Source organism: Microcoleus sp. ARI1-B5, assembly GCF_036705795.1.
Classification (GTDB): domain Bacteria; phylum Cyanobacteriota; class Cyanobacteriia; order Cyanobacteriales; family Microcoleaceae; genus Microcoleus.
The window spans coordinates 40,943-98,613 of record NZ_JAUBVK010000005.1; the positions used below are offsets into that span (position 1 = coordinate 40,943).

Genomic DNA, 57,671 nt, shown 5'->3' on the forward strand with positions numbered 1-57,671 from the left:
GAGGAATATGTCTTGAGACGGAACTTTCGCCCACATCAAAAATTATGCCTCTGGGAACTGTTTCGCGATCCCATCCAAAGTAAAGGTTGGTGCTTTGCGGTTTCCCGTACCTCCCTGTCTGTAGGATCAGCAATAGCTGTTGTGTTAGACAGGAATAGTTGTCTAGCGGGCGTGTTAGCCACCCGCGAAAAAAGCTGCTGTTTGATGAGGAATATGTCTTGAGACGGAACTTTCGCCCACATCAAAAATTATGCCTCTGGGAACTGTTTCGCGATCCCATCCATCGTTACTATTAATTGAATGACAGCGAAGTTGTGGGCGCTCGATACTGGGGTGTTGCGAACAGTCGCTAGGTTTGATTCTCTGTACACACCGGGAAAGCGGTAATTAATATTCACCCGCCCCTCTTTCCTGTCGGACTCTCACAAAGCGCGCTTGTCGCAGCGCCTTCATGGAGTCGGAGTCTTCAGCGGGAATTAAAAATGAAAATCACCTTTGTTCTTCCTACTCTCTCTGTGACTGGTGGAATACGAGTAGTATCTATTTTCGCAGAACTTTTGAGAAAACGAGGGCACTCCGTGTTCGTGATCTCTGTACCCCACGCCCAAGCGAGTCTGCGCCAGCAAGTTAAGTCGCTGCTGCGGGGACGGGGTTGGATTTCCACGCCTGAAAAAGAGCCCTCATTTTTCGATAATTTAGGTGTAGAACACAAAATTACCGATCGCTGGCGCCCGATAGAGGACAAAGATGTGCCAGACGCTGACGTAGTAGTGGCCACCTGGTGGGAAACCGCCGAGTGGGTAGCAAAACTCTCTCCGAGCAAAGGAGCAAAAGCTTATTTTATTCAGCACCACGAAGTTTTTGACTATCTACCTCAAGGTAGAGTAGAAGCAACCTGGATGCTGCCCGCGCACAAAATTACGATCTCTCAGTGGTTAGTTGACCTAGCTCGGACTAAATACGGCGATCGCCAAGTTTCCTTAGCTCCTCCGAGCGTGGACACCAAGCAATTTTATGCCTGTCCTCGCCACAAACAATCGGTTCCGACAATTGGCATGATGTACTCTCCAATTTACTGGAAAGGAACCGACATCGCCCTGAAAGCTTTTTCCATAGCAGCAGAAAAAATTCCCAACCTGCGTCTGGTTGCCTTCGCTACAGAGGCCCCATCCTCGGAATTGCCGCTACCAGCCAATGCCGAGTATGTAATTCAACCCGACCAAGACAAAATCAAAGACTATTACAGCAAATGCGATGCGTGGCTGCTGGCGAGCCGCTCTGAAGGCTTCGGCTTGCCAATTATCGAAGCGATGGCGTGCCGCACTCCCGTCATCAGCACCCCAGCAGGCGCTGCTCCTGAAATTTTGAGCGGCGGTACTGGCATACTTGTAAGACCAGAAGATCCCGAAGAAATGGCAAAAGCCATAGAGCGTATCTGTCAGTTGCCCAATGCCGAGTGGCAAGCCATGTCCGAAGCCGCCTATGCTAAGGTAACCAATTATACTTGGGAAGATGCCACGGCTCATTTTGAAGCGGGATTGAAAGTTGCTGTAGAAAAATCTAAACAGCGCGACGTTAAGATAGTTTCCTTTTCTCCCTACTATGCGGCCCCAGCAGGGGCAAACAAAGAAGTTGAGGTGAGATGCTAACAGCAGCAATTTGAAATTCTGCCCGCAGCCGCGCTCTTGACGCCGGATTCTGAGCAGGAACTCAATATCGTTGGGTGGGGTGCTTCTGCCAAAACTAAAATCGCTCGTGTCCTGTTTTATACCGAGCAGTCCCGACACGAATTCTGACCGCATCTACTAGCGAATACTCGTTCAATGTTACCGCCGACCAAAATCTGAACCAGAGTGCAACGGAGATTTTAAGGCTCGCGCCGTTACAGGTTAAACTTGTTTTGTCCTCAAACATCTCCCGATTTGTAATTGGGAAAAGTCCTTGACGACAAAGTAAGATAGGCTCGACTATAGAGTTACGATCGCCTCCAGCAGAGACCCGCACCCAGCAGAAAAGCCAAAAATAGGCGGGTTGGTGCGAACTTGCTGTTATGGAGGAGTTTTAACCAGTATCAATCTTCAGCATCTACTCATGAAAATTACTTTTGTCCTTCCTACCCTTGCTCTTACAGGTGGCATGAGGGTTTTATCTATCTACACAGAAATTCTCCAAAAGCGAGGACACAAAATATTTATCGTCTCTACACCCCCGGACCAACCGACTTTGATCCAACAATTGCGATCGCTGCTCAGAGGTAGGGGTTGGGAACCCGCTCCGGTGAAAAAATGGTGTTATTTTGACAATGTAAAGGATGTCGAAAGTCGAGTGATCGAAACCTGCCGTCCAGTTACCGACAGTGACGTACCTGATGCCGATATTATCATGGCTACTTGGTGGGAAACTGCCGAGTGGGTGTCTAAACTCTCCCCCAGCAAAGGAGCGAAAGTATATTTTCTTCAACACTACGAGGCTTTTGACTACACACCAAAAGCTCGAGTAGACGCAACTTGGCGGCTGCCGATGCACAAAATTGCCGTCGCTAAGTGGCTGGAAGACAAGGCTAGGGATGAATTTGGTAATTTGTCTGTATCTCTGGTGCCTCCGAGTGTGGACACCACACAGTTTTACGACCCCCTCTCGCGATCGGGGCAGCGGCGGGGCAAGCAGTCGGTTCCGACAGTCGGGATGTACTATTCTATAGCTCCTTGGAAAGGCTGTGCTCTTGCCATTGAAGCTTTCAAGCTAGCGGCTGCAAGAATCCCTAACCTTCGTTTAGTTGCCTTTGGTTCCGGTGAATTTCCTGCCCCCCATTTGCCGCTGCCCGAGGGTACTGAGTATGATATATTACCTAGCCAAGACCAACTCAAAGAACTTTACAGCAAATGCGATGCTTGGCTGTTTGCCAGCAGCACCGAAGGCTTCGGCTTGCCAATTTTAGAAGCCATGGCTTGTGGCACTCCAGTCATCGGCACTCCTGCAGGCGCGGCTCCGGAACTCCTCGCTGGCGGGGGTGGAATACTTGTCAAACCAGAAGACCCAGAGGATATGGCACTCGCGATCGAGCAGATTTGTCAGTTATCTGATGCCGAATGGCGGGCAATGTCTGAGACTGCTGTGGAGACGGTGATACATTATACCTGGGAGGATGCAACGGATCTCTTCGAGGCTGCACTGCGCACCGCACTCGAACGTCAGCCACAATTAACGGACAAGCTGTACAAATAGAGATCTATTTATCAAGATCGGGGGAAGAGGCGATCGTAAGAGCGAGAATTCAGAGCCGGGACATAAAGTAGTCTTTCTACCATTTTACTGCCACAAAAAACCTATGGCTGCATTAATCCCAATTACGATGTTCGGTTTGATCCCGATCGTTCTTTACTTGTTTGTGAGGTTTCCGACTCAACGGGCGGTAATTATCACTTTTGTGGCAGCGTGGCTGTTTTTACCACAAGTTTCTTATCCCATCCCCCTATTGCCGGCGTATACCAAAGTTTCGGCATCTTGCTACGCCATTTTGCTGGCTACTATTGTCTACGATACTGCGCGCATCACCACTTTTAAACCGGGTTGGCTGGACGTGCCAATGGTAATTTGCTGTTTGTGTCCAATTGTTTCACAAGTTACTAATGGCGGCAGTCCGATTTCTCCAACTTTCAACCAAATCATTACTTGGGGTCTGCCTTATTTTTTAGGACGCTTGTATCTGGGTAGTTTAGAGGGGCTGCGACAATTGGCGATCGGGATTTTTGCAGGTGGGTTGGCCTACATTCCTTTTACTTTAATTGAAGGAGTTAAGGGCCCAATTCTGCACCAAATGGTTTACGGCGTCAATGCCTTTGAGGACTGGAGTCAAGCAAGGCGTATGGGGGGGTGGAGACCGGTAGTATTTATGCAGCACGGTTTGATGGTGGGCGTGTGGATGATGACAGCCGCCTTAATCGGAGTTTGGCTCTGGCAAACTGGGACGCTCAAAAAGTTTCAGGGCCGCAACATCAAGACTCTAGCAATTGTATTAACTATTGCTTTTTTCCTGTGCCGTTCTACTGGCGCCTACAGTTTATTTGCGATCGGGTTGGTCATATTATTTTCGGCCAAGTGGTTTCGCAGTTCTTTGCCCCTGCTATTCGTAATTGGATATATATGGTTTTATCTGTACGTAGCTGCATCGGGTCAATTTGCGAGCAAAGACGTGATTGGCTTCATGACTCAAATATTTGGCGAAGAACGAGCCTTCTCTCTGAAGTTTAGATTTGACATGGAAGAGATATTGGGAGATAAAGCGCGGCAAAGATTTCTTTTTGGCTGGGGGGATTCGGGCGGAAACCGCGTGTACAACGGGTACGGCAAAGATATCTCGGTCACCGACAGCTTGTGGATTATTGCATTTGGCATCAACGGTGTAGTCGGTTTAGTTAGTTTATTTTCTTCATTGTTACTTCCTGTTGCGGTCTTTGCGTTCAAGTATCCCGCCAGAACCTGGTCTAATCCCAAAGTAGCGCCCGCTGCGGCCCTCGGAGTAGCCTTAACTATGTACGTGTTTGACTGTGTTTTGAACGCTATGACTAACCCGATTTTTGCGGTCATTGCTGGAGGAATATCGGGTCTGGTTTTAAAAGCTCCAGAAAGTCTCAAGGCCAAGAAAACCAGTTCGCCACCAAGAAGACAGTCGCTGGTTCACCAAAAATCTGGATGATGTTCGCGCGAGCGCGCTCAAAGCTTAAATATATCTTGCATTCGCTGGATACAAAAACTCAAAAATTTACCGGGGCATTGCATAATGGAGAGATGAACTGAGGGTACTTCTGATGTCATGTCCTAAGTGCAAGTTTACGCATATTCGTAAAAATGCTCACCGCCAAGGCAAACTTTCATTACATCTGTGTCGATGGGGGTCGTCAGTTCTGGGAGTGCTATGAAGCCCAGCGCTGCTGCTGCGATGACGTGAAAGCATGGCTGATTCATTGTCCGAGGAAATGCTGAGGCACTCGGTTCGCTTGCTACTGCACTATCTCCGGTTTTGGGATGTTCCGGTTCCGGCCTGATTCATCTCTCTATTCAGCAACGCCTCTACAACCTTTGCATCAAATCAAGTTCGGGAGTTGCGAGCTCTTTCTCAGTTGCTCAAAATTAATGTAAAAAAATATTTTATACATTAATTGACTAGGCTTCAACTATTAGCACGGGATTGTCTTTCTCTTAAAACTGTGTGGCGAGCTGTAAACCAAATTGGCTTTATACACTTTTTGCTAAAACGAGCCAATTCTTTACATAATCTTTAAAATTTCTTACTGGACAGGTAGGGTATAGGGGGATATACTTAAGAAAGTATATTCGCCCCCCGCGCCCAATTAGTGAAAAAACTCTTGCTGTAGTGTGGGTTAGGGTTTGAGTTGTAGTTTAATATAAAGGCTGGATGGGAATAACAAATGAAAACAGTTAATTTATTGAATGTCTCCATAGATAACTTTTCAATGACCGAGTTGTTTGAAAAACTAGACGGCGAAGGCGGTGTCGTATTTACGCCCAATGTAGACCACTTGATTAAGTTGCAATATGACCGCGACTTCTATGAAGCTTACAATAAATCTAGTTATAGAGTCTGCGACAGTCAAATATTGATGTATTCCTCAAAATTTTTGGGGACTCCTCTCAAAGAAAAAATTTCGGGTTCTGACTTGTTTCCTGCATTTTATATGTATCACAAAGATAACGAGAACATAAAAATATTTTTGCTAGGAGCTGCTGAAGGTATTGCTAGGCAAGCTCAGGAAAAAATCAATCAAAAAATTGGTAGAGAAATAGTTGTTGAAGCACTTTCTCCTTCTTTTGGGTTTGAAAAAAATGAGGAGGAGTGTGAAGCAATAATTGACACGATCAATAAATCAGGAGCTACAGTTCTGGCTATAGGAGTGGGAGCGCCCAAGCAAGAGAAGTGGCTGGTTAAATATAGGAGCAAATTCACACACGTGAAAGTTTTCTTGGCCGTAGGTGCAACCATTGATTTTGAAGCTGGTTGCAAAGCAAGATCTCCCAAATGGATGAGCGAAGTCGGCATAGAATGGGCGTACCGACTGTTAAGCGAGCCGAGAAGGTTGTGGAAAAGATATTTGATAGAAGGTCTGCCGTTTTTCCGATTAATAGTAGAACAAAAATTAGGGTTTTATAAAATGCCTTTCGTTGACAGTTAAACCACGAAGCTAGAAGGGGAAGGCGGTGCCGAAACGAAACACTGTATCTATCAATCAATAACGTCAATGAATCCGAGTATGATATCGGGTGTTTGAATTCAGCCCAGACAGATGGAAGCTGTGGAAAGCCCGATCGCACTTTCTGGCAAAAATATTCATTTTTGCTTTCAGGTGCAGGTAAAATCGGAAAGAAACCTTTCTTGCAAATCCCTAACTAGGGATTTAAATCATGAATCTGCCTTCTTTCTTGTGGTTGTGGAAAATAGCGGCGTGGTCAATGGGTGCGTCGCTTTTGGCTTACCTGTTGCTGGCCGTTACTGGAACCTGGATGTTTGCCGCCCGCAGTACCAAACAGCAGCGCCCAAAATGGTTGCGTCCCTTTCATTTGGTGACTGGTACGGGGATGGCAACTTTGGTAATTTTACTGCTCTTAATTGGCGTAGTCGGTACGCTGGGATACTACGGCAATTTGGGTCACTCGGCTCATTTACCGGCGGGGTTAGCTGTTGTGGCTTTGGTTTTGGTTTCTGTGGGAAGCGGGCTGCAAATTGGCCCTAAACATCCTTGGGCGCGTCCCCTTCACATTGGCACTAATTTGGCTTTGTGTGGGGGATTTGTCATTGTGTTGCTCACAGGATGGACGATTGTACAAAAGTATTTGCCGAAAGTTTAACGTTTGATCGTTTGGACTTCAGTCCTCCGATCAGAGATGCGGACTGAAGTCCTCACTACGAACCTGCTACTTTAGCTGTGAAATCTAAGATATGTTGAGCGGTAATTTGCGGTTTTTCTAAGTGGGGAACGTGCCCGCAGTCGGGTATCCAAATTAGTTGCGAATTTGCGATCGCACTTTTAAACTTTTCTGCATCCGCAGTCCCCAAAATTCTATCTTGTGTTCCCCACAAAATCAGCGTCTGCTGCTTAATTTGCGATAGTTTTTCCCCAAAACCTCCGTAACCGCCGCTTTTGGTAAAAGCAATTAAAGCTTGATTCCAGTTGGGCATTTCCAAGTGCAAAGCAGCGCAAGTTTGAGCGTCAACAGAAGCCAAAGTTTTGTCGAAATAAGCATTGACGCTAATTTTTTGGCGAATTTTAGGGTTTCGCAAAAATGAAGTTGCCAGATATCCTAAAGGAGGAATTAAAAATTTGCCCTTATTAGATGTTACCGCAAAACCTGCACTATCTATTAAGACTAATTTTTTGACAGCTTCGGGATGAGCGAGGGTGAAATCAATTGCTGCTGCACCTCCCATCGACGCACCAACTAAGATTACAGGCTGCGAAATTAGCGTTTTCCAGAAATAGTAAAGGTGACTTCCAATTGCCATCGCGCTGAATGGCAAATCCGCCGCTCTTTCTGTAAAGCCAAAACCCAACAAATCAACAGCCCAAGTTTCATTGTTTTCGGCAAGCAGCGGCAACAGGCGGCGGAATTCAAACACGGAACTGTCGAAGCCGTGAATTAGCAAAATCGGGGTGTTTCCGCGGCCTTGGCGCGCGTAGGTTGTGGCAATTGGCTGCTGGTTTAGACTCGTTGTAATTGCCTCTACTTGAATGCTTTGGGCTAAGGCAATTGAGGTGGATTCTGTGAGTTGTGCGATCGACTTTGGGAGAAAACTTGCTGGCATAATGCTTGATAAATGGTGAAGTTGTAGCGGCGGTGCCACCGCGATCGCCCTAACACTTAATTATATATTGCTCGATCGCTCCTATTTAAGTATTTAGGTCGATCGACCCCTTAAAATGCGATCGCTACTTAGAATCGCTTTGCCCCGGCTAAGGCTGAGTTTGTTAACCCGAGCTTACAATCTTTGAGAATAGTTGATAATAATTCCTGTTTAATCTACTATTATCTTCCTCTGCGTCAAGAGGGCCTCTGCGGTTCATCCAAAAAAAACTAATTTACTCAAACTCCTTCCCTCAAAACCCTACCAACTAAAATTGGCCCAAGAAACTGCCGCACAGCCGCCAAAACCGTAGAAACAGGCAAGCAAAAGTTGCCCGGAATTACCGACATAAATGGAATTTTTGCAACAGAAAGTTGGCGGTTAAATTACGACCAGAGACAAGTAAGCGAAAAGGCCATTTTCCTTGGAACAAAAAAATGAATAGCAATCACCACCTAAAATTTAAAATCTAAAACCCGCTGGTGGCTGTGTAGAGATAGCCAAAAATTTAGTATTTCTTCCCCGACTTGTTCTGGATAGAAGTGATGGAAAAAATGCCTACCATCTGGACATTCCCAAAAGCGAGATCCTTTTTTAAGAAATTTCGACCAGCGGCGCATCACAATAGGAGATACCACAAAATCCGTTTTGCTGCTGCATATTAACAAAGGTACTTCTACACCTTCATCGCTGGAATTACTCATCCTAAATAAGGAGTGAGGACAAGGAGAACAGGCTAAGTCATCCTCAAAATATGGTATAAATTTTTGATTGATACTTGGATTTTGGAATCCCAGCATATCGCCCACCATTTTAGTTAAAACTTGTTTGCTACTCCAGGGAAAAGCTGAAAGATGGGTATAGTAATGTGCTTGCCAATTAACCGCAGATGGTATACCCACAGCTAAAAGTCCCAAAGAACTTACTTTGTGAGGATAGCGGCGCGCATACATTAAACCAACTAATCCGCTGGTACTGTGGCCTAGGAGGTGAATTGGCCGATCGCGCATTGTTAAAAAATCGTGCAAAAGTTCAACAGCCATATCTAAAGAGCAAGCTTCGTCTTCAGTTTGTTGGTATTCCCATATTTGCACCGGTACAGAATCATTTAAGTAGGAAAGCAGGGACCGATCGAAGCATTGCAAACTCGGACTTACACTTAACCAAAGCACATCATCTGAACTAAATTTCATCTATTTTAAGTTGGATTTCGAGTTATTTATAACTTAAGCATAACGTTTAAATGTACGGTGCGCCATAAGCACCGTACCGCTACTACCAGTCTACAAGCTAAATTCTTTCTTGAGTTGAGATACCCAAGATTTAATCCGCGATTCCGTCAAATCCGATTGATTGTCTTCATCAATAGCAAGACCCAAAAACTTTCCATTAACTACAGCTTTAGATTCATTAAAATCATAGCCATCAACCGGCCAATGACCGACAGTTTCGCCGCCCAGTTCCGAGATTTTCTCAGCTAAAATCCCCATTGCATCCATAAAATTATCCGGGTAGCCTTCTTGGTCGCCCGTTCCCAAATAAGCTACTTTTTTGCCCCTAAAATCAATATCATCAAGTTCAGGGAAAAAACCTTCCCAGTCGCTTTGCAGTTCGCCGATGTTCCATGTCGGACAAGCGATTATCAGACATTCGTATTCGGCGAAATCATCATTTCCCACGCTGCCGATTTCGTGCAAGGTTACGATATCGCCGCCAAATTCATCTCGAACCATTTCAGCGATAGACTCAGTTTTACCAGTTGTAGTTCCGTAGAAAAGACCTATTGCTTTTGACATTTTTACTCCGAATGTGAAATTTGATAGTGCTTGAGATTTCTTTTTTTTGAGTCATAACTTGGCATTTCTTGCCTGCAATTGAGACAAAACCAGTAGACGCGATTGTGGCTAACCTGAGAAATTAGGGAATCAAGGCAGCAAGGACACTGTTTTTTCATCTGCTTAAAGTTGAAAATTCATCAACCAAGCTGATTCGCTCATATCGGGGTCGGGTTCGCAGTCAATTAGTAACAAATTCAGCGTCGTTGCTACTTTTAGACTGCGCGGGATGCCGGCGGGTACAAACACAAATACTCCCGGTTTTAAAGTGACTGTTCGATCGCCCACCGTGAAAGTTCCGACTCCTTCTAAGACGGCTATGGTGACATCTTTGGAGTTATCGAGGTCGGGTATTTCGGCATTTTTACCCAAACTCATCAGTTTTTGGTCGGCGAGTTGTCCGTCGCTGATTTGCGAGGCTGACGCGGAAACTATTGCTGCTGTCACGGTGATTGACCTCCAGGTACTGTTAACTTCTGGCAGTTATTGCAATTAATATTCAATAAGCTACCATGCAATTTAGATATATTGTCAAGAATTTAGTATTAAGATTTGTTACAAAAGGCTGCTGCACTAGAGAACCTGGCAGCGATAGCAGCCCCAAATTCATACAGGGCGGTATTTAGGGGCGATCGAACTGCGAGGCGCGATGGCTATACTTGAAAAATAGTTGCTAATAATTAGCAATTAGCTCGTAAAAATATGGGCGGGTTGCAGGCGGATTTGGTCGATCGCACAAATCCGTCTCATACCCGCCCCTAATAACAGCAGTCAAAAATCAACAATTAACTGACTACTTCTTCACCCCCACGCCAACATACATAATCGATGTATCCTCATTAATTTGGATTTTAAACAACCCAGATTTTTTGTAATCAACATAGTTACCGATATTAGAGAGTAGCACTTGAGAAATTTGTTGGAAACTTACAAGGGAAGGAAATAGCTGATTTCCTGTTGTTAATTTTTTCCAAAAACCGTGCATCTCGCCTAAAGCAGCGCCAATTTCTCCAAACATATCAAAACCTTTAATTTCAATATTGCCAAAGCCCGTATCGCGCATTACCGCAGACAGTTCCTGTGGGGTAATAAACTTTTCCCAATCGTGAACGCCCCGCTTAATTTCCTGCAAGATATTTTCCATCAGTCGAATCATCACAACTTGCGAGGAAAAAGTTCGGTTGATTGTATCAAAAAAGAACAGTCCCCCGGGCTTGAGAATTCTGTGAACCTCTGACACAACTTGTTTGTAATCGGCAACGTGTTCTAAAACATCTACGCAAATTACGACATCAAAGGTATTGTCAGCGTAGGGCATATTTTCGGCAAAACCTTGCCTGTAGTCAATCTCAAAACCGCTGGTAACTGCGTGATTCTGAGCTGCTACAATGCACTTGTGCGATCGATCTATTCCCGAAACCACAGCGCCCCTCTGGGCCATAAACTCGCAGGAAAAACCGCCGCCGCACCCGACATCTAAGGTTTTGAGCCCTCGCCAATTAATCGCGTGTCTGTCGAAAAACTCAAATCTGGGTTTGTTGAGATGGTAGAGAGCATAAATTTTAGCATTTTCGTCCCACCAATTATCAGCATTTTCATCGTAAAATTCTAGATCGTTTTTTACTTCTGTTTTCTGCACGATTTTTTTAGTCCTGATTAGTGGAAGATACAGTTGGCCATTGGTGTCAACTTAAGGTCAAAAGTAGTACCGATCTACTGTTTGAGGATTAGGCCTAGATCACCCTGGCGCCCCCCTTATGAAGGGGGGGACAAGACGATTCAAAGTGGGTCTTCTTAAGGGGTATGCGAGGGGGATCGAGACTCGACGACGGGCGAGAGATACAAAGGTTTTTAGGCGATTGTTGACACCAATGACAGCGGGCGATCGCACTTTTTGCTGATTTTATAGGACTAACGCCCAGAAACCTGATTTCTGTAACAAATTAGAGGTTCCGTGACGAGTTCCCAGCCAGAAACCGGGTTTCTGAATCTGCGCGCGCAAGTTCTATTTTCTCTCTTGTTGCGAATCGCCACAGTTTTTTATTATAATAGTTTTGGCATAAATTTCAATAAGATGGATCGCGTTTCTATTATCATCCCAGCCCTGAACGAAGCGACTTGTCTGGAACGCACCCTCCGCCAACTCAGCATTCTCAATCCTCCAGCTTGGGAGGTTTTGGTGGTAGACGGCGGCAGTCAAGACGAAACAGTGGCGATCGCCCTTACTTCCACAACCCGTGTTATTTTTAGCAGTATGCCGGGACGTTCCGTGCAAATGAATTTAGGCGCCCAAACCGCCACAGGCGAAATTTTGTGCTTCCTCCACGCCGATACTCTAGTTCCAGACGACATCGTAGCAATCATCCAGAAAACATTATCCGATCCGAAAATTGTCGGCGGCGGATTTATTTCTTTAATGACCGGTTCGCAGCAAACAAGATGGGGTTTTTCCCTGCACAATTACCTGAAAACTTACTACGCGCCGCTGTTATTTCGACCTCATTTGTTTGTTAAAGGATTGCGATTGCTGTTTGGCGATCAAGTTATTTTTTGCCGCCGCACCGATTTTTGGGAATGCGCGGGTTTCGATGCGGCGCTACCAATTATGGAGGAGGCGGATTTGTGTTTGAAGTTAGCGCGCAGGGGTAAAATTAAGTTAGTTCATCGTGTCGTAGAAAGCAGCGATCGCCGAGTGGCGAATTGGGGCGAAGTCAAAGCAACTGCTATCTATCTTGCGATCGGTTTCTTGTGGGGTTTTGGCGTTCCCGCGAGGTATCTCAAGCAGTTTTATGAAGACATCCGCTGAAACACAAAATCCGATTAAATTCCCAGAATGTACTGGCTGTATTTTTTGGGCAGAACTTTCTGCAACAGGTAAATAATCGCGCAACAAGCCAACAAATTCCCGGTAACTAAAAAGCCGAGCTTCAGCAGCGGATGTACGGGGTCAATAAACTTATAAAACACTAACAACACATATTGCAAGACTGTCGAATCCAGCAGATATATCGGGAATGAATAAGCCGCCAATATTTTGATTAATCCCGATACTCTATTTGGAAGTGCGATATTTTTAGAAAATGCGAGTATCGACAAGACGAACAAAATTGCGTATCCTTGGGCAGATAGTTTAAAAAAGGAGCGGAAAAACCATGCTTCCGCAGTAACTCCGCTGAGCAGGTAATATTCCCAAATGCTCGCTAGATAAAAAAGGATTGTTGCTCCTAAAATTGGAATTTTTCTGCGTTCTAGAACTGGTTGAATTTTGTCATAGGCTGCGCCCAAAAACAGACCTGTTGAAAATGGTAAAATCCAACTAAAAATCCAGCGCTCCATCAAAGGTAGAGGTATTGATATGTATTTGAGAGCGCTCAAGTAAAAGAATATGGTAAAAATTGTTTGAATTGTTAAACCCAATGCCAAAACTTTGATGGGTTCTAAAAATCGTGATTTCACTAGCAGCCACCACCAACCGTAGCATTGAATAATTACAACGATGAAATAATAGGGAGGCATCACGGAGCCTGTCAAAATATTTCTGAGCAATGTCAGTAAATCTATTTTTTGGAGTGAGTTCCAATTATTTAAGATGTACAAAGTTACTGACCAAAACAGGTAGGGTGGTATAATTCTTGACAGTCTTTTTTTGACTACCTGTCCGGGATTATTTTGATTTTCCAGTTTGTTGGTGAGAAAAAAACCGCTGAGGAGTAAAAAAGCTGGTACGCAGTAAAGTTGCAATGTATCGATGGAGACAAACAAAATTCGGCGATCGCGAAATGAGGCAAACCCAGCATGAGTAATCACAACACTGACTATGGCTAAAGCTCGGATCAAGTCAAATTCCGCAAACCGATTAGAAGCTTTTTGCATGGTAAAAAGTAGATTGCAAAAATTATGATCAAATGAGAAATTTTCTGCCTGATGGATTTTCACCATAGCAAAAAATGCTATATTTGCTCCTATCTTCACAAAAATTATCAATATTCAAACAAGTCTTGCTACAATCCTCAATCTGATAGCAATTATTAAAATTCTCACAATCACAGAGTTCCGCATCGGACACTCCACCGTGCGGTTTCCCTACCACTCCGCCCGATTTCGCGCCAAGTAGGCCGCACACGGGAATACCGTTTCCCTGCCACTCGATCGCGCGAGCGCCCGTAAATTCACAAAATTACCGGCAAGTCACGCTTTGATTAAAAGCAGTTAACTAACCGTTGTTGTGATGGATGTGCGACGCAGAAACACTATCCAACTGATCGCGCCCGTTGCGGATCACGCGCAGCATATCGCTCAGCTTGTGCTCGATATTATCGAGCACTTGGTCGGCATAATCGTCGGCGCCGTTTTGAATTTCCTCGCATTCAGCCATCGCCCTGACTCTCATCTCTTCCAATTCCTCTTGAGCCTGGTAGCGAATTTGTTCGACTTCCGCCAGCGTCGCCTGCTGAATTGCCTCGCAGTCGAGCAAAACTTGCTGTCGCAACTGATCTGCTTCTATCTTCGCCTGCTGGAGCAGGCCCATATCGTTTAAAAGTTCTGCCGCTCGCTGTTCTGCTGCTTCTATCACTTCTTGAGCGTAGAGTTGGGCTTCTTGGAGCAGTTCGTCTTTGTGCCGGATGATTGTTTCGGCTTCCCCAAAGGCGATCGGCAAATTCAGCCTCACCAAGTCTAACTGATCGAGCAACTGTTCTTCATCCACCAGAGTGCGTCTGGTCATGGGAATTCGCGGGCTGTCGAGAACAATTTCCTCAAGCCGGTTCAATTCCCGCTGGATGTCTACTCCTGCGGTTCTGGTTTCGTCTCCGAAGGCTGCTGTGTTCTGAGGTGATTCGTTCTCAGTGCTGCGTCCGGTAATGTCGGGTTCGATGCGATTGGGTTCCTGCTGGCGTAACATTTGTAAATATCTAGAGCGACGTGTTTCGGAACAAGATGATCTACGGAGCCACCAAACTTGGCGATTTCTTTAACTACACTACTACTTAAAAAGCTGTACTCGTTAGAAGTTGCCAAAAAAACTGTTTCAATTTCCCCCAGAAGGGTTTTATTGGTGTGGGCCATCTGGAGTTCCATTTCAAAATCTGTTAATACCCGGATTCCCCGCAGCAGCACTTTGGCTTGTCGAATCTTAGCATAGTTTACTGTCAAACCCTCAAAACTGTCTACTTCTACGTTTGGCAAGTGTTTGGTAGAGCGCTGGATCTGCTCGATCCGTTGCTCTACGGTGAACAGAGGGGTTTTGCTGGGGTTTCTGACTACGGTAACAATTACGCGATCGAACAGTTTAGATCCCCGCTCGATAATATCTGCGTGACCGAAGGTAATGGGGTCAAAGCTGCCTGGATAGATTGCAATCACTTGTTTTGCCCGAGGGAGTGGGGGAGAGTGGGGGAGGGGGAGAGTGGGAGAGGGGGAGAGTGGGAGAGTGGGAGAGGGGGAGAGTGGGAGAGGGGAAGAGGGGGAGATGTGGAAAACCTTCCTTTTTCCTTTTTCCTTCTGACTCTCAACTGTCAACCCCTCGGCTTCGCGGGCGGGCAAGCTGTCAACTGTCAACTGTCAACTGTCAACTGCCCACTGCCCACTGCCCACTGCCCACTGCCCACTGTCAACTGTCTTCTACTTTTTCATGGAATGAGCTTTGTAGAAAGTTTCCAGGCTTTGCCTGTCGCCTACAAATCGCCAGTGCCAAGGCTCGTAACTGACGCCTTGGCGGTTGTTTTTGGGGAAGGACATTTCAAAGCTGAAGGAGGCGGAGTTGGCTTCTAGCCATTTGAATGCTTGGGTATTTTCAAAGCTGGGACTGAGGTTGGTATCCGGGGCGGAACCGTCACCGAGGTCGATCGCATAGCCTGTATGATGTTCGCTGTAACCTGGAGGAGCGCTGACTTCGGCTCGCTTGCTGGCATTTTGCCTGCGTTCGGCTTTTACGTCAAAAAATACGTGCTGTTGGTCGTCTACGGATCGAAAGCCTGATATGGGAGCAAAATAGATTCCTGCGGCGGCGGCAGCGTTGGCCATTTCCTGATATTTTGCTGCTGCTGAGGTGCGGAGTTTGACACTACCGTCGGGGGTGACATTTACCAAGTCTTGGGCTGGTGCTTCTGGGTAAGGCAAGTGTCCCAGCAGGTTGTCTGGGGTGGCGGCTTTTGAATTTGTAGCTGGACTCGCTGCGGCTCCTGAGGCCGAACTCGACGCTGCTGGGTTTTTTTGAGTTGGCTCTGCCCGACTGGTGGCTGGGAAAAAGTTAAAGTTGAGGTGCAGCCAGATGCTGACGCCAAAGGCGACTGCGCCCAATCCTAGCAGTTTCCAAATCAGTCCTTTTTTCTTGGACTGACTCCCTCCTGCTTCTAGGTATGGGTGGTCTCGTACTGCTTCTGGAATTTCGTCAGCGGCAAGCTCGGAGGCTTGCGGGGTTTTTCTCGACAGACTAGCGTTATCCAAGCCAGCTCCACTCCTGCACTTCAATAAGGCTCAACGTTACAAATTGTATATCGATCGCGCACGGGTAGCACAGCTACAATTGCCGCTGAGAATATATACTCTCTTCCTGACGGATCCCCGTCCCATCCGCCAACTCTGGAATTTGTGGCTCGGGCGATCGTCCGTTCTCAGTCGCACCCGTTGGCGCTGGTTTATTTTAAGTGTAATTTGTTACTGTTCGACAAAATTTAACAATTCTTCGATCGACACATCTAACGTCCGCGCCAATTTTAGCAGAGCACCGATGTCAGCCATTGTCATACCGGGCGATCGGGCGTAACTTTTGACGGTAGTTTACCAATTCCATTCTTGACAAAGGGCAAGTATGTGCTTTTAAGTAATTAGATATTAAAGGGCGATCGTCCCCCGGCCTTGGAAACTAAAGGGCGATCGCTTTTTCCAACAAACTCTCATTATATTTATTGTGTGGTGAAAGAGTGTATTCAGGCTTTTTGAGTTAAGTTTGTTTAGCCAACCCCTTAACTTTTATTCGTGAGTAGAACCATCTGGCATAATTGCACCAGTGAGCGTAGCATTTCCCAAGTCTGCTCCCCCTATTTTTGCATTTGTTAAGTTAGCGCCAGATAAGTCTGCAAAGTTTAATCTTGCTGCGCGGATATCTGCTGAAACTAGATCGGCACCACGCAGCTTTGCAGAGTTTAACTCAGCTTGTCGCAAGTCAGCTTCAGTTAAGTCCGCTGTCGTTAAATCTGCACTACCCAATCTCGCATCATTCAAGTTTACCTGCTTCAAATTAGCGCGACTCAAATTACTGCCGTATAGGTTTGCACCCTGAAGTTTTGCACCACTCAAATTTGCATCTCTCAAATTGGAATTATTCAATTGTGTAGAAATCAAATTTGCACCTTGTAAATTGGCTCCCATCAGGTTAACACTGTTCAAGTCTCTACCAGTTAGATCGACATTTTGCAGGGATACATAAGGAGCAATTAAATAAGCACCAGCTTTCACTGCATCAAAATCAGCCGGAAATAAACTTGCTTGATTACAAAGCGCTCCTTGAAGCTGAACTCCTTTGAGATTTGCTCCCTCAAGATTTGCTTCTACAAGGTTAGAATCACTCAGATTTGCATTGGTAAAATCAGCATTTCTCATATCTGCTTTCCTCAAGTTTATCCCGCTTAAGTTAGCTTGAGCGAGGTTGGCAGTGGTAAATTTTGTTTGTTGACTAAGTTTAGCACCGCTGAGGTTTGCACCATTCAAATCTGCTTCAATAAAATTTGCATATTCTAGTATGCTTCCTCTTAAATTGACCTTCCTTAATTTTGCTTTTTCTAGTTTAGCTGATTGTAAATTAGCCTGAGAAAGGTTGGCATTGACTAAATTTGCCTGTGTCAAATTGGCACCCGATAAAGTTGATTGAGAAAGGTTGGCATTGACTAAGTTTGCCTGATTCAGATTGGCATTGGATACATTAGTATTAGAAAGGTTGACACCGCATAGTTTAGCTGCGCTAAAATTGGTGTTAGAGAAACAGCCATTCTTCATATCTGCTCCTTTAAAAATCGCCCCGGTGAGGTTGACACTCTGCCAATTTACACCGTTCAAATTAGCTTTATTCAAATTAGCATTACTCAGGTTAACACCAGAAGCTAGGTTTTTACCCCTCAAGTCAGCACCAGCTAAATTAATCCCTGTAAAATCCCTTTCTCCCTGAGTGTAACGCTCCCAAAATTCCTCAACAGTAACAACAGGTTCCAGGCTGCCATCAGAGTCATCATTCAAATCCTCACCGCTATCCTCTAATGCCACCTCCCCATCAGCAGCATCCGCCGCCAAGCCTTCCAAATAATCAGCTCGATCCAAGTAATCAGAACTCGCTACAAACTGCCTCTCAATCTCCTCTTCATTTAATATTTCGCTGCTGTCAAATCGCTCAATCAATGCCTTGATAATTTGGCAGTCATCCGTGCGGATTCCTACTTCTTTTTCTGCACTTTGGTCGCTGTTAGTCAGAAAATTATGGCTACCCAACATAGCAAAACTGGAATCGCAGACTAAATAATTTTCGTGAGTTCCCAATAAAGCGAGACTAAATTGACCCGGATATTCGCTTGCTAATTCTTGCAAATCTGCTAAAGCATTGTAGCGCCATCCCTTGCCGATTTTCTGCCGATCGCCCAAATAACCCCAGCCAATATTTATCAAACATCCTCGGTTCAAGCAATCCCTAAATTTTTGCAGCAATTCATCATTAATGCTGTTACAATTGAGCCAAGGGCAAACAATAATCAGCCGCTCTTGAGCTAGTGATAGGGCTTCCATCAACACAGCGCGACTGTTAGGGCGATCGCATACTAACTGATACTGAAAGTCTAATTTTTGCTTGTTCGTCTCGGCGTCAAGCTCAGTCTGCGACTCAGAAATGACCGACATATCGCCAATTCCCAAATCAAACCGCTGTTGCAGCGCCACAATTTGAGGCATCAAACTTTCTAGCATTTGCGGTTCAGGGCGATCGTTAAATCGTTGTTCCTGTGCTTCTAACTGCCGCTTAAGTTTGGTTATATATTTTTTTAGAAGAACTTGCTCTTCTTCAAGCTGCAATACTCTCGCGGCTATTGATACTAAATCTAGTTCGGTTTCTGACATAGTGCTCCCCTAAAATTTAAAAAAACTGTAAAAGCTATATCTGGGAAGTTGGCGCCTCATCAAACCTTACCAACTTCTGCGAACTCAGCAACATTAGCAGAAATTTCCTCATCCCCTGCATCAACCGCAACAGTTAACTTCAATCCCAAAGCCTTCAGCCAATGGGCCAAACCATAAATTGTCGCAATTCCGTCTCCCGACAACAAAGCATCTAACTTTTCCAAATGCAATGAGGCATCATCAGCCGACATATTTGGTTCACCCAAAGCCTCAAATATATCTCTCATAGCTGAGAGCATGATTTTTAATTCCAAATCTCCCTCTTCTTCCTCAAAAATCTCTGTGATGTAAGCAGCAGAAAAATTCGGATCTTTGAGAGATTTGATTTTAAACGGATGGTAAGGGACACTTTTAGGCATTTTCTTGGCTCCTGTATTCTTCCCAATATTTCTTAGCAGTGCGAATATCTTGTTCTTGAGTGCTTTTATCTCCACCGCACAGCAAAAGCACAATTATTGCTCCAACTTGTCCAAAATAAACCCGGTAGCCCGGGCCAAAGTCAATTCTCAATTCCGAGACACCTTCGCCAAGCGATCGACAATCTCCCAAATTTCCATTGCTAACACGCTCCAGCCTTTTCACAATCTTGGCTTTACCCTTAAAATCGCGGAGAGATTCCAACCACTCATCAAAAGGAACTCTGCCGTCAGGCTGGCTATAACTCTGAATTTCCTTGGGTTGCGCTTCCATAATTTCAATTTTAGCGGGTCAGCACTCCAATCTTACAGCCGCGCCCGATCGCCCCTTGACTAGATGCGCTACAATTATTAAGAAATCTTTAGTTAGATCCGTTTAACGTTCCAGACGCATTATGAGTCTTCCCATTCGCAACGTCGCCATCATTGCTCACGTCGATCACGGCAAAACCACCCTTGTAGACGCCCTCCTCAGACAGTCCGGGATCTTCCGCGAAGGGGAAGAAATCCCAGATTGCGTCATGGACTCCAACGACATCGAGCGCGAGCGCGGCATTACCATCCTTTCCAAAAATACGGCCGTCAGGTACGGAGAAACCCTGATCAACATCGTCGATACCCCCGGACACGCGGACTTCGGCGGGGAAGTCGAACGAGTTCTCGGCATGGTTGACGGCTGTCTCCTGATCGTAGACGCCAACGAAGGCCCGATGCCGCAAACCCGGTTCGTGCTCAAAAAAGCCCTAGAAAAAGGACTGCGCCCGATCGTATTTGTCAATAAGATCGATCGACCCCAAGCAGACCCCCACAAAGCTATTGACAAAGTTTTAGATTTGTTCTTAGAACTCGGCGCCGACGACGATCAGTGCGAATTCCCCTATCTTTTCGGTTCCGGACTCAACGGTACTGCTAAAAAAACTTTGGACGACGAAGCAGTGGACATGAAACCGCTGTTTGAAGAAATCCTAGACCACGTACCGCCCCCCGTCGGCGACCCCAACAAACCGCTGCAACTGCAAGTCACCACCTTGGATTATTCCGAATACGTGGGTCGCATCGTCATCGGCCGCATCCACAACGGCACAATTCGAGTCGGCCAACAAGCAGTCTTAATCACAGAAAGCGGCGCCCTTGTCAAATCAAAAATCAGCAAATTGATGGGCTTTGAAGGCCTGAAGCGGATTGATATCCAAGAATCTTCTGCTGGTAATATTGTCGCCGTTGCCGGTTTTGCTGATGCCTATATTGGCGAGACAATTACCTGTCCGAACGACCCGCAAGCGCTGCCTTTAATTAAGGTAGACGAACCGACTTTGCAGATGACTTTCTCTGTGAACGATTCGCCGTTCTGCGGTCAAGAAGGAAGTTTGGTGACATCTCGGCAAATTCGCGATCGGCTGATGCGAGAACTCGAAACCAACGTCGCCTTGCGCGTCGAAGAAACCGACTCTCCCGACAAATTCCTCGTATCAGGACGCGGCGAACTTCACCTGGGCATCCTGATCGAAAATATGCGCCGCGAAGGATACGAATTCCAAGTATCTCAGCCGCAAGTAATCTACCGCGAAGTCGGCGGTACTCCGTGCGAACCCTATGAATGTTTGGTGTTAGACGTACCCGAAGAAGCAGTCGGTGGGTGCATCGAACGCCTCGGTCAGCGTAAAGCAGAAATGCAAGATATGCACGTCAGCAGCACCGGCCGCACGCAAGTAGAATTTTCAGTTCCCGCCCGCGGTTTGATCGGGTTCCGAGGCGAGTTTATGCGCTTGACTCGCGGCGCTGGAATCATGAATCACAGCTTCCTCGACTATCGCCCCATCGGCGGAGAAATTGTTGCCCGCCGCAACGGAGTATTGATTTCTTTTGAAGAAGGAACTGCGACTTACTATTCCTTGCAAAATGCTGAAGACCGCGGCGTATTTTTCATTACCCCCGGTACCAAGGTTTACAGAGGCATGATTATCGGAGAAAGCAACCGAAATCAAGATTTGGAGTTGAACATTTGCAAGTCGAAGCAGTTGACAAACCACCGCGCATCCGGCGGTGAAGAATTGGTGCAGTTGCAAGCGCCAGTAGACATGAGCTTGGAACGCGCTTTGGAATACATCGGTCAGGATGAATTGGTGGAAGTAACACCGAAATCAATTCGCTTGCGCAAGGTGGCGAAGAAGTTAGTCAAACGCTAAAACAACTTGTAGGGTGCGCAGTGCCCACCTTACATTTTATAGGCAAAACAACTTGTAGGGTGCGCAGTGCGCACCTTATTTTTTATAGTAGCTGTAGGGTGCGGATACACCGACAATCCTCAAGGAAGAGCGACAATCTTATAGCGACGCACCTGTGACATCGCGGGTCCAGAAAACAACCCTCCGTTTCACTCTCGCCCAACATTTTTGTTGTAGCAAGCTTTTTTATAACTGGTATTTTAAAATTTAAAGATTGTCCAATTGTGATTTAGTTATTAGACTTAATTTTCTACTTGAAAGCTGATAGTTATCGGTAGGTGTTTCCCCTAAATTCAATTAACTATCCCTGCCCTTACCGTAAATATTTTGAGCTGTTTGAAAAAGAATCCAAGAAGTTAAAATATATTTGTGGTCTGTCAGCGGTACGTGACCTTTGTGAGTGTGAGTAAAACCCGCCGGCGCAATTACTAACTTTCCTTGCTGAGGTTTGACTTTAAGATTTTGATAAAAAAACTCTGTTTCGCCACCTTCACTTACAGTGTTCAAATAATACTGAAAAAACAGCACTCGGTGCAAAGATTCTTCGCCAACACTATCAGGATCTGGGTAAATTTCCGAATGCCAGTGGTGATAGCCGCCAGTACCCTGTAAATACTTTTGCACCTTGAGAAAATCGCGCCGGTAAATATGTTTGATTACATCATCCATAAAAACTGACTCAAATTGAGCAAAATTTTCCTGAGTCAGCGTCACTGCTTGATTGGTTTGCGGGTCAAATAAAGCAGGTGAAATCGCGCCGACAAGCGCAAAAAGATACTTGCGAAAATATTTTTGCAAATATCCGAAAGTGGTACTCAATACCCGACGTTCAATATCTAGCCATTCGGGAAGCCCGGTAATTTTAAGATCGTAGCTATCTTTTTTGGCGACATCTACACCGTACCCAGTCATGCCGCGGTGAATTTGGTTGCTGGTTTCAAATTTTTGGATAATTTGGCAACAGGTAGCAGCATCTAAAGCATTGTCGTAAATCTCGATAAAATTAACTGTCATAAAAAATGCCTTAAGTAGAAGGAAGAAGGAAGAAGGAAGAGGGAAGAAGGAAGAGGGAAGAAGCAAGAAGGAAGAAGGCGCTTCGGCTTCGCTCGGGGGGTAAAAAGAAGGAATAAAACATATACAGCAAGCTTGAGCGCGAGCCATATTTTAAGTAGGTAGGCGCAAATAAACTTTCGTTATGTAACAGAATGTAAAATTCCTGTCACCTATGCGATTGCTTCGTTTCACTTCGTTTCATGCAGCTATGACTACTTGTGTATTTTTCCACTCATCTACTTATGTTTAATTAGGTGGATGGACTTATTTCAGTTTAAAAGAAACCCGGAAGAGGGGCAATCATGAGGGATTGCCCCTACAAAAACCGGGTTTATGGACGTGGTGTTTGCTTCAACCCAATCTACTGACGGCAAACTTATGCAGATTTTAAACAGTAATCCCTGTGGGATTTGCTGTTTGAATCAGGATTTGCTCGAGTTGAGACGGAGACAAATTAGGGTTGGCTTGCAGCATCAAAGCCATGACGCCAGCAACGTGCGGCGCTGCCATCGAAGTGCCGTCCGACAGGCCATAGGTATTGCCAGATTTCGCCGACAATACGTCAACCCCCGGTGCCGAAATAAAGTTGATCGGGTCAACGCCTGCTGGGTTGGAAAAGTCAGCAAACTGCAAATTTTTACTGTCTAATGCCCCGACAGAAATCGCCAAATTGTTCTGCGACAAACGAGATGGTAAAGCTGGTCGAGTAACCTCGCCTTCGGGAAATTTATTTCTGTTGTTGCCAGCAGAGATCGCGACAACACTAACCCCAGCTTGTCTGGCTCTCTCAAGGGCGGCTCTTGTAGCAGGCTGATCCGGCGGCTGCTGTGCGTCTGATCCGCGTACACCCAAACTCATGTTAATCACCTTCGCCCCGTTCTTCACAGCATAATCAATGCCAGCAGCTACCGGGTTGGCGAACTTACCTGCACCGCCTTTGCCTCCCAGCACTCGGACTGCCATAATCTGAGCATCGTAGGCAACGCCAGTGATGTCGTACTTATCGCCATTAACGTCGTCCTGCGCCCCATTTTTTAAGCCAGCAATCGTTCCGGCAACGTGAGTGCCGTGCCAGGACGCATTCTCGCCTGAAACTGGTGACGGATCTGGAGTGTTGTCTGAAAAGTTGTATCCGTTCACATCATCGACAAATCCGTTGTTGTCGTCGTCCACTCCGTTGCCAGCAATTTCCCGCGAGTTCACCCAAATATTTTTTGCTAAATCAGGGTGTTTCACATCAACGCCAGTATCTAAAACAGCGACAATTATGCCCTTGCCTGTAATTCCTTGATTCCAAACTTCAGGTGCATTGATCCGATTGAGATCGCTAACATTGTTGTTAGGAACTGCACCTGTGATATCGGGAACATCTGGATATGTCGATCGCCCAGCAGCGCGAGCAACCGCAGCCGCAGCATTAATATTGCCGTAACCAAAAAAGGAGTTATAGCCTGGTGTTGTCGAGGGCGGTATGGCTGTGGCGGGAGTGTCGTCTGGTGTCGCCGATGCTTCCAAGGTGTAATTTGTACTGCCGGAACTAATCTCGCTTTCCTCAACTAAGACAATGTATTGCCCCGGTTTTAAAGCATTGAGGGAAATTTGTTCGGGATTAGTTTGTGCGTTTTCAGACTCGTCAATTATTTCATCTTCGTCTATCTCACCGTCGCCGTTGCTGTCTTGGGCGAGGTACAAATTAACATCTGTATTCGCAGTGGCGTCGGAGAAGGTTAATCGGAGATTGACATCGCTTTGCGAAGTTAGATTGATGCGGTAGTAGTCGTCGGAGTCAATATCGCTTACCGAGTCGCTGAAAGTTTGGGGAGTTGCATCGAGGGTAACATTTCGGGCTGTCGCTACTGTATTGCCACTGGCATCGGCGGGAGCAGTTACGGGAGTTCCTGATATGCTGAGGTTGTAGTTAGTATCTCCCTCGAACTGATCGACTAAAAGAAAGTAATTTCCCGGTCGCAAATCTTTTGTAATTGTTTCCGGCTGATTCCCCTCATTTTCTGAGATATCGAGAATATCTTGAGCATCAATTTTCCCGTTGCCGTTGATATCTTGAATCAGAGACAAATCGGCATCTGCCCTGAGTCCTGTCAAGTTAGCAGTAATTTTGGTAGGTGCAGTTAAGCTAAAGCGGTAGAAGTTTTCGGGCTTGTCGTCTCCTACAAAGTCGCTGACGGTTTGGGGTGCAGGTGCGATCGCTCCTATGCTGCGAGCACTCGCTAAATCGCTGCCTCCGGTGATTGTCGGTGCCTGCAGAGGTGTGAGATTTGCGGTAAAGTCGCTAGAGGTAATGCTGCTGCTGTCAACTCCCTGCAAAATTGCCAATACTTCACCGTTTTGCCGATTAGTAATGATGGTGTTGCCAGCATTGTTGGCGCTGCCGGGAGCGACATTGACGCTGTTAAAGTTTAAACCGTTGGTGAGGGCGATCGCGTCTAAACCTTTGACAAAATCAGTGACAATATCCAATCCTTGACCGACTACAAAGATGTCCCTGCCCCTGCCTCCTGTCAGGGTATCTATGCCCCGATCGCCGTAGAGGACATCGTTGCCCCGATCGCCAAAAATGCGATCGTTTCCTGCACCCCCGCGTGCGATATCGTTGCCTTTGCCACCCGCCAGCGTATCATTGCCTGCGTTGCCGAAGAGTTGGTCGCTATCGCCTTTGCCGTTGAGGCGATCGTCTCCTGCCAAGCCGTTGATGATGTCCGCTTGCGGAGTACCGTTAAGCAAATCAGGGCCTGGTGTACCGTTGATTGTTGCCATTCTAATTTATTTAGAAAAAATATGCCTTTAGATAGATTACATAAAAACTATTTTCAGATCAAAACTCTTAATTATTTTTTAAGATTTGATGGTAATTTAATGAGTAATAACCCAAGGAAACTTTACATTCATCCCATGAAGTTAGAATTTTGATTGATATATTTTCCCCTTCATCGGCTCCATCCAACAACCGACAAATCCGACGATTTCTATCATAAGAAGCTAAATAAAATCCCCGCTCAAACTGTCTGCCTAAAACCCGATAGTATCTACTAATGTAGTTGTTCCAAATTTATGAGGGTCGAAGATAATGTTGAGAGGGTTGATGTGAATGCTTAATATTTTGTAGGCCTATAAAATTTTGTATAGGCAAATAAGTTAGTTGATTTGACATGATGTGCTATTTATTTTATGATTGATTTCAATATCACAGTCTGTCTTTTATGTCAATTAGCATCTCAGGCCGATCGTGGACGATCGCGCGATCGACTAACCGCCACAATATGTTTTAATTTATATTCCAGCCACATCCAAACAAACCCAGCCATGAGTCCTAAATCCATAGCCGTAATCAACTTCAAAGGCGGAGTCGGAAAGACCACCGTCACTTGGAGTCTGGGAAATATTATATCCCAAGGAACCGACTTAGAAGTCTTGATGTTAGACCTAGACCCGCAAATGTCCCTCACAGAGGCGATCGGACTTAACGAAAATACGGGTCATTTAGATGACAAGTTTGGTAGGTGGTACGAACAATCTCTCAAACACAGACTCACAATTTACGACGCCCTCGAAGTCTTTAAAAAAGCCGGACAGAACTTTAAATTTCCCGTTGGTTTCGACACCATTTATCAGATTGACGAACAGTTGCATTTTATCCCTTCAGTTGAAGAATTGTATTGGTTAGATTTAGATGGATTTGAGGGGAAAAGTGTTAAAGACTTCATCCGCAGGTTCAGCGGCAAAATCGCCAACTCTCCCAATCTCCCCAAATACGACTTAATGCTTTTTGACTGTTCGCCTTCCTTCAGTCTCCTCACCTACAGCGTACTCTCTTGTTGCGACTTAATATTGATTCCCGTCAATCCAGATTATTTTGGTTCTCGGGGATTGAGTTTAGTTTTAAACTCGCTCCAAAAGCGGATTGAGCCTTACCCGTTTCCCAAGATTGCAGTGTTTATGAATAAAGCTAAAATCTATGGAGGATTGCTGACAAATGAAGTTCAGTTTTACATGAGAGAAGTCAAGAGACTTTGCGCTGAAATCTCAAAAGACAATAACATAGAAGTGAAATTTTTAGAATCGACGATTCGAGAAAGCGTTGGTTTGAAACGGGCGATTAATGAGGGAGAATTGCCGCGAGAATTAGTTAGAGAGTTTGAGCAACTGTGGCGCGAGTGTGAGGAGTATCTGAAATGATTAAAAAAGATATTTTGGCAAATGGCGAGCAAAAAAGCGGCGGGTTAGTTGATGAAATTAGCGAACTTAAGGAAATCTTGCGGGAAGTTTCCAAAAAATTAACCAGGATTGAGGCTCAAGTCAAGCGGGGAGGGCTTGCGGCTGGGTCGAAAACTTCGGAATTACTTACTGTTGCTGATGTCGATCGACCTGCTAATTTATCGGCGGGAAATGTTCTCGAAGTTTATGAAGAACTGCGTTTGCAAGCTAAGAAGGGTCATGAACTAGAGGTGAGGCAAAAATTGGCGGCTATGAGTGCAACTGATTTGAATTTGATGTGTTGCGAGTTAGGGATGCCACCCAGCAGCAAGAATCCGTCCCGGAAAAAAATGTTTGAGCTAATTATTGGTAGAATTAAGCAGAGTTTGATGCTGTCGCGGCATATCGATCGCCAAACACTGTGAATGGGGCATTGGGAATGGGGCATTGGGAATGGGGCATTGGGAATGGGGCATTGGGAATGGGGCATTGGGAATGGGCCCGCGCAGGGAATAGTTTGGAGTTAGAATTTGCCATATCCCCTAGCACTTTAAGAAGACTGTGAAGATTTAAAAGTAAGGAGATGATATTGACAAAATGCGTTTGCATAAATTAAGGCTAAGGCGGTTTTGGTCGATCGCCCTTATCACCCTAACACTCGCAATCACCGTGTTTTTGAGCCTTCAGGGCCCTGGGACAACCGCAGCCCAAAAACCGAAGATACTGGCGTTTACAGCCCTCCAAAGGCGCGGCAGCGAGGTGAGAAACAGTTTATTTACCGTCAATGCTACCAGTTTGGCCCGCCGCCAACTTGCACCCAATATAGATGTTAGCTACACGTTAGTTTGGTCGCCCAACGGCGATCGGCTGGCTTTCGTTAGTGGCGATACCGACATCTATACAGTCAATGCTGACGGTTCCGGGCTAACTAAACAGTTTGCTGGAGAGGCTTGCAAAGCAGCTAATTTTGAAATAGCTTGGTTTTCCAACAGCCAAAAACTTGTTTTTGCGCGTTCTTGCGACGGTTTTACCTCAGATACACCGGGCAGTCAATCACTTTATACGAGCGACACTTCGGGTATTAAAGGAACTAAATTAATTCGGAATTGGGAAGTAGGAGGACAACCTGCTAAAACAGAAATTTCATCGGCATTCTATCTTTCACCGGACGGCCAGCAGGTAGCATTTATCAAGGATAAAAATATCTACAAAATGAATGCTGACGGTTCGGGCACGAGCAAACTCACTCAAAGTCCCCGCGAGTATACATCCGGCGGTAGCGAACTTGTTTGGTCGCCCGATCGCACAAAAATCGCTTTTTTCTCCGGTACCTATCCCAAACAGCAAATTTACACGATTAATGCAGACGGCACAAACCTCAAAAATTTGACCGACAACCCGCAAAATCAGGTTTACAGCGTCAAGCTGTTTTGGTCGCCCGATAGCAGCCGCATTGCTTACTATCAGGGCAAACCGGGCGATTTGAGCGGGGAAAAGCAGGATATTTATGCGATCGACATTAACCGGGGAACAGCCAAGAACCTCACCCAAAAACCCGGAAACTACGATGCACTTTCCTGGTCGCCGGACGGCAAACTTATCGCCTTCGCCGCCGGAGACTTCAACCAGCAAAAACTCTACACAATAAATGCTGACGGTGACAAGCTAAATCAACTAGCTCCTCGGCTAGAACCCTCGGGAATTTCTGAATTAGCTTGGTCTTCTGACAGCCAGCAAATTGCTTTTGCTTTTAATGAAATCAAAGGCGACAAAAGCAACTTGTATGTCATTAATCGCGACGGTTCGGGATTGACTAAATTGACAAACGACAAGGATTTAAATGCTGGCACTCCAGTTTGGCAACCGCAGTAAAATTACAATTTATCTCGTGTCCGATCGATTAACCGCAATCAGATTAGTTCGTTCGTAGTGCGGACTTAAGTCCGCAAAAAGCTGCGGACTTAAGTCCGCACGTGCGTTCCGTTTTTTTTATGGTAATCGACCGGATATGATATAGCAGTTGACAGTTGACCTGTGACAGTTGACAGCTTACTATGTACCCTAATCAAACCGTTTATGCTAGCGGTTTCAGGGAGCTATTGATGAGGTTATTTATGTCCGCGCCAGATGTGGCGGTTGCTATATTATTTCAGATGGGGTGAAACTACCACAATTAAATTAGTTTCTAGTGAGGACTTCAGTCCTCTCTCGTTTTATGAGGACTGAAGTCCTCACGATCAAACGTTTGTCAAATCGGAGCCGATGCAATAAATTTTTTCTCCTTTAATTGCTGGTGAACTTCCAATTCATGTCCCTCAAGTTCCTGGTGTTTCTCATCCTGCACCTGTTTGTCAATTTTGGGCAACTTTAAAATCGCCCCAGCCAAAACCCAGTAATATACAGACACTGGATCTACATCCAGCGGATAGTATTGAGGATTGATCGTAATAAATCCCACAAATACCCAAAAACTAGCTCCGTAACTCCGCAAACTTTTGTCCTTGACAGAACGGTAAGCTCGAAAACTTAAAAAAGCTAAGTGTAAAAGCATAATTTGAAAAGCAATCATTCCCGGATAACCGAGTTCGTAGATCAACTTAGGTTGGAAAGTTTCAATTAGCTGCGTGGTCCCAAATATCCGCGTTGAATTAGTCGCTCGTCCCACACCTCTACCGAGAGGTCTGTCAATGATAAAATTGTTGCTCTGCTCCAACTGATTTAAAAGAAACTGCTGGGGCGGTGCAGCATTCCAGCGGTCAACAAAACTATCCCACCGCTGCTCGATAATTCCCGGGTTAATTGCTGCACCGACAAACAGCAGAATCGCCAGTCCTGCACCAATGGGAATAAATCTTTTCAAATTAACTAATTGACCGGTGAGAATTAGCAGGATAGCCGTGGCAACTGGAACCAGAACTAAAGCAGCTCTTTGACCGGAAATAACGGCATTGGCAAATACTAATGCCATGCCAAATAAACCGATAACTCGCCACCAGAAAGAAGGGTCGCAAAAGGCAGAGGCAAAGGTTAAAAAAGCATTAGAAATTAAAAACCACGCCCACTGCCAAGGCGCTACAAAAGTTCCCGGCAAGCGGATAAACTTGACTTCTGGACTGAATACCAGAGAACCGCCGACAAAACATCTAGCTTGCAGGGTTGCTTTATATAATTCTTCTCCGATCATGCCTCGGGTGCCCGCGCACTTTCCACTTTGCAGCAACAGGTACTGAATCACACCGAGAAGGCAGCAAACGATCGCCAAAACTACGTGCATTCGACTAAAAAACACCAAATCCTTCTTAGTGCGGAGCAGATAATAGGTACAAGCAATGAGCGGTATGTAACCTATCAATACTTTTAAGCCGAGAATTCCTTGCAGAATGGGTTTGTCACCTTTCATAGGGTTGAGCTGCATCTCCCCGTTGACAAAAATTAAAGTCAGCATTGCCATCATCAACAGGATGCTGAAGGTAGAAAGCATTTGTTTGGGAATAAACAGGGGCAACTGTTTCTTTTTGCAGCTTTGAATTAGGGCGATGAGAGCTGGTACGTAGAAAGCATCTTTGGCTACTTGAAATGCAGCATTCCCACCGCCAATTGCGTAAGTAACTGTACCGCTCAAAGGCAAGTAAATTAGAAAAGCCCACAAAGCTTGACGGGGGTATTTGTAGGAAAGCAGTAAAATGGCTGCGGCTGCGCCTCCTGCAATAGCAATCTTAGGACGGGCAACGAACAACAGGGGGATGCTGATAGCAATGGCGATCGAGCAGCTTATGACGATCCCCTGCACAACTTCATTGCGCTTTTGTGAAGTTTTGCGTTTTTGTGCAGCGACTTCTTTTTTGCTGAGCGCTGTTGTTTTTTCACTCTGCTTTTTTTTTGATTTTTTGGATTTGCGCTTGGTTTTGAACATAACTTCTATAAGGCACTTATGTAGAAGGCTGAATGCACTCGGATCGAGAAGGCTATCTTATGTAGAAGGTAGAAGGCCGAATGAATATAATAAAAAATATTTCTGTAGATGTGGTTACTTATTCTTAAAGTCGAGAAATCGAAAAAATCTCGGTTGAGATGGTGGGTGTGATGCGGGCACAACTTACACTCGCGACCTTGTAGAATATAACTGCTGCATCTATAATGTACACACATCGAAAAAATAATTTTAATCGATCGCTGAAACAGAATATGAAGTTAACAAAATTTGTATCGATCGGCATTGCCCTAGTTTTAGGAGCAACCGCGAGCACATTATCTAGCAGCAGTAGAGCATTGGGGGCCGAAAAAGTTGTCCTGACATTTGGCCCGATCCGGCAAGCCATCAATATCAGCGACTTAGAAGACTTTGCTAAAGACGGCACGACGACACCAACCCTCCAACAAATTATCGGGTTCTCCAAAATGGACCCAAAAATATTGCAGGGGTTGATCGGTTTACAAATCGGTTTAAAGCCAGCTAATCTCGCCCGGATAGTTTACAGCACCCCAGGCGAAAAAATTACTGACGAAATCGGTCAAGCAATTCGGACTCAGCGCCGCACAGAAGGTGGCAAAGCCCTGCGGGCTGCGGTGATTCTGGCAGCCGGCGACGACGGTAAGGTGTCGCTGCTGGAAATTTTGAAAAAGTATCCTCTGCCGGAGGTTTACGTAGATATTGCCAGCGTTGCTGCGACTGTTGGGAAAATTCAGAGTTTGGCTGGAAATATGAGCACCCTGCTGCAAGATTCCAAGGGCGAGACAAGGGGTACAACTCAGACAAAATAGCACCGAAAGTTCGATCGCACCTAGCCGCACCGTACCGCCAACAACCCCTGCTCCAGCGCGCCGCCCCGCCGCACCCCTACCAGCACCCGCACCGCAGCCTATGAGGCCCGTTAGAGGACTTTGGTAAAAAAATCATCGCCATCAAGGTGTTCGATCGTTCGGACTTTAGTCCTCATAAAAGTCTGAGGAGTAAAGTCCGAACGATCGAACACTGAAGCAATCAATTTTTATCGAGCAATTTTTTGAGCAACTTAGGAATCTCCGAAGGCCGAGCCGCCACCGGTATGTCCGCCTCTTCAAAGGCAGCCATTTTGTTTTCTACGGTAACACCAAAGGCTTTCTGGGCAGCAGCCCGAGAACTGATCAGGATGCCGGCGTGGCCCAAAGACGGCCCCTTGGGAGCGTAGCGGCCGGCCAGATAAGCAACCACCGGTTTGTCGATCGCCGAGGCGATGTAAGAAGCAGCAGCTTGTTCGCTCCAACCGCCAACTTCGCCGATCAAAACCATCGCCTCCGTACTGTCGTCTTCGTCCAAAAGTTGCAGCCACTGCATAAAAGAAGAACCAACAATCGCGTCGCAGCCAATACAAACCGCCATCGACTGTCCCAACCCCGCCTCAGTCAGTTCTAGAGCAACTTCATAAGTCAAAGTGCTGCTGCGGCTGATTACTCCGATCGGGCCGGGAGTGTAGAATTCCTTGGGGTGAGTTCCTAGCAGCAGCTTGTCGGGGACAATAATCCCCGGACTGTTGGGCCCGATCACTAGAGTTTCCGTGGCCTCTGCTTTTCTGACTAAGCGCACTATATCCAGAGGGGGAACTCCTGGAGTGACGATCGCGATTTGCCTAATTCCTGCCGCGATCGCTTCATGAGCCGCATCCAGCACCGAGTAAGCGTCTACCAAAATTACCGCAGTGTCAACGTGACCCACTGCAGCCACGGCTTCTTCTACCAAATCAAAAATCGGAATTCCCTCCAACTCCAGCCCCCCCCTACCGGGACTGACACCGGCGACTACATTCGTGCCGTATGCTTTCATCATCAGGGCGGCGCGGCTGGACGCGGGAGATTCTGTAATGCCCTGTACTAGGACTTTGCTTTCAGGAGTTAAATTCATGTTTTCCCACTTGACACTCGATCTTTAAAAAGCAGAAGGCCTTCATCTGTCCTGGAGTCTCGAATGCCGCCGATCGACTGTCGCTACTTGGCCCCGGATACAGCTTGGGACGCTGCCCGATCCAAAGTGCTAGCTAGCTGCACCGGCAACTGTCCCAAACGCTTTTTAACAGCATCAGCATCGATCTCTACCAGGCGCAACACAACTTGAATATGCCGATTGGCGCGAGCTTTCCGTTCCAAATAGGCGACTACTGCGGCGGTGATTTCCTCGCTTTTGGAGGCGCTGCCCAAAATATTTACAAGTATCACCTTAACGCTTTTATCCTGAGCCACTAACTCCAGACCCAAATCCGTGCGATCGCGCAGGGCATTTGCTGCATCTATGCGGTCTAGAGAACCCATGTTCACAAAATTAGCCGGTTTTCCTCCTTGGTGGGCTACAGCATCCAGAGTTGCCATTGTCAGGCCCACCCCGTTGCACAAAATCCCGATATTCCCGTCTAGTTCGACTAATTGCAGGGATTGAGAATTCGAGATTGCGGATTGAGATTTGGGGTCTAACTCCGGCGGCGAGTGCTGCTTCGAGTGGGAATTGGGGCGATCGCCATGGGTAGAGGGACTTCTCCTGTCCCCAGCCCACCCGCTGATGAGCCTCTTATCCGAGAGTGCAGCCAAGTCTGGATGCCGCCCCAAGGCATCGTCGTTGGCGGTGACTTTACCGTCTAAAGCCATGAGTTCTCCCGTTGGACTGATGCCGAGAGGATTGATTTCTACTAAATCTAAATCTTTTTCGACAAACAGCCGGTACATTTTCTCGACAATCGCGCTCACTGATTGAATCAAGTCTCCCTGCAATCCCATTTTCAGCATCAGACGCCTCGCGTAGAATGGCGAAAATTCTTGGTCTACGGCAACTTGCTGCATTTGGTCGATCGACCCTTCGACATCCATACCTCCTTGTCTCGACCCCAGAAGTACCGGGCGTCGCGCTATGGGGTCTAGGAGTACAGCTAAGTACAATTCAAGGTCAGCGTTGTACTTTGCTTCTGCCAGCAGGACTTGGGGATATTCATTCTCGATCGGCAAATTAAAAATTGTTTGAGCCGCAGCAACTGCATCGATCGTATTTTCCACAAACTTAATGCCGCCAGCCCGGCCCCGTCCCCCAGCGCGCACTTGCGACTTGAGTACAACTGGGTAGGGAATTTTCAGTCCTTTGAGGTCGGCTGGATTGTCAATTCGCTGGGACGGCAAAATCGGAATTGCCATCTGGCGAAATAAAGATTTGGCTTGGTACTCTAACAAATCCATTCTTAATAACGGGTGACGGGTAGTTGGCAACAAGCAATTCGTCGTAATTGGCCATTCATAATTAATAGATAATAATTGGCTTTTTGTCAAGTTAAAAGTTAAAAATTATGGCTTTTATCTTTTAATTTTAGACTTTTGTATGGCCTATTACTTATTCAGTATTGCTGGCCTATCACCTATTGCCTAAGCTATTTTGTACTTTTTGTTTTGCGATCGACAATTGCAAGATTTGACTGGTGGCTCGGGCCCGACAGAGTAGGGAGATGGTTAGTAGTTGTTTTATCTTCGGAGTTTTGGCAATACTGTTTCCCGATATTTCGGGGAGCTAATTATCAATTGATTCCCAGTAATTTAATCTAATTAAGCATCAAATACGACTCGTTTTTAAGCTTGTCATGTGTATTTTATCCCTTTTCCCTGATAACTAATGACTCCTTACTAATAACTAATGACTCCTTCCCAATAACTAATGACTCCTTCCCAATAAATAATGACTAATGACTAATGACTTCGGTCAACTGTCAACTGTCAACTGTCAACTGTCAACTGTCAACTTAGCAGTGCCTTGATGGACGGTTTTAACCCATTTGAGCCGCTTGGGACGCACCGAAATCCGAGCCGTCACAATCCCCACCAGCAGCCAGTGCAACATATACACAGTACCCTGCAGGGTTTGCAGCAAGGTGACAAAAACTCTTTTAATGTCAAATTTGGTCTCTTTGCGGGTGCGGCGCAAACCGACAAACATTCCCACCACTGACAAGGTAAGGGTCATCACAGTTATGGGACTAGCGATCGGCATCCGGCGCAGCGCAATTGACATCAAAAAGTCGGGCAGCGCTACTGTGGGCAAGAAATATTGAGATACCCAAAATCCAAATAAATCCCAAGTTTTCCCAGTTCCCATCCGGTTGCGCAAAATTAGCCGCCAGTAGTCAAGATAACGCTGATAGCCGCCTTCTGCCCACCGATTGCGCTGGTGCCACAGGGCCGTCGCGTTCGTGACTCCTTCTTCTGACACGGCTGGGAAAGCCAGAAATTCAATGTCCCACTGGTCTAGGTGCAGCCTCACGGTCAAATCCAGGTCGTCGGTAATCGTTTCCTCGTTCCAGCCGCCGCACCTTTCTAAGGCGGTGCGGCGCATGAATTGGCCGTTACCGCGCAATTCTCCAATGCCGCCGATCGCAATCCGCTGCTGTTGGAAAAAACTGTCGAGAGCCATTTCTGCTTCTTGGCCGCGAGTCCACACATTTACCGCAGCATTGGCGATGGCTTTTCTGACTTGCACCGCGCCTACCTGCGATCGATCGAACACCGGCAGCACCCGGCGCAGCAAATCCGGCGTTACCGTCGCGTCGGCGTCAAATATTCCCACAAATTCCCCGCGAGTCAGCGGCAAAACTTCATTCAGGGCTCCCGACTTGCCGCCGCTGGCATTTGCTCCCCTGCTAAATACTTTGAGCTGCGGGTACTGTTTGGTTAGCGCCTCCAATACTAGCGCCGTGCCGTCGCTGCTGCGATCGTCGATCGCCCAAACTTCGTAGCGGTCGATCGGATAGTCTACATTGCAGATTGATTGTACGAATCGGGCAATCACCGCTTCCTCATTTTTCGCAGCCACCAGCAGCGACACGTAGGGCCAATCTTCTCGACTTTCATCCGCAAGAGGCTGCAGTGCGGGCTTGGGAGTCGCAAACAAAACTCGAAATGCTTGCATCCACAGCAGTCCCGTCAACCCCCACACTACCCACGCACCCCAAGAAATCAAGTGTAGGGCGATCGTGCCGCCCCAAATCGCAGTCAGCACTATGGCGGCTTTTCCCCGCCGTCCCCGGTACAGATTTTGAGGAAAAGAGGGAGATTCCGGCACAGACACCGCCACCGGGAGTTCTGATGAAGTTTCCGTGTCAAACACGCTGTCGCCCATGTCTGGTATGGCAAATATTTTGCCGAGCTTCGAGTTCGAGGTCAAACTCTTGAGCTCTTCTTGAGCTAAATCAGCGATGTCCAAGTTAAGCTCGCTGCGAGCGTCGTTTTCTGGCCAAGAACTCTCCTGCATAGGTTACTTGATTCAACCACCAATAGTTTTTGATTTTAGAGATAAGTATTTACTGTATCAGTTTCTGGGCTTTTGTCGAAAGCCGACGGGAACACGTTTGTGGGGACTAGCCCCAGAGTGCGGCACGGCTAAACTGGCATTGCATAGAGTATTTGGGATGATCCGCCCAAAAACGGATACAAGCATCTGACTTAAGTCATTCGCCGCCCCAAATTTTAGACTCTTGTTCAAGCTCCCCACTTCAGCAGATTCATCTGCCCTTGTAAATCTAAAATCTAAAATCCCAAATCCAAAATCTAAAATCGACTGACTCTGGCTTGCGATCGACCAGGAATATCTGCTAGTTTTTTCAGATGAGCTCAACCCACTGTCAGAATGCGGAAATATGTCTCTTCCTCAACTGAAACCAGCCGACGACAAAGAAGTGAAAGTCTACGCGCCTTTCTGTCAAGAGCCCAGGCGCAAGTTCTTGCCCCACGCTATCGGTCTCTACAAGCTCAAAAGCTTGGAGGGGGCTAGAAAAATTGACGGTGGCGAAGATGTACCCTTTGTCGCTAGTTGGAATATCTCGTCGCTGCCGATCGATTTGACCCGCTGTCGGGTATTGTTTGAGGGCAATGCTGAACTCAGCTACGAAGTGACTATGCAAAGCTCTGAGTTTGTCAGTTGCTTAATTGAGGTACTTTTGACTTTTCAGCGCACTCGTACCGTCGATTTTTCTAAAACGTTTTATCGGAAGCTGATGCGGATGGATGAGTAATTTTCACCGCACGGGCGCTCTCCAAAGTCCGCAATTGACCTTTGAATTTCAAAGGTGGTACCCGCCACGTGATTGAGCCGTGGAATCAATCCAAAATCTTCAACGCTCATCCTTGCGTCCCCCGCATTTATCCGTGGGGTCAATCGAAAATCGAAAATCGAAAATCGAAAATCGATTGACTGGCGCGATTGCAGGTGTACTAACTGTGTACGGCCACCGTCCCGGTGACATTACAGTATTGGTGCGCCAGTTTTATTTGAGCAGCGGGAATATTGATTCTCAATCATCGCGCTCGGGGGTGCCAGCGAGTGCGATCGCCCCCAAAGCGATTTCGTTCAACAGTTGCGGCGGGCGTAGCTGAGAGCAAAACCCTGATTGCCCGGCCAACGAAACTCAATCTACTGGCCAGCAAGTGCGAGCTCGCTGGCTGAGCAATCAGCCGGAACAGCGGCCGCAATGCCAGCCCACACCACCAGACAATTTATGTGTCGAAAAGCTAGAATCCCGCTCCTAAACAGCTTATATATCCCTGTGCAAGATTTCAGTTTGAAGCTGTGCGATCGCACTAATAATTAATAACTAATAATACATATCGGTTTTGAATAGTCTGCAAAACCGATTAGAACACAGACCGTGCTGTATCCCTGCCGAATCTCTGCATTCTACTAAAATACAGCCGTGAATTCCGGTGGTAAGGCTTGGGCAGGGATATTATTGGGCACTTTGGGTCGCGTTAATTTCCTGAGACTAGAGTTGCTCTTCATTCGCTCTCCCTAACAGGAAATTCATCGGCGTTCAGGAGCGTTAAGGAGCGGTTTCATCGAATTGCATCAAAGATTTAGGCAATCCAACCCTAATTTTGACTGCTGCCTAGCAAGGTCTAAAATCGGAAGATTTGCGGAGCTTGGCCCTCTAAAAAGTTTTCAACGCAATTACGCTCAATAAATAGTTCTCAAAAAACGCCGCTAAAAACAATTCAGCAACAACGGCTTTGAAAAAAAAATATGTGAAAAAAAATGCGAACAACAGAGTCGCCACAGGTGAATAAAAGTTTCAACAAAAAAAACGATATGCCCAAACGCGACAAAATCGAGTATAATCATATTGCGAAATTGACTCGCAGTGCAGAAATACTGTTGAATAAACTAAATTTATTTAAATAGACAGGTGCAAATTGAGGAGAGAAGGCGTACCCAAATTGACTAAATATTTACTGATCGGTTCCACAAAAGCTTACAGCGGCAAGTCCGCGATCGCCCTGGGGATGGCGCTGGCACTCCGGGCAAAAGGACTCGCCGTCGCCTACGGCAAACCTCTGGGAACCTGTTTCAGCTCGCCCGGAGCTGGAGCCGAGGAGGAAGACGTGCGGTTTGCGGTAGAGACGCTGAAACTCTCAGAAAGTGAGATACCGTCAACTCTGCTGTCTTTGGACGAAGAGACGGTTCACAAGCGTTTGCGGGGAGAAGACAAGACAGATTACCGCCAGTCTCTAGCGCAATATTTGCAAGCTCCCAGCGGAGATTTGGTGCTGTTGGAAGGCCCCGCTAATTTGGAGGAAGGCAGTCTGTTCGACTTGTCTTTGGCTCAAGTCGCTGAAACAGTTGATGCCTCTGTGCTGCTGGTAGTGCGCCCGATCGATCTTTATATAGACGATTTGCTGTCGGCGTTTGGGCGTTTGGGTTCGCGCTTGGCTGGCGTCGTGCTCAACGACGTGCCCTCGGACAAACTCGAATCCGTAACGGCGACTGTGCGGCCTTTTCTGGAGGCTAGCGGTATTCCAGTTTTGGGAATGCTGCCGAGAAGCGCTTTGCTGCGCAGTGTCAGCGTCAAAGAATTGGTGCACCAATTGAAAGCTGACGTGCTCTGCCGTCGAGACCGTTTGGATTTAATGGTGGAAACCTTGACAATTGGCGCGATGAATGTTAGTTCTGCTCTAAAGTATTTCCGCAAAGCCAGAAATATGGCGGTGGTGACGGGGGGCGATCGCACGGACATTCAGCTAGCGGCTCTGGAAAGCTCGACTCAGTGCTTAATTCTCACAGGCCACTTGCCTCCTTCTCCCTTGGTAATCGGCAGGGCAGAAGAAATGGAAATTCCAGTTTTGTCTGTTGATTTGGATACCTTAACCACGGTGGAAATTATCGACAGCACCTTTGGCAGCGTGCGCCTGCACGAACGCATCAAGGTGGAATGCGTTACTCAGCTAATGGCAGAACACTTTGACCTCAAGGGCATGATGGCATCCTTGGGTTTGGGCGATCGAGTTCATTAACCAGGCCGCCGGAACAGAGTGAAGAAGCTATGCGGCAGAGCGAAGAAGGCCAAGAGAATTTTGGGTTAATAAAATAAAAATAAAAAATTCTTAAATTCTCAATTTTTCTTGAATTCTACCTTCAGACATTCTGCCTTCTGGCTTCCTCAAATCTCCCGCTCCTCTAGTCAGATACCGTAAATCAGCAATTCTTAACTTCTTTTTGGTGGCAATTGCTAGTTAGTCTGCTAAAATCCACAACGTAGTTTTATTTAATTTAATAAATTCTTTGAGTCAATCAATTGAGCTACCCAGAGTTGATGATTTTTTACAAGAACTTGCGGCGATCCAGCAAACAAGCTCCAAGCGGGTTGCTCTTTTGGGTTCACGCCACGTTCCTATTACCCACCAGCAGCTAATTGAGATGCTGAGCTACGCCTTAGTTCTGGGAGGCAATCAGCTCATCACATCGGGCGCTACAGGCACCAATTCAGCCGCGATTCGGGGGGCAATGCGAGCAGATCCTAATCTGCTGACGGTGATTTTGCCGCAAAGCATGAGCCGCCAGCCTCGGGAGTCTCGCGATCAGCTCGAACAAGTCATACATTTGGTAGAAAATCCCAAAAATGACAGCTTGTCTCTCCCGGAAGCCAGCGCCATGTGCAATCAGGAGATTATTTCTCGCTGTCAGCAACTGATCTGTTTTGCTTTTCACGAAAGCCACACTTTGCTGAAAACTTGCCAGGATGCCGAGGAACAGCGCAAAGTGGTTACTCTGTTCTATTTTGATTGAAAAGCGAGGCGGATGATGGTGTTGGGATTGCCTGTGTCGGTTATTCTGCTTGATTGTATTGCTGCGGCGGCGGCGCTGGTTTATGCACCGTTTTTGGTGGTTGCCCTCGCCCGCTTGCAGCTAGGTTACGATCGAGCGGCCCCCCGCGCTATGTTTGACAGGTTGCCTGCTTACGCTCAGCGGGCAACTTGGGCTCACCAAAATTCGTTTGAGACGTTTATGCTGTTTTCAGCGGCGGCTTTGATGGCTTTTGTGACGGGGGTTGATTCGGAGGCGGCAGGTTGGGCTGCGATTGCTTTTCCTCTAGCCCGGTTGTTGTTTTCGGTTTTCTATATTCTGAATATACCGCTGGGGCGATCGCTCATGTTTGCGATTAGTTCTTCTTGCACTGTCTCTTTATTCTATTTCAGTTTGATGGCTGTTAATGGCTAATTATTATTAGTCAGCAGTTATCAGTCATCAGTCATTAGTCATTAGTCATTAGTCATTAGTCATTAGTCATTAGTCATTAGTTAAGAAACACTTAATTAATGACTAATTACCAACTACTAACTACCAACTACCCATTACCCATTACCAATTCCCAATTCCCATTACCCATTACCCATTACCAATTCCCAATTACCCATTACCAATTACCACTTTACCAATTACTAATTTATGGCTGCTAATTATTCATTTGATGTTGTCAGCGAGTTCGACCGGCAAGAATTAGTTAACGCTGTTGACCAAACAGTGCGGGAAATTCAAAGCCGCTACGATTTGAAAGATACCAAAACCACCGTGGAATTGGGCGAAGAATCAATTACTGTCAATACGGACAGCGAATTTACGCTCGATGCAATTCACACTGTTTTGCAAACAAAAGCCGCCAAGCGGAATTTATCTCTGAAAATTTTTGATTACGGCAAAATTGAACCTGCTAGCGGCAGCCGCGTCCGTCAAGAAATTAAACTAAAAAAAGGACTCACTCAGGAAATCGCCAAACAGATTACTAAGTTAATCCGCGATGAGTTTAAAAAAATTCAAGGTTCGATTCAAGGCGATGCAGTGCGGGTGTCTGCTAAAGATAAAGATGATTTGCAGTTGGTAATTCAACGCTTGAAGCAAGAAGATTATCCGGTGGCTTTGCAGTTTACAAATTACAGGTAAATTTTTGAAAGCTAAGTATGGGATTCCCAGTTGTGCGATCGCACTTCCTTTGCACTTGCTGGGATTGGGCCACCCTACTTTGCTGCAAGCTGATGCGGATGCTGGCTAGATATTTGCACCCAATCAACTTGTTATCTCTTTGGCAATAGACTTGAGTACAATAGACATCTCCATAAATTCTTGTGGAACAGGCGGCATCCTGCCTGTTCAAAACAGGCTTTTTGCCAGAAGTCTAATCAATATTCTCAGCGTTCCGAACAAATCGATTCAGTCAAGCCTCAAGGTACTGATGAAATAAGGGTTTGGAAGCTCTCCTACAGTTGCATTACTTTTGGGAACTGGTATTGCGCGCAGAAACTCTCATCAACCGGGTTTGATAGCGGGGCGAATAGCTATAACGATGTTTTTTCGTCCATCAAGCCCGGTTTCTGCGTCCAAAACTATATTTTACGTTTTTTTAAGTGGATCTACTTAGCTGCCGAAAGATTGCGGTTAAAAACAGCCAATGACGAATCGATAATTTTAGAAGTATATTGGTTAGTCAGATGGCGCAGGGGGGGGCGCGAGTTTGATATGGCTCAGAGAATTTACTGCCTGGAGAAACAAATGACTGTGGTTTGAGGGTTTACCTGCCTTTTCGTTCCAGAAGCAAACTTGTCAATCAACCATCGCTCATCCAAATCCCACCGGAAAGTCCCATAAGGGGAGATCAACCCCCGATCGCCGATGATTAACCATCGCCCCAATCAATCCAAAAAATCCCGACCAATCCCCCTGCGATTAGTATTAATTGTCCCCTTTGTCTTGCAAATTGTCGGCGCAGTGGGGCTAGTTGGCTATCTTTCCTACCGTAGCGGGCAAAAGGCCGTAGAAAATTTGACGAATCAGTTGATGGATCAAGCAACAAATCGGGTTTTCGATTATCTCCATATTTACCAGGGAAAACAACAAGAAGCTTCATCATCCAGTCATCGCGCCGTTCAGCAGGGTTTGCTCAATGCCAACGACTTCGAGCAATTACGGAATCACTTTTGGCAGCAGCTTAACCTATATCCGTCCCTGTCAGCCAACAATTACTTATTCGCTAATGAAAGGGGAGAGGCGATTGGTTATTCCCGGATTGTCAGTCAAGAGACGATCGAACAAGCCAAAAAGCTAACTGGGGAAAACCTAGAAATTGGTACTATTCTCTTCACCGAAGTCACACCTTCCAAGCTAACCCAGCGAAACTATTATTTGGCTGACCACCAAGGAAGAGCCAAGAAACTGATTTATTCATTGGCGGTAGATATCCGCCGCACAGACTGGTATCGGGCTGCAAAAGCGGCCAAAAAACAAACCTGGTCCCCGATTTATGTTTATCGGGTGCTGCCAACATTGGGTATGAATGCTGTAGTTCCTGTCTATGATGCTACGGGAAAGTTTCAAGGCGTTTTTAACAATAGTATTATTTTGTCTGATATCAGCACTTTTTTAAGTCAACTAAATTTTTCGCGCTGGGGACAAACCTTTATCATGGAGCGTTCCGGCGATCTAGTTGCTACATCCACTCTAGAGCTTCCTTATGTGAATCACAACCAGAAACCGCCAACTCGTTTAACCACTACTGAAAGTCGGGATGGGTGGACAAAAGCGATCGCCACTCACCTCCACCAGCAATATAGGGATTTCGGCCAGATTCCAACTCATCTAAACTTCAAAGTACCAGTTAAGGGAAACACACTATTTGCTCAGGTTGTAGCTTACCGAGATCAATATGGTCTGGACTGGTTATTGGTGACGGCGATCCCAGAGTCTTACTTTATGGCAGAAATTAATGCCAACACCAATACAACAATTTTACTTTGCCTATTGACTTTAGCGCTCGCCACAGGATTGGGAATTGTTACCTCAAATTTGATTGCAGCACCGATGCGGCGGTTGAGTCAAGCCAGTAGAGCGATCGCTAGTGGTGAACTCAGTCAGCTTGTGGAGGTAAAAGGCGTTTTTGAACTAGAAACCTTGGCAGACTCTTTTAATCAGATGGGAGAACAGTTACAAACATCTTTTGAAACTTTGGAACAGCGTGTAGAGGAGAGGACGGCAGAATTAGCAGTTGCCAAAGAAAAAGCCGAAGTAGCCAATCAAGCCAAAAGTACATTTATTGCCAATATGAGTCATGAATTGCGATCGCCCCTCAATGCCATTCTCGGCTTTTCGCAATTGATGGTACGCGCCAACAACCTCCCAGCCGACCATCATGAAAATGTCGGGATCATTTATCGTAATGGCGACTACTTGCTGACGCTAATTAATAATGTTCTGGATTTATCGAAAATCGAAGCGGGTAAAACCACCCTCAATCCTCAAGACTTTGACCTGCATCGCTTGCTCAATGATTTAGAAGATATGCTGCATCTGCGGGCAACCAATGCAGGTTTAAAGTTGCTTTTTCAGCGTACTGAAAATGTCCCCCGCTATATCTGTACTGATGAAGTAAAACTGCGTCAGGTTTTAATTAATTTACTCAGTAATGCGCTCAAATTTACTTGGATTGGTCAAATTACTCTCAATGTCTTTCAGGGAGAGCAAGAAACAACAGATGTTTTTCAGATCCATTTCAGGATTCGCGATACTGGGGTAGGTATTGCACCTGCAGAACTGCCAAAACTCTTTGAGGCCTTTAGTCAAGCACAAGCCGGAAAAGAGATGCAGGAAGGAACGGGTTTAGGTTTAGCAATCAGCCGGAAATTTGTGCTACTGATGGGTGGGGATATTTCGGTAGAAAGTGAATTAGGAAAAGGCACAACTTTTCAATTCAATATTCAGGCAAAATTGGGTCAGCAAACAGTCACCAATAGTTTAGAATCACATCCAAGAGTGTTGGAGCTTGCGCCGGAGCAACCTACCTACAAAATCCTCACAGTAGATGATAAAGCGATTAATCGACAATTGCTAATTAAGTTGCTGAGTCCCTTGGGATTTGAGGTGAAAGAAGCTAGTAACGGACAAGAGGCGATCGCCCTTTGGGATGAATGGGAACCGCACCTGATTTGGATGGATATGAGGATGCCAGTTATGGATGGCTACGAAGCGACAAAATATATTAAATCTACCACCAAAGGCAATGCTACAGCTATAATCGCGTTAACGGCGAGTGTGTTGGAAGAAGAAAAGGCGATCGTGCTTTCGGCAGGATGTGATGACTTTGTTCGCAAACCCTTGGCTGAACACATTATTTTTGATGCACTAGCCAAGCATTTGGGAGTCAAATATATCTATGCAGAAACACAACTGCCTACATCCGAGGATTTAACAGAGAGCGTCTTGACATCGCAACACCTCACCTGTATGCCTCAACCATGGATTAGTCAACTATACGAAGCTGCTCTTGAGGCTAATAGTAATTTGGTTATACAACTGGTAGGAGAAATTCCCAAAACAGAGAGTTATTTAGTAAAAACGCTGACACAACTTGCCCGTAAATTTCAATTTGAGCAGATTGTTGATTTAGTTGAACCCCTGATAAGCAATGAATCTTAATTATGAAATCGCAAATAAAGGTAATATTCTAATTGTAGACGATCTGCTCGAAAATCTACAATTACTAAGCGATGCGCTCCTCAAAGTCGGCTACACTGTTCGCAGCGTCACCAGTGGGCGGATGGCACTGAAAACGGTGAAGATAAAGCGACCCGATGTGATTCTTTTAGATATCAAAATGCCAGAAATGGATGGTTATCAAGTCTGTAGAACTCTCAAAGCCGATGCAGATTTCCGCCACATTCCAGTTATTTTCATTAGTGCTTTAGATGATGTCTTCGACAAAGTAACCGCCTTTGAGTCAGGGGCTATAGACTACATCACCAAACCATTTCAAATCGAAGAAGTAGTGGCGCGTCTGGAAAATCAGTTAACCATTCAACGCCAGCAGCGTCTTCTCGAACAAGAAAATATTAAGCGCAGAGAAGCAGAAGAGGTACTTTATCAATCGAGGGCTTTACTTGCTAGTGTTTTGAATAGTTCCCTTGATGGTATTGCGGCAATGCAGGCTGTTCGTAACACCGAAACTGGGGAGATTGAGGATTTTCGGTGTTTAGTCGTCAACCCCGTGATTTCTAGAGCTTTTAACAGTAGGCGTGAAGAGATGATTGGTAAATTGGTACTCAAAAAATTCCTGAATCGTGTTGCTCCAGAACTATTTAATCGCTTTGTTAATATTGTCGAGATGGGGGAACCTTTAGAACAGGATTTTTACCATCCATCGGGAGAATCTTGCTGGTTTCACTTCGTAGCAGTCAAGCTAGGAGATGGTTTTTCCGTTACTATCCGTGATATTACAGCACGCAAACAAATAGAATTGGCTTTCCAAGATGCCAATCAAAAATTAGAAGAACTGGCCAATCTAGATGGTTTAACTAAGGTGGCTAACCGTCGCTGTTTCAACAATCGCCTTCTATGTGAATGGCAAAGCCTAGCGCGAGAAAAGCAGCCACTTTCTCTAATTTTATTGGACGTTGATAAATTCAAGTCCTACAACGACTACTACGGTCATCTGGCTGGGGATGATTGCTTAATTAGAATAGGGCAAAGATTACAAAAAGTAGTCCGTCGTTCCACGGATTTAGCAGCGCGTTACGGTGGAGAAGAATTTGTGGTACTCCTCCCGAATACGAATTTAGAAGCAGGGATTAAGGTGGCACAAAACATTCAGCAAGGAATTCACGATATGGCGATTCCCCATGCAGAGTCTGATGTGAAGGAAATCGTCACAGTCAGTTTGGGTATTGCCTCACTCATACCAAAGCTGGAAGTTAAACCAGATACACTGGTAGCCTGTGCAGACAAAGCTTTGTACGATGCTAAACAACAGGGGCGCGATCGCTGGAGTACAAATTGTTGAAAAATCGGGGCGTTTTTTGAGGAAGCGGACATTATACCGTTCGACAGGACTTTGCGCCCGTTGTAATTAATCCTGGTTTGTTCTTTTTCACGGTCAGATCGTCAAACTTTTGATAATGAAAGTGTGACATCTTCAGTCCCCTGACGCTTCCGCAGATGGTTGAGATCCTGCCTTTCTCACAGGATGGAAATAGGGTTTGTTCAGTTGACAGTTGACAGTTGACAGTTGACAGTTGAAAGCGACCTCTACCTGGAAGGAAGAGGATTGGAGTAATTAATAGTCTTCTTTTAATTTCTTCCTAAAAGGGTTCCGGCTTTAAACCAATTCTTTCTGGTGAAAGAGGAAGAAGCTGTAGCTGGCGCTACAACTTAAAAACATAAATCCTAATTAAATATCTAAACCGATGACTGTTAACTCGGGAGGATGTTCGACAACAAACTGGTAATATAACTCTTGCTTGGCTTGCGGCGGCAGAGAGATTATCCATTCCAGCAGTCCCATTTCACCTGCTACTATCTTCGGATTAGTGATAGTCAGCCGCACTTTTATTTGCTCCTTTCGACTGACGGGCAGTTGCTCTTTTAACGTCAACTTGGCAGGCACTTGTTGCAAGTTGGTCACAATTAACCGATAGGCGTAAGTCGTGCGCCGCTGATTGCCGATCAGTTTTTTATCGACTTGTCTTTCCACTAATTCCCGCTCAATTTTTAATCCTTCATCTATTCCTAAATTCAGTTTAAATTCTTCGCCCTGGGAAATATTGTCTAACTGTAAAGTACCGACAAAAGTGTTGTCGCGAAAGATATTTGCTTTACCGGGCAGCAGAGTTGCACCTGTCATCGGATTGGTGACTATTGCTTGTAAATATGCGAAACTGACTAAACGCGGAATAGCGATATATTCAGGTTTAGAGGGATAATTCTCACTGAAAATAGTGACTTTGTGCGGCGTGCCGTCGCTGGGAATATTGGTGTTTCCTCCTACTTGAAATGAGACGGTGCTGCCTTCTTTAGATACTGTTGCTGTCGCGGTTTGAGCAGCTATGGGCTCGGGTGCGGCAGCAGCACTGCGCATAGCCATCATTGCAGATTGTGGCTCATTTTCCATCTCAAATTCCATATAATCTGTTCCCATTTCTGCTTCCGCAGTCTGTCGGTACTGTTTTCTCATAAATTCTGGGGTTGGAGCAGATTTTGGGCGAACAATATCGATAAACCAGGGTTGGAGTTTTGGCGGCAAAGTTCCCATTCCGGGTTTTGCTGTGGATAAAGTCAGCGCTACTCCCGTCCAATCTTCGCCTGTTTTTTGATTGACTTCGGCTAGGTAATTGAGATTGATTTGGTTGTTGGTAGTATTTACTCGCAAGTCGTACAGGGGAGTCCAACAGGCCCGCGTGACTACATAGGAAATTTCTAGTTCAAAATTGCCGCTGCCGCTGGGTTCGATCGCCACAATGATGTTAAAACTTTGGTGGGAATGGGGAGTTTGTACTTGGCGCAACTGCTGGCGCAAAGCTTCTATTTGCTTGTTTAATTCGCGCTGCTGTCTTTCGTGTTGAGCGATCGCACTTACGTACTTTTTATAATTACTGCCTAAAAAATTGAGCAATTCGCCGGTTTCGTTCAAACCAATCTGCTGTTTGGCGATGTTGCTAGCAAAGGAACCGACACTTTTTTCGCTCAAATTCTCGACGAATTTGAGTTGAATTTTTCGCGAGGCGATTTGATCTTCTATGGCACGTTTTTGGGTTTCTAACTCTTGGATTTGTTGGGTTAATTCGGCGATGCGATCGCCCGCAGGTTCGCTGTGAAACACGGTTTCGGTGTGCACTCCCAGCAATCGCACGGCGACTGTACCCGCGCCGGTAGCCCTGACTGACTCGGTTTCGAGGGTTGTGGGGAGAGAGGCTACAGTCAATTCGCGCTCGTTTCCCGTCAGGGCTACTGTGCCGCGGCGGGTGATCAGGGCGCGATCGGTGTACGCGGTAACTTCTGAAATTCGGGATTCTACTATTTTGATATTATCGCGATCGAGTAAATCTGAATCAGTCATTGCTACTAATGCCTTTACGAAACTCTTTTAGTGCCGCCAGGGGCGAAGCCAACAAAATGCAGCGCTTCAACACAGATAAGTCTAACTCAGACAGCAATTCGCTGCTAGCAATCCGCTCATCTTCTCAAAAATCATGGGACTGTTGCATAAATTTTGAAACCTGGTATAAACTCAATTGTACAACTACCGACTTCACAAAACCTTTCCTGAGCCGGTGCAATCTCCGCCTGGATACTATCTTGTTTATGCGATCGTACTGCTGCGACTGCGACAGATTCCCAATCTAAATTTTACAGTACCTATAAAAAAAATACTGCTGAAAAGTTTCTGACTTATACCAATAGCAGTCCCGCTATATTTGCGGTAAGAACCAGATCGACGGGACAGCCACCCTTTCTTCCTCTACAGAGCTTCCCTTGGCTTCTCTGCAAAAGTTAAAATAGTATTTTCTTTCGCTCTGTTTATTGGCATTGGTTCGCGATTCAGACGAATCTCAATAAGAGTAGTTGTAAAAGGGCAGAAAAATTTAACTTCTGCCTTCAGAAGATGATCTAATTTCAATTGTGCATCCCATGTTCCGTCTGACTCTTGTGGCTCGCCCTCTACTGTAATTTTTCCACTTCCATAACCGTAATAAGCCACAAGGCTAGTTCCCGATGAAACAATCAACTTCATAGATAATTCAGAAAGGCTTTCTAGCTTCAGTTTATTTAGATTGACATGAAAGCATCGCAGACTTTTGTCCCTAGCGTATGTATGAACGTGTAAATCTGATTGTTCATCCAACCAAATTTCTTTTCCATCTGGATCATCTCGATCCTTCATAGAAAACTGAACATTCCATTCTGTAACTGGATCGAGACGCTCATCTACAACACGAATAATAAACTGTTGCCATTCTTCCCATTGATCTCCTTTTTTATTTTTCAGGATATCCATATGAGATTGAGCCTTAGCTGTCCACGTACTAAAACTATCTCGATTAGAAACCTTTAGAGCTGCTACCACCAAATCAACCAAATCTTTGCTAGGGTTCTTCACAATTGTCTCGTGATTGTGACCATCAATTAGCACCAGTGGAATATCAATCTGGTTTTTGGGATGTTCGTCTGCTTTGCCTCGTTCTTTTAAAGGCTTGTCTTTATTTTGAGATGGATCTTGCGTCAAATCAAGAATAAATTTGCGGCTGTTAAGAGCGCAACCTGCCCATCTGACAGTACCATCAGACCCAGGAGTATTAGCTAATCCCTTCACTCCGTCATATCCCTGATTGCCACAGAAAATAAACACATAAGGCGTCTTGTTATCTTCGTCATAGTAGGGTTTATCTTCTGGTTTATTTTTGGCAGAGCCAATTAAGTCAAGATGAGCAAGATCCCAAGTGAAACGACTACCTAATTCAAGATTATCTAAAATCAGATTTCCAGCTTCGAGAAAATCAGGCCCAAGTATTTGATTTCCCTTCATAACCGAACCAAGCCAACTTCTTCCTTTATGGGCTAAAGGAGAGCCAAAAGTTGCTGGTGCTAATCCAATCAAGTGTTTAAGGCGACTGCGACGATTGACATCAGCAGCATAGGCGTAAGTAGTTAACCAAGCGCGAATAACCAGCATTCCAGTTGAATGAACAATGGCATCAAATTCTTTATCTTCAATATAGGAGCGAAGCACTCGGTCAAATGCTTCAGCAATATCTTTGATGGTGATCTCATTAGTAAGAGATTTATAGCTAGCTGTATGGATGACTATAACATTTTTGTTTTCGGGGTGACTTTCAAGAATTTTTTCCCATTCATCAAAAACCTTTGAATTAGCTGAGTAGCCGTGTATGAGAACTATGGGGCGCTGCATAAGTTAAGTCCTTAATTTGAACGTGATTTCGACGATGCTATAGCAGGAGGTAGGGCAACTAAGCCTTTTTGGTTAATTGTTTAATCATTCATTATCTGTTCTAAATTTTCGCAACCTACTATTAAGATACTTCCTAACATCAATTTGTGATTTTAGGAAGAAACAGCCTTTTTTTTCGGATTGAGGTATCAAACAAACACAGCCAGAATATCTCAATCCCTTTGATACCAGCATCTACAACTGTTGTAGCGCTCGAACCGAGCGATCGCCCAGTCGCATTTTCGAGTGACACTCATTTGAGCGACAGTCATCCGTGTCACCCCTCCACTTTCAGTGCTGCTAACGGGATTCTGTGAGTTGAATGCGAAAAATGCGATCGCCTTTGTGGCAAGTAAATGGCTGGTACTACGGGTTTATTATTGTGTTGCGACTTCTGCGGGACTAACACTCTCAGTTTTCTGTGCCAAAGTTTCCTGAACGAGCCAAGCAGTTATATCATGTCCGGTAGATTACTATAACAAAAACGGAACGCACGTGCGCCCGAAAGTCCGCTCTTATTGTGCGGACAGTAATTCAATGTTACCTCAGCGGATCGAGGCCAGCTAAATCCAATATTTGTCAAGTTTGGCGATCGCCCATGCCTCTAGAAAACTCCTCAAGCCCATCCAAAGGCGAAGCAAACAAAATGCAGCGTTTCAGCAAAGACAAGTCTAACTCTGGCAGTAATTCGCTGTTTGTAATTCGCTCGTAACCCTGTTCTCGCAAATGGTAAAGTTCTAGCGTTCCATCTTCCCAAAACCAAACTTCCGGCACACCCATCAGCCGATATTTCTGAAGTTTAATCGGACTGCCGCTAGTAATCACCACCTCAATACACAGATCGGGAACATCTTTTCTATTCCCGATACAATAAGATAAATCTGCCTGATACTCGACTTGACCCTCAACAATCTGGCTGTAAGCACCGCTGGGAAAAAATTGTATTCTTCTGAATTGAAAATAATTTATCAGTAGCGCTGCTATCAGACATCTTGTTTCCTCATGAGGTTTACTAATGCCCACAATTTCTAACACTCCATCACAGTAAAATAAGCGTACATTCGGCACCTTCTCAAAGCTAGCTTGAATAGCCTTGAATTGATGCCATGTTAAGCCGCGTACAATAAAATGCTGCTCGGCTGTGGGAGATGACGTTGGATTGTCTATAGTTTGAACCATGACTGTCCTGTTTATTTCAATATGTTAGCGGGGGAGGGCGGGTTTATTATCTTATTCATTTTGGACAGGGATGGTTGGTAAAACCCGCCCCTACGGTATATTGTTTTTTCCGCTTGCTTGCTCAATGTTAGCTCAGCGGCTCGATTCCCGCCAAATCCAAAATTTGCGGAATCAAGTCTTCTCGCTTGACGGCCATCACGTGCACTCCTTGGCACAAATCCCGCGCTAGCTTGACTTGTTCTGCCGCAATTTTTATGCCTTCCTGCAAGGGTTGTGGGGATTTTGCCAAACGGTCGATCGTCTCTTGCGGTATGTGAACTCCGGGCACGTACTTTTTAATAAATTCAGCATTTTTGGCTGACTTAAACAAAAAGATTCCTGCTAAAATTGGTTTGTTGCAGCCAGCAGCAATGTGGTGCATAAACTTATCCAAAATGTCAAAATCTGTAATTAATTGACTCTGAAAAAACTGGGCTCCAGCTTCTACTTTTTTCTCAAATCGGCTTTGTAAACCCGACCAACTGGGGCATTGCGGATCGACAGCGGCACCGACAAATAAATCGGTAACTCCGTCTGTTAAAGCTTTGTCGTTCCAGTCAAAGCCGCCGTTCATTTTTTGAATTACTTGCAGCAGGCGGACTGATTCTAAATCGAATACACTTTTGGCTTTGGGATGGTCGCCGGCTTTGACTGGATCGCCGGTGAGTGCCAAGATATTATGGATGCCTAAAGCGTGGGCTCCCATGAGATCGGCTTGCAGGCCTATTTGATTGCGATCGCGACAAGCAACTTGACAAATCGGCTCAATTCCCCGCTGCAATAGAATTGCCGAAACTGCTAGCGGACACATTCGCAGCACTGCGCGGCTTCCGTCTGTGATGTTAATGGCGTGAACTCTGTTTTTGAGGCGTTCAGCCATTTGAATTGTGTGAGTCATGTCGCCGCCTTTTGGTGGAGCTACTTCGGCGGTAATTATGAATTCTCCGGGGGTGGTGCAGGCTGTGCGAAAACGGTTCATAGTTAGTTGACAGTTGACAGTTGACAGTTGACAGTTGACAGTTGACAGTTGACAGTTGACAGTTGACAGTTGACAGTTGACAGTTGGCAGTTGGCAGTTGGCAGTTACTACTAATAACTAATAACTAATCACTAATCACAACTAATAATTACTACTGACTACTGACTACTGACTGCTGACTACTGACGGCAGGACTGATGACTGCTGACTAATTAGGTAGAGAATAACCGAAAGCAGTTTTTACCTTAGTCAAAGTTTGGTTGGCAATAGTTTCTGCTTGTTCTCTGCCGCGACGCAGTACAGATTCTAAATATCCCGGATCGTCCATTATTTGCTTGTATTTATCCTGAATTGGTTTGAGTGCATTAATTGTTGTCTCTGTCAACAATGGTTTGAAATCTCCCCAACCCATGTTTTCACATTCGGCTGCTACTTCTTCCTTTGATTTGCCGGAAAGCAGGAGGTAAAGTGTCAGCAAATTTCTAGCTTCGGGGCGCTCGGGGTCGTCGAAAGTCAAGCCCCGCACGGCATCTGTTTTGCAGCGCTTGATTTTTTTGGCGATCGTATCTGGCGAATCTAATAAGTTAATTCGACTTTGTTCGGAAGGGTCAGATTTTGACATTTTGCGCGTGCCGTCAGTCAAACTCATCACTCTCGCGCCGTCAGTCCGAATTAACGGTTCGGGAAGTTTCAAGACTGGTTTTTCGGGTGTTCCGAATTGGTGGTTTAATCTGATGACAATATCGCGGGTGAGTTCCAAATGCTGTTTTTGGTCTTCTCCTACGGGCACTTTGTCGGCATCGTAAAGCAAGATGTCTGCTGCCATCAACACGGGATAATTTAGCAAGCCTGCGTTGACATTTTCGCCTTGTTTAACTGCTTTTTCTTTAAACTGAATCATATCTTCGAGCCAGTTAATCGGCGTAATGCAGTTGAGCAGCCATGCTAGTTCTGTGTGCGCCGAGACGTGGGATTGCACGAAAATAGTAGAATATTCTAAATCAATGCCGCAAGCTAAATAGAGAGCGGCGATGGTGTAAGTGTCGGATGCTAGAGTTGCTGGATTGTGCGGTGCGGTAATTGCGTGCAAATCGACTACGCAAAAGTAATTTTCGTACTGGCTTTGACCTTCTACCCAGTTGCGAATGGCTCCGAGATAGTTACCGAGGTGAAGATTGCCTGTTGGCTGAACTCCTGAAAGAACGCGCTGTTTGCCCATGAGGAAAGAATAGAATTGAAGTCACATTTCTATATTGACACGTTATTTTGATTTAAGATACTTTTGGTTAAAATTTACATTTTGCACCCTTGTCAGGAACGGGCTTCTAGCCCGTTCCACTTTTAAGACATCTGTAGGGAGACGGCATTGTCCATTAGTGTCAATTTTATGTCTTATGTAGTACAGGTCTACTGTCTGACGATTAAGGCCCGATCCCCCCTAACCCCCCTTAAGAAGGGGGGAACTGGAAGTCATCAAAGTCCCCGCAACGATTCGGGGGATTGAGAGGATCTGGCAAGAGGCTATAAACGAGAGATACAAAGGTTTGCGGTTTTAAGTTGACAGGTTTTGGGCATTGCCGTGTCCTCAGCCGCAGCATTTAAGAAATGGGTTTGAAAGCTATTACCAATCTGTCAGCAACCTTGCTTTGCGCAAAATAAATGTCAGCACTGTTTCTTGATTGGTAATAATATCGGCTCTGCCCTCCATTCCGGATTGAATTGAATACTGGCGGGGGACATTTACCTGGGAGTTTCCGAAGAATTGACCGCTGGTGGAGTTGAGTTTTGTTAAATAGGTTTGTTGGGGTTTAATTGCTACTTCGTAATAGGCTGTACCTAAATTGTTACCGGGATTTTGAGGCGCGATCGCATCTGGGGCGATTTCGCTGACTGTTCCTTTCAATGTGCCGTAGTCGGGGAAGGGTAAAGCGGAAATTCTGATCTGTACGGGTTGGCCGATTTGGATGCGGGCGATGTCTTGGGATGTCACTTTGGCTTTGACTACTAAGGGTACGTCGCTGGGGACGATTTGGGCGATCGCGCTGCCTGCTTGTACGGTTTGACCTGTATTTCGGACTTCCAATCTGAGAATTGTACCATCAGCGGGCGCGCGGATCACGCTATTTTCGAGTTTTGACTGAATTTGATTGAGTTCTTTTTTAGCTTGAATTAATTGTTGTTGAATGGACGATCGCTTGACGAGCAAAACCCGCCGACTTCTGCCCAGTCTCTCGGCAACATCCGGCTGCGATGCGGCGATTTTTACTAAAGCGGATTCGACTAATTCCTGTGCCGCTGGACTTTGATTTTGGATGGTTTGAAATTGGCCGCTGGCCAAAATTTGATTTTCCAAGTCCCGCAGTTGCTGGTTGATTTGCCCTGCTGCGGTTTGAGACTGATTGATTATGTCTTGGAACTGCTTTTTTTGAGTTCCCAAACGCGAAGCGTCTACAACTGCGATCGCATCTCCTGCTTTCACTGTCTGATTTTCGCTGACAGCAATGCTTTCGACGTTTCCATCGGTTGCTGCTTGCACGAGGCGCACTTCTCCGGCTGGACGGACGATCGCGTCTGCTTTGACTGTAGCGCTGTATTTGGTGACGCTAGCAAGGGCGATCGCCCCGCCAAAGGTCGCCACCATCAAAATTCCCCCCAAAGTCGTCCAGCGGCTGACAGGGGGCAAAAACTGGTCGTTATCAAAGGTTTCTGCGGGTGTGGGTTCGGGAGTGCGAGACATGGCGGCTACTGGGGGTGAGGGGGAATCGTTTTGAGTTTTGAATTTTGAGTTGGGGGAGGATATTTTTGAGTTTTAATACCAGTTCAAAAAAAGAATGCAACTGTAAAACAGCTCCAAACCCTGATTAAATCAGTCATTCCCAAATTTCAAAGGGTATGAGTTGGAAGAAGGAGAGATCGATCGCCTAATTCTTTTGTCAGATTTATTTTCAGCTTTCCGGATACCAAGCATAGGTTTAGAAGTCTCAATCAAAATTCACAGGGTCAAGGTCAAAATCCGCACAGCTTTGCCGCACCCGCCCGCAAATTTCCCCAAACATCAAGAATGGTGAAGCCAGCGGGCAACAGCCATGAAAATAAGGCGTTTGGGCAATGAGTTTTGGCACTGTTACCCGGTTTTTCTGGTCGCGGTACGTAAGTAACTATATATGTCTTAATAGGAGTTCCTTATGCCGGACAATCAACAAGATTCACTCTTTACCGAACTAACCGATCGAGAATCTGCGACTGTCAGCGGTGGCAGCATTACCAGCGGTATCGGCGGTGCTAACAGCAACAGCGACACCAAGAACAGCAGCAATGGCGTCAATACGCTGTTTTTCCTGCCACAGCCGAGCCAGCTTTATCTGTACGATCCGAGTCGCGATCGCCCTTACAAAACCCTAGTGGTTTAGATAAATGAGTCAGGTAGTGCGATCGGAATGAATTTTGAAAATTTATCAGTAATATTCCGGAAGTCGCACAGCACTTGAAGAACTATGAGTTAGTAATTACACGAGACTATATAAATTTTATAAAATTTCTAGTTCTCGTTCAATCTTATCAACTTAAATGGAGTCACATCATGCAAGAAACAAAGGACAATTCACTGTTTGCTGAACTCACCCCTGAAGAATCAGCTAGCGTCAACGGCGGTTACTATTATTCCAATCGATACAACTGTCACCGGCAGCGGCGGCGCAGTTGGGTCGTGTACCGCCGGAATTGCGACGGTTCATACAGAAGAGTAGTCCGCTACGGCTACTACTAAAGTTTACTGCTGTCAATTCAGCTCTAGAACTGTGGAGCAAAAAAGCACCCATAACTTTATGGGTGCTTTTTGCTGATTGGGTAGTTGGTGATGAGTAATCTTCATTATGCTCTACCATTATTCATTTTGCAAAATGTTAAAGAACATCCCTTTGATCGGCAAAATGCCATTATTCGGACAAATCAACAGGTTTAAGAAATATCAGGTTGTTCTCCAGCAGAGCGAAGAAGATTGCGGGGCGGCTTGTCTGGCTTCGATCGCGAAATTTTACGGACAGAATTTTACAATTAGCCGCTTGCGAGAATGTGCGGGCACCGGCCAAAAGGGGACGACTTTGCTGGGCTTGAAACAAGGTGCTGAGGCGGTGGGCTTTAACGCTCGATCCGTGCGAGCAGCGGCTGCTATTTTAGACAAAATTGACGAAGCACCTTTACCGGCAATTATTCACTGGAGCGGGTATCACTGGGTGGTTTTGTACGGAAAGCAGGGGAACAAATATGCGATCGGCGATCCGGCTGTCGGTATGCGCTATATTTCCAAAGAAGAATTAGCAGCAGGTTGGACAGATTGGCTGTGCTTGCTAGTAGACCCAGATCCCGATCGATTTTTTGCCGAAGCAGACGGTCAACCGCCCGCGAATTCCGTACAAAAATGGATGCGCCGGATTGGGATTTACCGCCAGATTTTAATCGAAGCATTGTTGCTAAATGCGGTGTTGGGTTTGCTGTCAATTTCTTCGCCTTTTCTAGTGCAACTGCTCACCGACGACATTTTGGTGCGGGGCGACACGCAACTTTTGGCAAGTGTGGCGATCGCAGTTATAGCTATGAACCTTTTTAGCAGCAGTTTAGGACTGGTACAGTCGAACTTAATTGCTCAATTTTCCCAGCGTTTAGAGTTGGGATTAGTGATGGAATTCGGGCGCAAATTCCTGCGATTGCCTTTGAGCTTTTACGAAACCCGACGCAGCGGGGAAATCGTCAGTAGATTACAAGATATCCAAGAAATAAATAAATTAGTTTCTCAATTTGCTATCAGCTTGCCCAGTCAATTTTTTATAGCTGTAGTTTCTTTTATTTTCATGTTATTTTACAGCAAAGAACTGACGCTAGCAGCTACAGTGATGGCTTTGTTCATGACCGCTTCTACAGTAGTATTTATGCCCGTATTGCAGCAAAAAACTCGGAATTTATTTGTGCTGGAAGCAGAAACTCAAGGCGTTTTAGTAGAAACTTTTAAAGGCGCGCTCACTGTGAAAACTACTAGCAGCGCCCAGCAACTTTGGGAAGAATTTCAAGGCCGATTCGGTCGCTTAGCAAATCTCACTTTCCGCACTACGCAAATTGGCATTCTCAATAATATATTTTCGGGTTTTATTGCTTCTGCGGGCAGCATTGGCCTGCTGTGGTTGGGCAGCGGTTTGGTGATTGACAAGGTATTGAGCATCGGTCAGTTGCTAGCGTTTATTAGCATGAATCAAAACGTTACTACTTGGGTGAATTCCTTGGTCGAATTTACTGATGAAATGGCTCGCGTCCAGACAGCAACTCAACGGCTTTCGGAAGTCATCGACGCTGCGCCGGAAACTAAAAATGATAGCAATAAACCAGTTGTCACGATTCAGGATCGCGACGCTATTGTTTGTAAGAGTGTTAATTTTCACTACCCCGGCAGACTTGACTTGCTGGAAAATTTTTCTGTCACGTTTCCGGGCGGTCAAGCAATTGCTTTGATCGGCTATTCCGGCTGCGGGAAAAGTACGCTAGCTAAAGTAATTGCTGGTCTTTATCCGCTGCAATCTGGTAATGTTAGAATTGGCGGTTACAACTTGCAGGATTTGTCTCTCGACTGTCTCAGACAGCAGGTGGTTCTAGTTCCCCAAGAAGCGCATTTCTGGAGCCGTTCGATTCTCGATAATTTTCA

General features: G+C 45.8%; 48 protein-coding genes and 1 pseudogene (1 of these 49 cut by a window edge). 24 read left to right on the forward strand and 25 right to left on the reverse strand.

The genetic code is table 11. The features are described from left to right. The first annotated feature begins 482 nt into the window (after nt 1–482). From QUB63_RS09990 to QUB63_RS10000, 3 genes are all read left to right on the forward strand, one after another. Nucleotides 483–1,649: a glycosyltransferase family 4 protein gene (locus tag QUB63_RS09990; protein WP_332944834.1), complete on the forward strand. Its 1,167-nt coding sequence runs from the start codon at nt 483–485 to the stop codon at nt 1,647–1,649. A gap of 442 nt (nt 1,650–2,091) precedes the next feature. Beyond that, complete coding sequence (locus tag QUB63_RS09995; protein WP_332944836.1) at nt 2,092–3,225, forward strand: glycosyltransferase family 4 protein; 1,134 nt, start codon at nt 2,092–2,094, stop codon at nt 3,223–3,225. 103 nt (nt 3,226–3,328) lie between these two features. Continuing rightward, a complete protein-coding gene (locus tag QUB63_RS10000; RefSeq protein WP_332944837.1) occupies nt 3,329–4,696 on the forward strand; it encodes an O-antigen ligase domain-containing protein in 1,368 nt (455 codons plus the stop codon). Between the two features lie 134 nt (nt 4,697–4,830). Here QUB63_RS10000 and QUB63_RS10005 read toward each other — a convergent pair whose 3' ends face one another. Next, complete coding sequence (locus QUB63_RS10005; protein WP_332944839.1) at nt 4,831–4,965, reverse strand: hypothetical protein; 135 nt, start codon at nt 4,963–4,965, stop codon at nt 4,831–4,833. On the opposite strand from QUB63_RS10005, the pseudogene QUB63_RS35010 reads away from it, so the two are divergent. The 3 genes and pseudogenes from QUB63_RS35010 to QUB63_RS10015 form a co-directional block, all read left to right on the forward strand. Next, nucleotides 4,962–5,045 (forward strand): annotated as a pseudogene (locus QUB63_RS35010) (IS1 family transposase); the annotation flags it as partial. The gene QUB63_RS10005 and the pseudogene QUB63_RS35010 overlap by 4 nt on opposite strands. A 384-nt stretch (nt 5,046–5,429) precedes the next feature. Further along, nucleotides 5,430–6,191, forward strand: a complete 762-nt coding sequence (locus QUB63_RS10010) for a WecB/TagA/CpsF family glycosyltransferase (RefSeq protein ID WP_332944840.1) — start codon at nt 5,430–5,432, stop codon at nt 6,189–6,191. 229 nt (nt 6,192–6,420) lie between these two features. Next, nucleotides 6,421–6,864: a DUF4079 domain-containing protein gene (locus QUB63_RS10015; protein ID WP_332944842.1), complete on the forward strand. Its 444-nt coding sequence runs from the start codon at nt 6,421–6,423 to the stop codon at nt 6,862–6,864. Between the two features lie 55 nt (nt 6,865–6,919). On the opposite strand, the gene QUB63_RS10020 is transcribed toward QUB63_RS10015, so the two are convergent. The 5 genes from QUB63_RS10020 to ubiG all read right to left on the reverse strand — a co-directional run bounded on the left by QUB63_RS10020 (nt 6,920) and on the right by ubiG (nt 11,332). Next, nucleotides 6,920–7,819 carry an alpha/beta fold hydrolase gene (locus QUB63_RS10020; protein WP_332944844.1) on the reverse strand — a complete coding sequence of 300 codons (900 nt, stop codon included), beginning with the start codon at nt 7,817–7,819 and terminating at the stop codon, nt 6,920–6,922. A 494-nt stretch (nt 7,820–8,313) separates the two neighbouring features. After that, nucleotides 8,314–9,051, reverse strand: a complete 738-nt coding sequence (locus tag QUB63_RS10025; RefSeq protein WP_332944846.1) for an alpha/beta fold hydrolase — start codon at nt 9,049–9,051, stop codon at nt 8,314–8,316. Between the two features lie 90 nt (nt 9,052–9,141). Then, nucleotides 9,142–9,654, reverse strand: a complete 513-nt coding sequence (fldA, locus tag QUB63_RS10030; RefSeq protein WP_332944848.1) for a flavodoxin FldA — start codon at nt 9,652–9,654, stop codon at nt 9,142–9,144. A gap of 162 nt (nt 9,655–9,816) precedes the next feature. After that, complete coding sequence (locus tag QUB63_RS10035) at nt 9,817–10,140, reverse strand: cupin domain-containing protein (protein WP_332944849.1); 324 nt, start codon at nt 10,138–10,140, stop codon at nt 9,817–9,819. Between the two features lie 346 nt (nt 10,141–10,486). Further along, a complete protein-coding gene (gene ubiG / locus QUB63_RS10040; protein WP_332944850.1) occupies nt 10,487–11,332 on the reverse strand; it encodes a bifunctional 2-polyprenyl-6-hydroxyphenol methylase/3-demethylubiquinol 3-O-methyltransferase UbiG in 846 nt (281 codons plus the stop codon). Between the two features lie 435 nt (nt 11,333–11,767). On the opposite strand from ubiG, the gene QUB63_RS10045 reads away from it, so the two are divergent. After that, complete coding sequence (locus tag QUB63_RS10045; protein WP_332944852.1) at nt 11,768–12,499, forward strand: TIGR04283 family arsenosugar biosynthesis glycosyltransferase; 732 nt, start codon at nt 11,768–11,770, stop codon at nt 12,497–12,499. Between the two features lie 14 nt (nt 12,500–12,513). On the opposite strand, the gene QUB63_RS10050 is transcribed toward QUB63_RS10045, so the two are convergent. The 4 genes from QUB63_RS10050 to QUB63_RS10065 all read right to left on the reverse strand — a co-directional run bounded on the left by QUB63_RS10050 (nt 12,514) and on the right by QUB63_RS10065 (nt 16,137). Continuing rightward, nucleotides 12,514–13,566: an acyltransferase gene (locus QUB63_RS10050; protein ID WP_332944854.1), complete on the reverse strand. Its 1,053-nt coding sequence runs from the start codon at nt 13,564–13,566 to the stop codon at nt 12,514–12,516. A 340-nt stretch (nt 13,567–13,906) separates the two neighbouring features. After that, on the reverse strand, nt 13,907–14,593 hold the full coding sequence (locus QUB63_RS10055; protein ID WP_332944856.1) for a DivIVA domain-containing protein: 687 nt from the start codon (nt 14,591–14,593) through the stop codon (nt 13,907–13,909). Continuing rightward, nucleotides 14,476–15,054 (reverse strand): pantetheine-phosphate adenylyltransferase, encoded by a 579-nt coding sequence (coaD, locus tag QUB63_RS10060; RefSeq protein WP_332944858.1) that lies wholly within the window; start codon nt 15,052–15,054, stop codon nt 14,476–14,478. The genes QUB63_RS10055 and coaD overlap by 118 nt, the downstream gene beginning before the upstream one ends. 258 nt (nt 15,055–15,312) lie before the next feature. Next, complete coding sequence (locus tag QUB63_RS10065; protein ID WP_332944860.1) at nt 15,313–16,137, reverse strand: M15 family metallopeptidase; 825 nt, start codon at nt 16,135–16,137, stop codon at nt 15,313–15,315. A gap of 43 nt (nt 16,138–16,180) precedes the next feature. Here QUB63_RS10065 and QUB63_RS10070 point away from each other — a divergent pair, with 43 nt between their 5' ends. Beyond that, complete coding sequence (locus QUB63_RS10070) at nt 16,181–16,456, forward strand: hypothetical protein (protein ID WP_332944863.1); 276 nt, start codon at nt 16,181–16,183, stop codon at nt 16,454–16,456. 206 nt (nt 16,457–16,662) lie between these two features. Here QUB63_RS10070 and QUB63_RS10075 read toward each other — a convergent pair whose 3' ends face one another. Genes QUB63_RS10075 through QUB63_RS10085 form a run of 3 tightly spaced genes read right to left on the reverse strand, consistent with a single transcriptional unit; the run spans nt 16,663 to nt 19,539 of the window. Further along, complete coding sequence (locus tag QUB63_RS10075; protein WP_332944864.1) at nt 16,663–18,789, reverse strand: pentapeptide repeat-containing protein; 2,127 nt, start codon at nt 18,787–18,789, stop codon at nt 16,663–16,665. 59 nt (nt 18,790–18,848) lie between these two features. After that, the gene (locus QUB63_RS10080) at nt 18,849–19,208 is read right to left on the reverse strand and encodes a helix-turn-helix domain-containing transcriptional regulator (RefSeq protein ID WP_332944866.1); all 360 of its coding nucleotides are present in this window, start codon (nt 19,206–19,208) and stop codon (nt 18,849–18,851) included. After that, nucleotides 19,201–19,539 (reverse strand): type II toxin-antitoxin system RelE/ParE family toxin, encoded by a 339-nt coding sequence (locus QUB63_RS10085; RefSeq protein WP_332944868.1) that lies wholly within the window; start codon nt 19,537–19,539, stop codon nt 19,201–19,203. Before QUB63_RS10085 ends, QUB63_RS10080 begins: the two co-directional genes overlap by 8 nt. A 121-nt stretch (nt 19,540–19,660) precedes the next feature. Between QUB63_RS10085 and typA the strand changes: the two genes are divergently transcribed. Continuing rightward, nucleotides 19,661–21,451 (forward strand): translational GTPase TypA, encoded by a 1,791-nt coding sequence (typA, locus tag QUB63_RS10090; RefSeq protein WP_332944869.1) that lies wholly within the window; start codon nt 19,661–19,663, stop codon nt 21,449–21,451. A gap of 336 nt (nt 21,452–21,787) precedes the next feature. On the opposite strand, the gene QUB63_RS10095 is transcribed toward typA, so the two are convergent. Together QUB63_RS10095 and QUB63_RS10100 are read right to left on the reverse strand one after the other, a co-directional pair. Next, nucleotides 21,788–22,504, reverse strand: coding sequence for a 2OG-Fe(II) oxygenase (locus QUB63_RS10095; RefSeq protein WP_332944870.1), 717 nt, complete (start codon nt 22,502–22,504; stop codon nt 21,788–21,790). Between the two features lie 426 nt (nt 22,505–22,930). Further along, nucleotides 22,931–25,318: a S8 family serine peptidase gene (locus tag QUB63_RS10100; RefSeq protein ID WP_332944871.1), complete on the reverse strand. Its 2,388-nt coding sequence runs from the start codon at nt 25,316–25,318 to the stop codon at nt 22,931–22,933. Nucleotides 25,319–25,729: 411 nt separating this feature from the next. Here QUB63_RS10100 and QUB63_RS10105 point away from each other — a divergent pair, with 411 nt between their 5' ends. The 3 genes from QUB63_RS10105 (at nt 25,730) to QUB63_RS10115 (ending at nt 28,627) form a co-directional block, all read left to right on the forward strand. Continuing rightward, a complete protein-coding gene (locus QUB63_RS10105; RefSeq protein WP_332944872.1) occupies nt 25,730–26,737 on the forward strand; it encodes a ParA family protein in 1,008 nt (335 codons plus the stop codon). Further along, nucleotides 26,734–27,180, forward strand: coding sequence for a hypothetical protein (locus QUB63_RS10110; protein WP_332944875.1), 447 nt, complete (start codon nt 26,734–26,736; stop codon nt 27,178–27,180). Before QUB63_RS10105 ends, QUB63_RS10110 begins: the two co-directional genes overlap by 4 nt. A 172-nt stretch (nt 27,181–27,352) precedes the next feature. Continuing rightward, nucleotides 27,353–28,627, forward strand: a complete 1,275-nt coding sequence (locus tag QUB63_RS10115; protein WP_332944876.1) for a hypothetical protein — start codon at nt 27,353–27,355, stop codon at nt 28,625–28,627. Between the two features lie 376 nt (nt 28,628–29,003). Here QUB63_RS10115 and hpsL read toward each other — a convergent pair whose 3' ends face one another. Further along, a complete protein-coding gene (gene hpsL / locus QUB63_RS10120; protein WP_332944877.1) occupies nt 29,004–30,668 on the reverse strand; it encodes a hormogonium polysaccharide biosynthesis protein HpsL in 1,665 nt (554 codons plus the stop codon). A 272-nt stretch (nt 30,669–30,940) separates the two neighbouring features. On the opposite strand from hpsL, the gene QUB63_RS10125 reads away from it, so the two are divergent. Further along, nucleotides 30,941–31,516 carry an alpha/beta hydrolase gene (locus QUB63_RS10125; protein WP_332944879.1) on the forward strand — a complete coding sequence of 192 codons (576 nt, stop codon included), beginning with the start codon at nt 30,941–30,943 and terminating at the stop codon, nt 31,514–31,516. 220 nt (nt 31,517–31,736) lie between these two features. Here QUB63_RS10125 and QUB63_RS10130 read toward each other — a convergent pair whose 3' ends face one another. The 3 genes from QUB63_RS10130 to QUB63_RS10140 form a co-directional block, all read right to left on the reverse strand. Then, complete coding sequence (locus QUB63_RS10130) at nt 31,737–32,633, reverse strand: succinate--CoA ligase subunit alpha (RefSeq protein WP_332944880.1); 897 nt, start codon at nt 32,631–32,633, stop codon at nt 31,737–31,739. Between the two features lie 83 nt (nt 32,634–32,716). Further along, the gene (locus QUB63_RS10135) at nt 32,717–33,946 is read right to left on the reverse strand and encodes a succinate--CoA ligase subunit beta (RefSeq protein WP_332944881.1); all 1,230 of its coding nucleotides are present in this window, start codon (nt 33,944–33,946) and stop codon (nt 32,717–32,719) included. A gap of 535 nt (nt 33,947–34,481) precedes the next feature. After that, on the reverse strand, nt 34,482–36,005 hold the full coding sequence (locus tag QUB63_RS10140; RefSeq protein WP_332944882.1) for a glycosyltransferase: 1,524 nt from the start codon (nt 36,003–36,005) through the stop codon (nt 34,482–34,484). A gap of 385 nt (nt 36,006–36,390) precedes the next feature. On the opposite strand from QUB63_RS10140, the gene ebsA reads away from it, so the two are divergent. From ebsA to QUB63_RS10180, 8 genes are all read left to right on the forward strand, one after another. Next, a complete protein-coding gene (gene ebsA / locus QUB63_RS10145; RefSeq protein ID WP_332944883.1) occupies nt 36,391–36,765 on the forward strand; it encodes a type IV pilus biogenesis protein EbsA in 375 nt (124 codons plus the stop codon). Nucleotides 36,766–36,940: 175 nt separating this feature from the next. After that, on the forward strand, nt 36,941–37,126 hold the full coding sequence (locus QUB63_RS10150) for a hypothetical protein (RefSeq protein WP_332944885.1): 186 nt from the start codon (nt 36,941–36,943) through the stop codon (nt 37,124–37,126). A gap of 813 nt (nt 37,127–37,939) precedes the next feature. Continuing rightward, nucleotides 37,940–39,037, forward strand: coding sequence for a phosphotransacetylase family protein (locus QUB63_RS10155; protein ID WP_332944887.1), 1,098 nt, complete (start codon nt 37,940–37,942; stop codon nt 39,035–39,037). A 268-nt stretch (nt 39,038–39,305) separates the two neighbouring features. Further along, nucleotides 39,306–39,809: a DNA recombination-mediator protein A gene (locus QUB63_RS10160; RefSeq protein WP_332944888.1), complete on the forward strand. Its 504-nt coding sequence runs from the start codon at nt 39,306–39,308 to the stop codon at nt 39,807–39,809. 15 nt (nt 39,810–39,824) lie between these two features. Then, complete coding sequence (locus QUB63_RS10165) at nt 39,825–40,241, forward strand: MAPEG family protein (protein ID WP_332945216.1); 417 nt, start codon at nt 39,825–39,827, stop codon at nt 40,239–40,241. 228 nt (nt 40,242–40,469) lie between these two features. Next, the gene (locus tag QUB63_RS10170; RefSeq protein WP_332944889.1) at nt 40,470–40,961 is read left to right on the forward strand and encodes a YajQ family cyclic di-GMP-binding protein; all 492 of its coding nucleotides are present in this window, start codon (nt 40,470–40,472) and stop codon (nt 40,959–40,961) included. Between the two features lie 726 nt (nt 40,962–41,687). Then, nucleotides 41,688–44,483: an ATP-binding protein gene (locus QUB63_RS10175; RefSeq protein ID WP_332944891.1), complete on the forward strand. Its 2,796-nt coding sequence runs from the start codon at nt 41,688–41,690 to the stop codon at nt 44,481–44,483. Further along, a complete protein-coding gene (locus QUB63_RS10180; protein ID WP_332944892.1) occupies nt 44,473–45,843 on the forward strand; it encodes a diguanylate cyclase domain-containing protein in 1,371 nt (456 codons plus the stop codon). Before QUB63_RS10175 ends, QUB63_RS10180 begins: the two co-directional genes overlap by 11 nt. A 387-nt stretch (nt 45,844–46,230) precedes the next feature. Here QUB63_RS10180 and QUB63_RS10185 read toward each other — a convergent pair whose 3' ends face one another. From QUB63_RS10185 to QUB63_RS10210, 6 genes are all read right to left on the reverse strand, one after another. Further along, entirely contained in the window at nt 46,231–47,895 is a 1,665-nt protein-coding gene (locus QUB63_RS10185) for a mucoidy inhibitor MuiA family protein (protein WP_332944894.1), read from the reverse strand. A gap of 402 nt (nt 47,896–48,297) precedes the next feature. Next, nucleotides 48,298–49,746 carry an esterase/lipase family protein gene (locus QUB63_RS10190; RefSeq protein ID WP_332944896.1) on the reverse strand — a complete coding sequence of 483 codons (1,449 nt, stop codon included), beginning with the start codon at nt 49,744–49,746 and terminating at the stop codon, nt 48,298–48,300. Between the two features lie 618 nt (nt 49,747–50,364). Further along, nucleotides 50,365–50,964 (reverse strand): Uma2 family endonuclease, encoded by a 600-nt coding sequence (locus QUB63_RS10195; protein WP_332944898.1) that lies wholly within the window; start codon nt 50,962–50,964, stop codon nt 50,365–50,367. A 127-nt stretch (nt 50,965–51,091) separates the two neighbouring features. Continuing rightward, complete coding sequence (locus QUB63_RS10200) at nt 51,092–51,982, reverse strand: methylenetetrahydrofolate reductase (protein WP_332944899.1); 891 nt, start codon at nt 51,980–51,982, stop codon at nt 51,092–51,094. A 208-nt stretch (nt 51,983–52,190) separates the two neighbouring features. After that, on the reverse strand, nt 52,191–53,201 hold the full coding sequence (trpS, locus tag QUB63_RS10205) for a tryptophan--tRNA ligase (protein ID WP_332944901.1): 1,011 nt from the start codon (nt 53,199–53,201) through the stop codon (nt 52,191–52,193). A gap of 402 nt (nt 53,202–53,603) precedes the next feature. Continuing rightward, nucleotides 53,604–54,719, reverse strand: coding sequence for an HlyD family secretion protein (locus QUB63_RS10210; protein WP_332944902.1), 1,116 nt, complete (start codon nt 54,717–54,719; stop codon nt 53,604–53,606). Nucleotides 54,720–55,167: 448 nt separating this feature from the next. Between QUB63_RS10210 and QUB63_RS10215 the strand changes: the two genes are divergently transcribed. The 3 genes from QUB63_RS10215 to QUB63_RS10225 all read left to right on the forward strand — a co-directional run. After that, nucleotides 55,168–55,392 (forward strand): secretion protein HlyD, encoded by a 225-nt coding sequence (locus tag QUB63_RS10215; protein WP_332944903.1) that lies wholly within the window; start codon nt 55,168–55,170, stop codon nt 55,390–55,392. Between the two features lie 170 nt (nt 55,393–55,562). Continuing rightward, nucleotides 55,563–55,748 (forward strand): hypothetical protein, encoded by a 186-nt coding sequence (locus QUB63_RS10220; RefSeq protein ID WP_332944905.1) that lies wholly within the window; start codon nt 55,563–55,565, stop codon nt 55,746–55,748. Nucleotides 55,749–55,881: 133 nt separating this feature from the next. Then, nucleotides 55,882–57,671, forward strand: the 5' portion of a protein-coding gene (locus QUB63_RS10225; protein ID WP_332944907.1) for a peptidase domain-containing ABC transporter. The gene runs 421 nt beyond the window's last position; the window shows 1,790 of its 2,211 coding nt (coding positions 1–1,790); its start codon is at nt 55,882–55,884; its stop codon lies off the right edge, out of view.

Bases quoted from the DNA above. Each gene is read 5' to 3' on its own strand.
- QUB63_RS09990 (WP_332944834.1), top strand. From the start codon at position 483: ATGAAAATCACCTTTGTTCTTCCTACTCTCTCTGTGACTGGTGGAATA.
- QUB63_RS09995 (WP_332944836.1), top strand. From the start codon at position 2,092: ATGAAAATTACTTTTGTCCTTCCTACCCTTGCTCTTACAGGTGGCATG.
- QUB63_RS10000 (WP_332944837.1), top strand. From the start codon at position 3,329: ATGGCTGCATTAATCCCAATTACGATGTTCGGTTTGATCCCGATCGTT.
- QUB63_RS10005 (WP_332944839.1), bottom strand. From the start codon at position 4,965: ATGAATCAGCCATGCTTTCACGTCATCGCAGCAGCAGCGCTGGGCTTC.
- QUB63_RS10010 (WP_332944840.1), top strand. From the start codon at position 5,430: ATGAAAACAGTTAATTTATTGAATGTCTCCATAGATAACTTTTCAATG.
- QUB63_RS10015 (WP_332944842.1), top strand. From the start codon at position 6,421: ATGAATCTGCCTTCTTTCTTGTGGTTGTGGAAAATAGCGGCGTGGTCA.
- QUB63_RS10020 (WP_332944844.1), bottom strand. From the start codon at position 7,819: ATGCCAGCAAGTTTTCTCCCAAAGTCGATCGCACAACTCACAGAATCC.
- QUB63_RS10025 (WP_332944846.1), bottom strand. From the start codon at position 9,051: ATGAAATTTAGTTCAGATGATGTGCTTTGGTTAAGTGTAAGTCCGAGT.
- fldA (WP_332944848.1), bottom strand. From the start codon at position 9,654: ATGTCAAAAGCAATAGGTCTTTTCTACGGAACTACAACTGGTAAAACT.
- QUB63_RS10045 (WP_332944852.1), top strand. From the start codon at position 11,768: ATGGATCGCGTTTCTATTATCATCCCAGCCCTGAACGAAGCGACTTGT.
- QUB63_RS10050 (WP_332944854.1), bottom strand. From the start codon at position 13,566: ATGCAAAAAGCTTCTAATCGGTTTGCGGAATTTGACTTGATCCGAGCT.
- QUB63_RS10055 (WP_332944856.1), bottom strand. From the start codon at position 14,593: ATGTTACGCCAGCAGGAACCCAATCGCATCGAACCCGACATTACCGGA.
- QUB63_RS10075 (WP_332944864.1), bottom strand. From the start codon at position 18,789: ATGTCAGAAACCGAACTAGATTTAGTATCAATAGCCGCGAGAGTATTG.
- QUB63_RS10080 (WP_332944866.1), bottom strand. From the start codon at position 19,208: ATGCCTAAAAGTGTCCCTTACCATCCGTTTAAAATCAAATCTCTCAAA.
- QUB63_RS10085 (WP_332944868.1), bottom strand. From the start codon at position 19,539: ATGGAAGCGCAACCCAAGGAAATTCAGAGTTATAGCCAGCCTGACGGC.
- typA (WP_332944869.1), top strand. From the start codon at position 19,661: ATGAGTCTTCCCATTCGCAACGTCGCCATCATTGCTCACGTCGATCAC.
- QUB63_RS10095 (WP_332944870.1), bottom strand. From the start codon at position 22,504: ATGACAGTTAATTTTATCGAGATTTACGACAATGCTTTAGATGCTGCT.
- QUB63_RS10100 (WP_332944871.1), bottom strand. From the start codon at position 25,318: ATGGCAACAATCAACGGTACACCAGGCCCTGATTTGCTTAACGGTACT.
- QUB63_RS10105 (WP_332944872.1), top strand. From the start codon at position 25,730: ATGATTGATTTCAATATCACAGTCTGTCTTTTATGTCAATTAGCATCT.
- QUB63_RS10110 (WP_332944875.1), top strand. From the start codon at position 26,734: ATGATTAAAAAAGATATTTTGGCAAATGGCGAGCAAAAAAGCGGCGGG.
- QUB63_RS10115 (WP_332944876.1), top strand. From the start codon at position 27,353: ATGCGTTTGCATAAATTAAGGCTAAGGCGGTTTTGGTCGATCGCCCTT.
- hpsL (WP_332944877.1), bottom strand. From the start codon at position 30,668: ATGTTCAAAACCAAGCGCAAATCCAAAAAATCAAAAAAAAAGCAGAGT.
- QUB63_RS10125 (WP_332944879.1), top strand. From the start codon at position 30,941: ATGAAGTTAACAAAATTTGTATCGATCGGCATTGCCCTAGTTTTAGGA.
- QUB63_RS10130 (WP_332944880.1), bottom strand. From the start codon at position 32,633: ATGAATTTAACTCCTGAAAGCAAAGTCCTAGTACAGGGCATTACAGAA.
- QUB63_RS10135 (WP_332944881.1), bottom strand. From the start codon at position 33,946: ATGGATTTGTTAGAGTACCAAGCCAAATCTTTATTTCGCCAGATGGCA.
- QUB63_RS10140 (WP_332944882.1), bottom strand. From the start codon at position 36,005: ATGCAGGAGAGTTCTTGGCCAGAAAACGACGCTCGCAGCGAGCTTAAC.
- ebsA (WP_332944883.1), top strand. From the start codon at position 36,391: ATGTCTCTTCCTCAACTGAAACCAGCCGACGACAAAGAAGTGAAAGTC.
- QUB63_RS10165 (WP_332945216.1), top strand. From the start codon at position 39,825: ATGGTGTTGGGATTGCCTGTGTCGGTTATTCTGCTTGATTGTATTGCT.
- QUB63_RS10170 (WP_332944889.1), top strand. From the start codon at position 40,470: ATGGCTGCTAATTATTCATTTGATGTTGTCAGCGAGTTCGACCGGCAA.
- QUB63_RS10175 (WP_332944891.1), top strand. From the start codon at position 41,688: ATGATTAACCATCGCCCCAATCAATCCAAAAAATCCCGACCAATCCCC.
- QUB63_RS10180 (WP_332944892.1), top strand. From the start codon at position 44,473: ATGAATCTTAATTATGAAATCGCAAATAAAGGTAATATTCTAATTGTA.
- QUB63_RS10185 (WP_332944894.1), bottom strand. From the start codon at position 47,895: ATGACTGATTCAGATTTACTCGATCGCGATAATATCAAAATAGTAGAA.
- QUB63_RS10190 (WP_332944896.1), bottom strand. From the start codon at position 49,746: ATGCAGCGCCCCATAGTTCTCATACACGGCTACTCAGCTAATTCAAAG.
- QUB63_RS10195 (WP_332944898.1), bottom strand. From the start codon at position 50,964: ATGGTTCAAACTATAGACAATCCAACGTCATCTCCCACAGCCGAGCAG.
- QUB63_RS10200 (WP_332944899.1), bottom strand. From the start codon at position 51,982: ATGAACCGTTTTCGCACAGCCTGCACCACCCCCGGAGAATTCATAATT.
- trpS (WP_332944901.1), bottom strand. From the start codon at position 53,201: ATGGGCAAACAGCGCGTTCTTTCAGGAGTTCAGCCAACAGGCAATCTT.
- QUB63_RS10210 (WP_332944902.1), bottom strand. From the start codon at position 54,719: ATGTCTCGCACTCCCGAACCCACACCCGCAGAAACCTTTGATAACGAC.
- QUB63_RS10215 (WP_332944903.1), top strand. From the start codon at position 55,168: ATGCCGGACAATCAACAAGATTCACTCTTTACCGAACTAACCGATCGA.
- QUB63_RS10220 (WP_332944905.1), top strand. From the start codon at position 55,563: ATGCAAGAAACAAAGGACAATTCACTGTTTGCTGAACTCACCCCTGAA.